Source organism: Neobacillus niacini (genome assembly GCF_031457145.1).
GTDB classification, from domain to species: Bacteria; Bacillota; Bacilli; order Bacillales; family Cytobacillaceae; genus Neobacillus; species Neobacillus niacini_J.
This window is the reverse complement of sequence record NZ_JAVDVZ010000002.1, coordinates 518577-576247: the sequence shown is the minus strand read 5'-3', so window position 1 is coordinate 576247 and position 57671 is coordinate 518577. Positions and strand designations below refer to the sequence as shown.

The following is a 57671-nucleotide window of genomic DNA, read 5'->3' as shown; positions in this document are numbered from 1 at the left end:
TTTGCTGTTAATAGAATAACAGGTGTCAGCAAATCATTTTTTCGAATCCGCCTGAGTAGTTCAATCCCACTTAGTCCTGGCAGCATGACATCCAATAAAATTAAATCCCAGCTTCCGGTACGATATGCTTCTAGTGCTTCAAGACCATCTATTACTTTTGTAACTGAATATCCCTCGTATTCAAGCTCCAGTTCTAATACTCTTGCAATCTTTTCTTCATCCTCAACGACTAGAATCGTCCCTTTTTTTATAGACATTTGGATTCTCCTCTAAATTTATTTCTACATTCAATTCGTCATTATCATGACAAAAACCTTTCGAACATATGGTCAATTATAAGTCTATCAAAAAAATAGTAACCTTTTTTTGAACGAAAATACAGGATTAAACGTTATAAAGAAGGATGAAGGTTTGGGGGGAGAAATTTTGACAAATATAATTGAAGTTGATAACGTAAGCAAACAGTTTAATAATCGCGAAATATTAAAAGATGTATCTTTTATCATTAAAGAAGGCAGTATCAATGGACTGCTAGGTCCAAATGGGGCAGGGAAAACAACGGTTATTCGTTTGTTGAATGGAGTAATTGATGCAACAACCGGTCAGATGAAGGTGATGAATTTTGATCCAAAGCAACAAGGAGATGAAATTAGAAAAAGAGCAGGGATTGTTACGGAAAGTGCAAGCCTCTACCATGATATGAGTGCATGGGACAATCTGGCTTTCTTTTCTAAACTATATGGAAAATATTATTCAAATAGAATCAATTACCTGCTACAGCAATTCGATATGCTGCCATATAAGGATCAAGTCGTAGGGAGCTTTTCAACGGGAATGAAAAAAAGGATTTCACTGGCAAAGGCTTTATTGCATAATCCAAGACTTTTATTTCTAGATGAACCGACCAATGGCTTAGATCCAGAGGGAATCAATGAAGTAATTCACTATCTATATAAAGTAAATCAAGAAGAAGGGGTAACAATCCTAATTTGTTCGCATGTGCTGCATCAGCTTGAATCTATTTGTGATTCTTATTTGTTCCTTAATGAAGGTAGGATAGTAGAAAAAGGAGCTAAGCAGGAATTAGAAGATAAATATCTAAAGGAAATTAGTTTATTAGTAGAAACGGGACTCAATCCAGTTAATAGCCAAAGCTACAAGGGGTATCCGTACAATAGAAAAGGGTCCAATCAATTAGAATTTCTCTTGGCCTCAAAGGATGCGATTACTCCTTTATTAACTAATATTCTAAGTGAAACTTGGGTTCATAGTTGTGAAATAACCAATAGAAGTCTTGAGGCTCTTTACTTTAATATAAGGGGAGAAAGAGGCGATGAATAAAAACACAATCTTAACCATTGCGCGGAAAGATATGAAAGCAACCTTTTCATCCAAAAAGGTTTGGGTTCCAATGATTATTGTTGCTTTAATCATATGTATTGTTGTGCCAACTTGTATTGCCTATTTCGGAATTCATTTTGATATAGTAGGAACTTCTTCAAAAGATATCGAAAAACCTATAAACGCTTTTATTAAAGGCTTCCCAAGTGTGGATATGAGAAATACACTTGCAGCTTTGCCATCACTTAGCTATAAATTTGTGTATTTTTTCTTAACCTTTATGATGATTCCCTTTTTTTTGATGGTAGCGATTATTAATTCAATGGTTACATCATCAAATAGTTTTGTGGGTGAAAAGGAGAGAAATACGTTAGAAACATTGTTGTTTGCACCCATTTCCATTACCGACTTGTTTCTTGGTAAAGTGCTTGCATCTCTGATTCCAACCTTAGGTATCTCTTTTGCGGCTTTTATTGTTAGTTTTATTATTGTAAATGTCATCACGTATCCGTATTTTGAAGTTATCCTATATTTTAACTCTACTTGGATGATTTTGATGTTTTGGGTTATCCCATTATTGGTCATGTTTAATATCATCTTAAATGTTTTGATCTCAGCAAAGGTAAAAACGTTTCAAGAAGCCCAGCAATTTGGGGGACTGCTTGTGTTACCAATCGTTGGAATCATTATTTCACAAGCAAGTGGGCTCTTCTTCTTAAGCCCATTCATTCTATTCTTAATTGGAGCAGGTCTGCTAATCGCCAACCTATTCCTAATAAAACTAGTCACAAAATTCAACAACCGTAACACATTATTCCAAAGCCAAATTCATTAACACCAAAAGACAGTGTCCACCTGAGGTGGACACTGTCTTTTGGTGGTGCCTGTCACCAAGGTGACACCTTTTAGGTGTTCACCGAATTAATGAAAACGGTAGCCCGAACCCCATACGGTTTCGATGTATTCTGGGTTTGATGGGTCTTGTTCGATTTTTTCTCTTATTTTACGGATATGGACGGTGACGGTTGAGACGTCTCCGGTGCTGTCGTAGCCCCATATTCTCTCGAATAGATGGTCTTTACTGAAGACTTGTTCTGGGTTCAAGGCTAGAAATGTAAGTACATCAAACTCTTTTGTGGTTAAGGTAATTTCTTGATTGTTTACAAAAACTCGTCTTGATGACCTATCGATGAATAACCCACGGATATATATTCCTTGGTTTTCAGTATTTTGTTTCATTGATAATCTCTCATAACGGGAAATATGTGCTTTCACTCGAGCTACCATTTCATTTGGGCTAAAAGGCTTTACTAAATAATCATCTGCACCTAGTCCAAGACCTCTTATCTTATCGATTTCTTCTTTCTTAGCTGTCACCATAATGATTGGGACGTCTTTCTGACTTCGTATTTTTTTGCAAATTTCAAAGCCGTCAATGTTTGGCAGCATAACGTCAAGCAAAATTAAATCATAATTCTGTATAAGTGCCTTCTGAAGGCCACTATCACCTGTATGGGACATTTCTGTTTGGAAGCCGTTGATTTCTAAATAATCCTGTTCTAACTCTGCAATACTCTTTTCATCTTCAATAATCAAAATCTTTTTCATGATGTGGCCTCCTCAAGACAAAGGTATGGTTCGGCAAAATAATGGTAATTTTTGTACCAATCATTAATGTGCTTTCTAATTTTATTTCTCCATTATGCTCTTCAATAATCATTTTTGCTATTGAAAGTCCTAAACCACTGCCGCCCGTTAAATTATTTCTTGATTGCTCGGCCCGATAAAATTGATTAAAGATGAAGGGAATGGCCTCATCGGGAATACCTGGTCCATTATCAGTAATGGATATCACTACATTTTCATCAGTTGAATGTAGCGATATTTTTAATTCCTTTTTATCTTTATCCATGTACTTCAAGCTATTGTTAATAATATTTGCTAGGACTCGTTTAATCTTTTCCCTATCGGCTAGAACATGGTAAATTCCATTTGGTGTATATTGGAAATTTAAATCAACATTCTGTTTTCTTAGGTCAAAGCTTAATTCCTCGAAATAGTCGGTTAAATAATCCTTAATATCGAGTCTTTCAAAATCAAATGGGACTTTGCCTAAATCTAGCTTAGAGAATAAGAACAATTCATCAATCAAATGATCCATGTCCACTGCTTTTGTATAGATGGTTTGAATATAGCGTGCTCTCTTTTCAGGTGTGTCTGCGACCCCATCACGAATTCCTTCAATATAGCCCTTAATTGATGTAATAGGCGTTTTTAAATCATGAGAAATATGTGCAATTAATTCTTTCCGGTTATCCTCATATTGCTTCTGAATCTTATGTGACTCCTTTAATTGAATTCGCATTTCTTCGAATGATTGTGTTAATTGCCCAATCTCGTCATTCCTAATTGCAATCATCGAATGCTCGAGATCTCCGTTCTTTATAAAATGAGCTGCTTTTTTTAATTGATTAATGGGTTTGATAATACTCTTGGAAACAAAATAAGCTAATAGTCCATTTGTTGCAATTAAAATCAATAAACATAAACCAAATAGAATCGGAAAGAAGGTTCTTACAAACCTATTCCAGGGGCTTGCGTCTCTCATTAAAAATAGTGAAACCCGAGCGCCATCCTGCAGGAAAAAGTCGTGCTGCTTAATGGCAAACGTTTGCTCACCAACTTTTTCTAAGCTGCGGAAGCTTCTTTCTGTACCAAATTCCGGCAGCTCTTTTGTATCCACATTTCTAAGTTCAGCAGTTGAAAAGAATATCTCATCATTTTTTCGAATCATTAATCCTGAATCGATTTTGCTTAAGTCATTGTTTAGGGATTGTAGGTATTCCTGACTCATCAATCCATCAGGATTTACCACAGACTTTTCTTTAAGTTCAAGAAACATGATTGTATCTTGTTGTTTTGTTTTATGGTAATTGTGACTCTCCGGTAAAAAATTTGTCATTTCTCTAATATCACCGAGAAAAACAATCATCAATAGAAAAGAGGTAATGATAAACAAGATGATTGGAACCGTGATCATCGCAATATTTGAAAGGATCAGACGAAGTTTAATAGACATCGGATTATCACCCTTAGGCTTCTTTTCTATTAAACATATAATAGCCTAATGAAAAAAACAATGCGAAAGAAGAGCACAAATAGGTGGCAGTTTGAATCAACCAACGAAATGACACATTCCCAAGCCACTGCATATACCAATCCAAATAAGAAGATGGCAGCAAATACAAGGTTGTAGGAAGGACATAAGGAATAAACATCATAATTAAATATAGGACAATCATACTAGAAATCGCAAGAACACTAGTTTTGACAATAAGTGCTAACATAACAGCAAATGCTGTGATAACAAGGAGTGGAAACCAGGATACAATAAATACTCCAAGACTTGAAGGAATAGAAGCGAAATCAAAGGCTTTATCAAAGACAGCACTGCTAATGTTCACAGATAACCATTCCAATAATAGAACAAGTAAGGTAATAGTACCGATAGCGGCAAATTTGGATAGGAAAAGCTCCATTCGACTAATTGGTCTGACTTGAATTAAAGTCCCACGTTCTCCTTCTCCTGTAAATAAGTCTGTCGCTGCGATAAAAATAAATAATGGTAGTAAAATGGTTATAAATAAATCTAACAATGTAAAGTTAATAGTTTCTGTCGGTAATGCCATCCAATCTGCAATAAATAGATTATTCAAAAGTAGCTTAGTTAGCACGGGGATGAGCACTGCAGCAAATAAAACCAGTTTGGTTATCTTCTTCGTCAACAGCTTTTGTATTTCATTGAAACTATTTGCTTTGATTGTGTTCATGTCACCAAGCCCTCCACCTTTTTGACGTAGACATCCTCCAATGAATCGCTGCCTGCTTCATAAAATGAGACCTGACCATTGAAAAGAAAACAAAAACGATTACATAATTTTTCTAATTCTGAAATATGGTGACTGGAAATCACAAAAGTTACACCGGTATTGCTTGCTATCTCCTGAATGGTTTTCCTTAACAATAGCAAACCATCAATATCTAAACCGTTTGTGGGTTCATCTAAGATGATCAAACGCGGCTTAGATATGAGAGCTGAGGCAATACCATAACGCTGTTTCATTCCTATTGAAAAAGAGGACATTTTCTCATTTTTATAAGGTGTTAAACCAGTTTGACTTAATATTTCATCGATATCAGAAAGGGAAACAGCAGAATACAAGCGGGAAATCATTTTTAGATTTTTATAGGGTGACATGTTTTCATAAGCAACAGCAGGTCCAATTAACGCTCCTACAGGACGAATCGCTTCTTTATAATTACCTAGAAGGTCAACCCCAAATAACTCTACCTTACCTCTATCTGGAGAAGTTAAACCGGTCATACATTTTAATAATGTTGTTTTACCGGCACCATTAGGGCCTAGTATCCCGACAATTTCTCCCTCATTAATGGTTAAATTAATATTCTGTATTCCTCTGCCATTTGAGTATTGTTTTGTCATTCCGGCAATAACCACTGCTTTTTCCAAAATTGTCACCCTCTACCTATAACTTCTTATTTTTTGCCATGATTAAATTCGATTACCTTTTCTACTGATATCTCAACAGGAGCTACTGTCGTTTGGTTGTAATTAGAAACATTTAAATCAATATTTAAGACTAATTCATGGCTAGTACCTTGTTGGTCTTTCCCCGTTACAACTACTTTGACAGTTTGTTGTTCAATATAATTTTCCTTGTTTACCTGTGCAGTAAGTTTGATTTGCTTAAGTGTTATATCATGAGCCAATTCAGGTGCTTTTGCCTTAATGTGAAAGTCTGAGCTTTCAGTTTCGTTATTATCCTGAATCATGACAGCATGTTTAATCATTAAAGTACTTAATGCATTTGCTGTTAGAGGAATTTCCTTTCCTGTTAAATCAAGATCAATTAAATGGCTGCCATCTTGTTTTTCTGACACTGTAATTTGCTGCTGAAGATTTTTTGTCATTACATCAATCAGGTTCTCTAAATCATCCTTTAATTCAGCTGTATTACTGTGATGTGGACTTTTAGAGGTATCCATTTTATAAACAGTATCAAGCCCGTCCTTCATTACAAACCAATTCCCATCCTGCTTATACATGTTCATATTGCTAACCTCAGATTCATTAGCTAAACGAGTGGAGATGGAGTTTACCTGATTGACAGAATCTGATTTAAAAATAGACTCAGCTGATAATATTGACTTTTTGTTGTCTTCCACTTTAATCTTAAGATTTAACGTCGCGCTCTCAGCCGTATAAGTTTTCTTTAAAGCGTCCTTGTAAAGGTCATACCCAGATGTATTAGCTGAAATCGAATAAACACTTCCTAACATAAGCGTCCCACTAATACCAATTGCTGCTAAAAGCTTCTTATTCATATTCTTTTTCCTCCATTCATTATTTTGTTACAAGCCAAGTCTACTAAGAAGTTATAAAAGCAATCTAAATAAACTATTAAATTTTTCTTAAATTAACATGCGTAAGAAAAACTTTTTTAATAATAATAAATAAAATATTTGAATTTTTAGAAAACTAACAGTATAATAAGAAAAAGGTCAAGGAGATGATTTCCATGGAAAAGAGATTATTAAATTCACCACAACCGACAGATGAAAACAATGATTCTGTAATTGCTGAAATGTTTCTAAACAACGTTATGATTGAATTTAGAAGAGAAGTGCTCCGTAAGGAAATCGACCTCTCCTTACAAGAAAGAAATAAGGTGGCTTTCCTCCAGTTATCAGAGGAACTAAAGAAAATCTCATAGAAATGTTACTTATCAGACTTTTTTCTCATATTGGAAGCCCTTTTCTCATTTGAAGGGCTTCTTTTGTTTTTTACTTTCATGGTATGATGGGAAACAACAGCTGCGCAGAAAAAAACTGTGCCATTTTTCTAATGGCACAGATACCTATTTCTGTTTTTCTTCCTTCTTATTGTTCATTAAATAAAAGGTAATAGGCTGGTCTGATCCAGTCATGAGATTATAGACATAAGAAGAGGTAATTTTATAACCTTCATCAATTTTTTCAGCAAGGAAGTTCGTTCGCTCAAAAAGGATTGATCGAATATGATTGATTTGACGAAATATTTTCTCTGTCAAAGCCTCTTGTTGGTCCAACCGAGTTAATACCCCTTTTTGGAACTCTTCTTGTTTACTCAATTTTTCAGATAATTGTTTTTGTAATTCCTCTTGTGTTTTTAGCAGGTCAATGATCAAATCTTCATATTCTTTATGTCTTTGATTATTCGTCCGTAGATCATTCAATTGGCTTGTGAATTTATCCCATTGGCTTGCTTGTACTACCTCTTGGGTTAGAAACTGGTGCTTCATATCATTGATAGCTTTAATCAGTGAAACATTTGCTCGTTGCTGTTCGTCTATTATTTCTGTAAGAATATCCCTTCTCGCCAACTTTTGGTTTGGCTCAAGTATTTTCTTATTATTTTTAAAAACGGTAGGATGTTTGTCTTTGTTAATATATAATCCCATTTATTACACCCCTTATCATCAATGAATGTATTATTTTATGCTTGAATTGTTAAAAACGGGAAATTTTTTTGAAAAAACAGGAAAATTGTGTTTCGATGAGGAATTAAATTTAGTAAATGATAATATATGAGCATAAAGAGAAATCCATTTTATAGATAAGTCTTAGGTCTTAGTTAAAAATAATTCCTGAGATTGTTAATGCCGGGATCCAAGTACTTTATGATAAAATAAAGAAATATATATAAATCTATATTCAAGTGGGCGAATGAGAAAATATAATCAAGGGATAATGTGAAGAAAATCCCTTCCTATAGAAAAATGAAGGGGGAATATAGGATGAGGAAGGTTTACGTACTTCTTACTGATACGGGGACGGTTTTAACAAAAATGATTAAACTATATACGAAGAAGCCACATAATCATGCTTCCATAGCACTAGATGATCAATTATGGGATGTCTATAGTTTTGGAAGAAAAAGACCTAGCAATCCATTCCTAGCCGGCTTTGTTAGAGAGAATATCCGTGGCGGCATATTTCGGAATGCAGATTGTGCGATCTATTGCTGTACCATCTCAGAAAAACAGTATGATACAATTTGTCGAAAAATTAATGAAATTGAAAAAAATAAAGGCGATTATCGCTACAATCTATTAGGTTTATTCGCTGTCATGTTCAATTTGGAGTTGGATAGAAAAAATGCATTCTTTTGTTCCCATTTCGTTGCCGCTCTACTTGAGGAGTCTGGGGTAAAAATCAATAAACAAAAGCCTCTTTCGCTTGTTACCCCTGATGATATAAAAGAATCCACTTCGCTAGAATTAGTCTATGAAGGGAAGTTATCCTCCTACTTTGCTGAGGAAAATGAGCATAGTATGAACGATTTAGTTCACCCAACATATTATCACGACTTCAGTACTGATAGAGTAGAAGTTATTTAGTTAAAATTAGAGAAGACGTGTTTTATAAGTAAACATCTTCTCTAATTTGTTTATTCCTATTTTTTAGCACTTCAATTAAGCTCTTAACAAGACTCAAAGACCTTTGGAATACTGGACTTTGGATAAATGTATAGAGGAAAGTGGCTATAAATACTGGTCCACCTAAGATAAAACCAATAATTAAAACAAAACTTTCAACGAGGATACGTGCTTGGCTTACGGTTAATTTAGTTTTATTTGAAATTGAAAGCATAAAACCATCTCGTGGTCCGGCACCAAGACCAGCTGCAACATACATTCCGCCGCCAATACCAGATATTACAATGGCACAGAATAGAATAAGATAATCGACCCACGAGTTTGTGGGCTCGGGTAAAAAATTTAACCATAGAAAAAAGTCCATAATCGGTCCAATTAAAAGGGCATTTAGGAAAGTCCCGATTCTAATATACTCTCTTGCAGTAAAATAAGAAACGCTAACCAGTAATAATCCGCAGATTACTCCCCAGGTCCCTATAGTAAGTCCGAAATGTTGATATAATGCCACATTTAAAACTTTCCAAGGATGTAAGCCTACATGTTTCACCTTTACGGCTATGGCATTTCCTAAGCCGAAGAAGGTTAATCCTAACAAAAATACTACATACTGAATGACCTTCACCTGTAAGTTACCTCCAAAAAATTAAATTATCAATATTCTAAATTTAAATGAAGTTCAGCTGATAATCAATCTTTTTTAGAATTTTATTAAGAGTTAAAGTTTTGTTAATATAGTTAATAAAATACCATATTTGAATTTAATTTTATTTGATTGAGGGGATAATCTATGAATCTTGTTGCTTCCAAGAAAGTTCAAAAATTAACAGCTAGTATATTTCAAGAGGTAGCTGATCTTAAACGACGAGCCCTAAACAAAGGGTTAGATGTGATTGATTTAAGTGTCGGAAGCCCTGATTTACCGCCTCCTGCATTTGTTGTTGAAGAACTTGTAAAATATGCAAGTGACACAGCAAATTACGGATATACCTTGAAAGGAATACCAGAATTTCATGAGGCTGTGTCATTCTTCTATAAGCAGCGTTACGGAGCAGAAATCGATCCAAGAACAGAAGTACTCCAATTAATGGGATCCCAGGATGGACTAGCACATTTAGCAACAGCCATGATTAATCCAGGAGACTTTTGTTTAGTTCCGGATCCAGGTTACCCTATTTACGAGGCAAGTGTTACCATCGCCGGCGGCGTTCTGTATCCTATTCCGTTATTAGCTGAAAATAACTTCCTGCCGGTACTTAATGATATACCACAGCCTATTTTGGAAAAGACGAAAATGATGATTTTTAGTTATCCGGGCAATCCTGTAACGGCATTGGCTGATAGGAGTTTTTTCGAAGAGGTTGTCGATTTTGCTAAACGTAACAATATTTTAGTAGTACATGATTTTGCATATTCAGAACTTATTTTCGATAACCAGCCACAAATTAGTTTCATGTCTGTCCCGGGGGCGAAAGAAATTGGGATAGAATTTAATTCATTATCTAAAACTTTCAATTTAGCAGGCTGCCGGATTGGATACGCTGTTGGCAACGAACAAGCACTAAATATCCTAGGAATGTTTAAATCACAAATTGATTATGGGGTATTTTATCCTATCCAGAAAGCAGCAGTTGCAGCACTTACATCCGATTACTCGATATTACTGAATCAGGTGAAAGAGTACGAGTTTCGCAGGGATACTCTATTAGCTGGTCTAGAAAAAAGCGGTTGGAAGGTATCTAAGTCGCCTGCAACAATGTTCCTTTGGGCAAAAATACCTAAAGGCTGGAAATCTAGACAATTTGCATTTGAATTAATCAATCAAGCTGGAGTAGCTGTGATTCCAGGTGACGCATTTGGAAAACAAGGTGAAGGCTATGTCCGAATTGCATTAGTACAGCCAGCAGAAAGATTATTGGAAGCAGCTGAGAGGATTCACCAATTCCTAGTCGAGTATTCTATAAAAAATTCCCTTCTTCTATAAATGCAAGACGAATCATATAAATCTAAAAAAAGACCTTCGGGAGATGGAAGGTCTTTTATATTTAATGGAAAGAGGGGTACCGAATGCCTAGCGAACAGCAACAAATAGAATTAGCTATCCCGATAAACGTGATATGGGACTTCATCAGGGATGAAAATAACTGGGCACCGCTAGTACCTGGTTATATACAGCATGAGCGAGTAAATGACCGTTTAATTACATGGGAATTTAAGAGTGACCTTGGAATAATGAAAAAAAGGGTAAGCCTGATTATTGATATTAAAGAGTGGAATGAACCCACAAGAGTAAGCTTTGAATTAAGACGTACCAATGAAAAATATATTGGAGAGGGTTATTTTGAAGCTCAAGCACTTAATAAAAATAAAACGCGGCTAACAGGATTTCTTGAAATTAATGCAAGTGGGGCATTAGGTACATTGGCAAATTCACTATTTAAAAATGTGATTCCAAAATCAACAGAAGAAGTGACAGCAGCTATCTCTACAAAACTGAAAGAATTTAATCAAAAGTAAAGAATTAATAGGCAAATCTGGATATAAATCCAGATTCTTTTTTTTAATTATTTAAAAAACTTTTTAAAAATACTAAAAGTTATGTTATATTAATAAATAAAAAATTTACTCAATCAACTAGTACAGGGAAGGTGAAAGCATGAGTACAGAAATGAAGATGAATGACAGCAGTCTTCCACTTCGGAAAGATGTTAAATTACTTGGACAAATTCTTGGTGATATCCTTGTCAATCATGGTGGAGCAGAACTATTGGATAAAGTAGAAAAAATCCGGCTGATGTGCAAAACGCTTAGAATTCATTTTGATGATGAAATTTATTCTGAATTAAAGCGAGAGATTGCTGACCTAAGCAGCCCAATGAGAAAACAAGTTATCCGGGCATTTTCAATGTATTTTCATTTGATAAACGTAGCCGAACAAAATCACCGTATACGGAGAAGACGCCAATATCAGCTTGAGGACGATAGTATCGTTCAACCAGGTTCCATCGAGAGCGCCATTCTTTCTCTAAAAGAAAATAATATTAATGGAACTATGATTCAAGATGTCTTGAATAAATTGTCACTTGAATTGGTCATAACAGCACATCCTACAGAGGCAGCCAAGCGCTCAATTTTAGAAATACAACAACGTATTGCCGTTATATTAAAGAAGCTTGATCATCCTTTATTAACGAAAAGTGAACGTAGAAAGCTTGAAGAGAGTTTATTTAATGAAGTAACGATTCTATGGCAGACAGATGAACTTCGACATAATAAACCGTCTGTATTGGATGAGGTTCGAAACGGTCTGTATTATTTTGACCAGACACTGTTTGAAGTCCTTCCGGAAATCCACCGAGAAGTAGAGGATTGTTTAGAGAAGAATTATCCTGCTGAAAAATGGGACGTTCCTAATTTTCTTAAATTTGGATCATGGATTGGTGGCGACCGGGATGGTAACCCAAACGTTACGCCTGAAATCACGTGGGAAACGTTACATAAGCAGCGCAAGCTTGTCTTAAGAAAATATAAGAATGTCCTAATCGACCTTATGAAACGCTACAGTCATTCCACCACTAGAGTAGAAGTCAGTCAGGAATTAATCCAGACCATTGGGGAAGAAGAGGACAAGTTTTTATCAGAAGATAAGAAATGGCCGGTTAAAACAGAAGTTTATCGACGTAAATTTGCTATTATTATCGAACGATTAAAACAAGTGGGTAAATCTGAACTAGGCTATCGTTCTTCAGAAGAATTATTAGAGGATTTATTCTTAATCAAAAGAAGTTTAAACAATCATCACCCTGCTGAACATGAATTAAAAACAATACAAAAGTTGATACGTCAGGTTCAGCTTTTCGGTTTTCATTTAGCTACTCTTGATATTCGCAATCATAGTGGTGAGCACGAGGCAGCGATAACAGAAATTTTGAGAAAAGTACATTTTTCGGAGAATTATGCTGAGCTGTCTGAAGAAGAAAAGGTAAAAATATTGGATAGTATATTAAAGGACCCACGGCCGCTTCTGCTGTTAAACGAAGATTATTCACCAGAAACACAGCAAATGATTCAGGTATTTCATATGATAAAAAATGCTCACAAAGAATTTGGTGCCGGCTCTATTTCCGTTTATTTAGTCAGTATGACAAAATCGCCAAGTGACTTACTTGAAGTTCTTGTTTTGGCTAAAGAGGCAGGAATTTATCGACTACATGCTGATGGAACGGTTGAAAGCCAATTAAATGTGGCTCCATTACTTGAAACAATTGGTGACTTAACTGCTGGTTCAAAAATTATGGAAACATTGTTCCAAATGCCAGTGTATCGAAATCACTTAAAAGTAATGAATAACCAGCAGGAAATCATGCTGGGTTATTCAGACGGCAGCAAAGACGGAGGAACGTTAACCGCAAATTGGAAGCTTTATAAAGCTCAGCTTGAAATTCACGAAATGGCCAGCAAGTATCAAATAGGATTGAAGTTTTTCCATGGACGAGGCGGTTCACTTGGAAGAGGGGGCGGTCCATTAAACAAAAGTCTTTTATCACAACCTGCCGAAACGATCGGTGATGGAGTGAAAATTACCGAACAGGGTGAAGTGCTTTCTTCCCGATATTTGCTAGAAGACATCGCTTATCGGAGTTTAGAACAGGCAACTTCGACGCTTATGTTGGCAACAGCTAATGTCTCCAAGGAGGCAGAGCATGGAAACCTACGAGATGAAAGTTGGGAGTCTGCTATTGAAGAAATTTCCAGCATTTCTTTAAAGAAATATCAATCGCTCGTTTTTGAAGATCCAGACTTTCTAACCTATTTTAATGAAGCAACTCCATTAAGAGAACTCGGTGACTTAAACATTGGTTCAAGACCAATGAGTCGAAAAAACCGTGGACGATTCGAAGATTTACGTGCAATTCCATGGGTATTTGCATGGACACAAAGCAGACAGCTCCTTCCTGCATGGTACGCAGCAGGGACTGGATTAGAAAGCTTTGCTTCAAATAATGAACAAAATTTACAGCAATTGCAGCAGATGTATGAAAAATGGCCATTTTTCCGGTCAACGATTGATAATCTCCAAATGGCGTTAATGAAAGCAGATATCACAACGGCGAAAGAATACTTATCACTAGTTGAAGACCAGCAAATTGCTGAGCGGATTTTTTCAAACATCCTTGAAGAATACGAAAGAACGAAAGAGATTCTTCTCAAGATCACAGGTGATAAAGAATTATTAGATCACACGCCAAATATAAAAGACTCAGTCCATCGTCGAAATCCTTATGTTGATCCATTAAACTTCTTACAGGTGGAATTAATTAAGCAATTAAGAAAACAGGACGAGCCAACTGAAGAACTAATAACCGAGGTACTCCTTACAATTAGTGGAATCTCTGCTGGTTTACGTAATACAGGTTGATTTATATTAAATTGCCGCACTCATCCCTTTAGGGGAGGTGCGGTTTTTTGTGTGCGCCCGGTGGTGTGAAAGGTAGGCTATTCAATTCATGATTAGCCGCCTAATCGATTTATAGGTTAGGTGAGACAAATTTTGAACAATTTGTGAAATTTAATAAAATGAATGAATGTTCATTCGTTTTTTAGCGAGATTCGACAAATTATGCCTGATTCAACATGATATATTTTAGCCAGAAATGATTGAAGGGTAAGAAGATTATTTTAAAGAACATTCCTGCTTATGAGGATTGATTTGGAGGGATTTGAAATGGCAGTTGAAGAAAAAGTTGTACAGGAAAAACAAAATGTTGCGGCTATGATTGATAGTTTGGCAAAAAATGGGGCAAAGGCATTAGCTGAATTTCGCTGCTACACACAGGAAATGGTGGACGAAATCGTCAAGCAGATGGCCTATACTGCGCTTGATAACCACAAAGACTTGGCAAAGCTGGCCGTTGAAGAAACAAGAAGGGGTGTTTATGAGGATAAGGTATTCAAAAATATGTTTGCAACTGAGTTTATCTATAACAATATCAGAGATTTAAAAACAGTTGGAGTTATTAATGAAAACGAACATGAGGGAATGGTAGAAATAGCCGAGCCAGTGGGTGTTATAGCTGGTGTTATACCAATCACAAATCCAACATCAACCGTCATCTTTAAATCATTGATTTCGCTGAAAACAAGAAATCCCATTATCTTTGCCTTTCCAAAATATGCGCAAAAATGCTGCGTCGAAACGGCAAGACTTCTAAGGGAGGCAGCATTAAAGGCAGGTGCACCAGAGAATTGTATCCAATGGATTGATATTCCATCACATGAGGCTTTTCAGACCTTGATGAAACACCCGAAGATTTCTCTCATCCTGGCTACTGGGGGACCTAATTTAGTGAAAGCAGCTTATAGCTCAGGAAAACCAGCTCTTGGTGTTGGAGCAGGAAATGTCCCTTGTTATATTGAAAAAAGCGCAAATATAAAACGGGCAGTAAACGACATTATTTTATCCAAGACATTTGATAACGGGATGATTTGTGCTTCAGAACAAGCCCTTATTATCGACGATGAGGTTTACAACGATGTAAAAAGGGAATTGGTCGAAAATAATTGTTATTTCTTAAATAATGAGGAAAGACTCATGATTGAGAAGGCAGTAATAGATGAAAAAACTGCTTCTCTAAATCCGATGATTGTCGGATTGCCGGCATTTATGATTGCAAAAATGTCAGGTGTCAATGTTCCTGTAAATACAAAAATATTAATTGCAGAATTAAAAGGGGTAGGTACGAAATTTCCTCTTTCCTGCGAAAAATTGAGCCCTATTCTAGCCTGCTATAAGGTTAATAGTTTAGCAGAAGGGCTGCTTATCTCTGAAGAAACACTGGAGTATGGCGGGCTCGGACACTCTGCTGCTATTCACACAGCGGACCAAAATGTGATTGACACATTTGCCCTTCGAATGAAAGCAGGAAGAATTATGGTTAATACACCATCGACCCATGGTGCCATTGGTGATATCTATAATACATCTTTACCGTCTTTAACTATTGGATGTGGAACGTATGGAGGGAACTCAGTGTCTCAAAATGTAGGAGCAGATAATTTGATAAACATTAAGAAAGTTGCAAAAAGGAGAAACATGACTCAATGGTTTAAGGTTCCATCGCAAATATTCTTTGAAAGAAACTCTATCCAAGTGCTTGCTTCCATACCGGGAATCTCAAAAGTGTTTATTGTAACAAGTCGAAGTCAATTGAAAAATGGCTCAATTGAAAAAGTGCTTTATCAATTAGGAAAGCATCCTGGAAAAATTCAATATGAAGTGTTGTGTGATATTGAACCTGAACCTGGTATGGATACGGTTAAGAATGGTGCAGAAAGAATGAGGAAGTTTGAGCCAGACTGTCTTATTGCCTTAGGAGGCGGCTCAGTAATCGATGCAGCAAAAGCGATGTGGCTTTTCTATGAATATCCAGAAGCTGATTTCAATAGCTTAAAGCAAAAATTCTTCGACCCTAGTAAGAGAGTGGTTAAATTCCCTGCCCTTCGCGGGAAGGCAATCTTTGTCGCCATTCCGACCACCTCAGGTACAGGTTCTGAAGTAACATCCTTCTCTGTTATTTCAGATAAAATGTCAAATATCAAATATCCGCTAGCTGACTTTCAACTTACACCAGATTTGGCAATCGTCGATCCACAGTTTGTTATGACTGTTCCTAAGCATGTTACAGCGGATACGGGAATCGATGTATTAACACATGCAATTGAGTCGTATGTGTCCGTGCTGGCTAATGATTTTACCGATGGGTTAGCATTAAAAGCAATTCAATTAGTATTTGAGTACTTACCTAAGGTGTACCGTGACGGTAATGATGAACTTGCCCGTGAAAAAATTCACAATGCTTCAACCATTGCTGGTATGGCTTTTGCAAATTCATTCCTAGGAATTAACCATAGCCTGGCACATGCATTGGGTGCTGAGTTTAATATTGCTCATGGTCGAGCAAATGCCATATTGTTACCGCACGTTATTCGTTACAATGCAGCAAAGCCCAATAAATTCATGACATATCCAAAATATGAACACTTTATAGCTGATCAACGTTATGCTGAGATTGCTAAACTACTTGGACTGCCTGCAGAAACAACTGAAGAAGGCATAAATAGTTTAATAGAAGCCATAAACAAGTTGACTAAGGAATTAGAGTTGCCAATGAATATCGCAGAAACAGGTGTAAGCAAGAGTGAGTTTGAAAGAAAAATAAACAGCTTAGCTGAACACGCCTTTGATGACCAAGATACGATTGCAAATCCAAAACAACCACTTATTTCTGAGCTTGTGAATATCTACCGACAGGCGTATAGAGGTTTCTAAACGGATTAAAAGGAGGAAAGAATGAAATGACTGAAAAAAAGAAATCCGAGGTTCAGGAGACTATTCTTAGGGAGGAAACACGTCAAACAACTGGCCAAGAACGTAATGAAAAGGAAGGAGAGCAAGAGTCAATTTCAGCTTTGGACATATTCTGGCATCATGCATTTCGCGAGTTGGACCAATGGGCGAAGCATGCAGATTTTCGAGATGAAGTGTTTTTGAAAGAAGCAAAATATTTTGCTGAAAGTATAAAAAGAAATCAGGAGAATATTAAATCTGTCAGAGAACAATTCGGCAAAGAATTTGCAAATTGGGAGAGAACGGCAAGAGAAGAATTATTAATGTCGACTACAGCTCTGCAACACCTTTTTCCGAAAGTTTCCTATGAAGACATAAACCAGCAGATTGACCAAATTCAAAACAGAACAGCCTCCATTCTTAATAGTCCGTTGCAAATGGTTACAAATAATCAATTGATGGAGCAGTATCTTAACATGATAGATCGATATATTATACTCAGGAAGAATGGAAGGAAACAATATATAAAAACATTAAAACAAGCAGCCACTCTTATTTATGAGAGTCAAAAAGGATTTGTTAGCCTTTTTACCGGTCAAATAAAATCGATTATCTTCCCTTTAAATAAATACTTGGAAAAAACAGAAGAAGTTACAAAATCATAAGAATGAGGGTGATGAAGGATGTCAAAAGAAAAGATGTTTGATCCATACGAAGGCTTTATACAAATTAGTGAAATGTGGGAAAAACAAATTAATGGTTTACTCTATCTGGCAGCAGATAACAATGAATTTGTTCGCTTAGCCAATAAGGGCTTAGGTGTTCACTCGCGCTACATGGAACTACTAAGGAAAAATCAAGAACTTATGGCTGGTATTATGAACATTCCAACAAAAAGGGATGTCGCGAATGTTGCGAATCTATCAATTCAAGCGGAAGGAAAAATCGATATTTTAGAAGAGCAAATTTGGAACTTACAGGACTCTCTTGGAGCTATAAATAAAGAAAATCTAGAATTGTTTCATGAAATGGTAAAAATGGTTAAACAAATGCAGGCAGAGTTTCAAAAAAACATACATGAGGTTGCCGAAATAAAAAAAATGAAGGATGATTTGCAGGAAATAAGAAAAGACCTTGTGGACATAAAAATTATTCAGGTAAACCTTCGTGATGTTAGGGAGGAGCTTGAAGAAATAAAAGAAACACAGAAGAAACTAGTTGGTATGAATAGTCTGAACGAAAAAAATACCATTCACTCTGATTTAGGAGAAGTTAAGCTGGAACTTGGCCAATTGAAGGAAATTAAAGATGAAATAGCTGCATTAAAGGGACTTGTTGTAAAAGAAATTCCAAAAGGAAAACCAAAAGAAACAGAACTAGTTACAACAAAATAATCGTGGATGGGGAATAATGGTAAGTACAAAAGGATTATAAGCGGGAGGGACTCACATCCTTCCCGCTTAACTTATTAAACAGTTTGCCGGTTTAAGAACTTTCTAAGAAGCAGGTTAAACCGGTTTGTTGCCTCTAATTTAGCTAAATGCCCCGAGTTTCTCATTATTATAAATTCAGAATGGGGTATCAGCATGTGCATACAGTATTGAATCCATACAGGTAAAACGGAGTCATATTGACATCCAATGATTAGAGTTGGAACTTTAATCGCTGGTAATAAAGATATATTATTAACTTGGAAACAGGCATTTAGAGATTTAATAAAGATGTTCCGCTTTGGCTGAAAATAGCGTTTAAAGAGGTCCATATTTTCCTCGGACCAAGAATAAAGACTCATTTGGGCTGCAGTTTCTTTGAGGGCGTCATCCGTTGAAGTAGCACCCATCCTTAATTTCTTAAAATTTAATAACGGTTTTCTGATGTTTTTTGGGAAAAAGTGGAATGTACTTATCAACATGAGAGAACGAACTAGGTGGGGAGCTTGACGATAGATTTCTTGAGCGACTGCACCGCCCATAGATAAACCTAAAATGTGAGCGTTTTCAATTTTTAACTCGTTTAATAAACTAATAACATCTGCCGCAAAGTTTGGAATAGATATTCCTTCCGTTTTGGTACATTCACCATGCCCCCGTAAATCAGGGATAATTAATTCGTACTGATCAGCTATTTCATATTGTGACTGCCATCCTTCCTTCACTTCGCCTAAACCGTGGATTAACACTAATGGTTCGCCATTGCCAAAATGTAAATAAGGCATCCCCAACATACTAACTTTCGATTTATCCATTTGACACCACCTTCAATTTTTATTAATTTCATTACCAAGGTACTAAAATTATAAACGTGATGTTACACCATATAATAACATTTATTTATCGTGTTGACAAAATATTACTGATAGGTGTAAAATACATATAGGTGAGGTGATGAAAATGATGAATCAAGACAATCCATCTGTCAATCCATCAAAAAATTTTGTTCTGCCATTTATTCTATTGCTTCTTAGCAGAATGACTCTTCACGGTTATGAATTAAGTCAGAAATTGCAAGCATTTGGTTTTAAAACGATTGATCAAGGAAATCTCTACAGACTATTAAGACAGCTAGAAAAGGAAGAACTAGTATCATCTGAATGGGATACAAATGGAAGCGGTCCCGCCAAAAGAAGATATTCCATTACAAACGCTGGTATTACATACTTAAAAGGCTATGCCAATCAACTAGAATCGTACCAATCGATGCTGGATCAATTCTTCAAAATGTATTCAAGTTTCTTTGAGCTCTATATACCTTCATTTCAAAAGAGGGATCCAATAGAGAAAGAAAACAGTAAAAAGAGGAGGAATAACGATGGTACAGAAAAAGAGTGAAGCGGTTCAAGGTGTTGAAGTAAAGATGATTCCTACAGCTGAAGAGCCTAAAAATGAAGGTTTATTTGTAGATACACTTTGGAATCAGTTTGAGCAATCAATAGAGAGGGCTAGACAATTGAACGAAAACCGTGAAGATGCTTATATGAACGCATTAAGAGAAGTCAACAAGTTTAACAAACAATATAGAAAATCATTGGGTAATCTCTTTGAGCAAACTAAGAAGACAAACAAAGAAGTAGTTTCCGGAGTTGTGCAGCAAATAAATTCACGCAGGGAAGCATTTTTAAAAGAAGAAGAGAGAGTTGAAGCAGGAATAATGGGTGAGAGTGAGGAACTCAAGCAACAGCTTAAGGAAGTTTCTCATCAATTAGAAAACTTAGCGCTTACACCGATTAAATCTGTTTTCCAAATTATTGACCAGTTAGAAGATAATTTTGAAAAGAGCACAGAAGCCAACATCGCTTATGGTCGTGAACAACGTAATGCTTGGCAGCAAGTTACCAATGAGTATGTTAAAATGGCAAGAAGCACTCACATTGAAATTATGAATCGTGGGAAAAATAGTGTTAATGAGCTTTTTAAATTTACTTACTAAAAACTGTATAAATGATTAGCAGACCAACACCTGATTGGTCTGCTTTTTTATATTAATTGTTGAACATTTAGGTCAGTAAAATGGTGAAACATAAATTTAATATAACTAATATTGTAATGACAAGAATTCCTGCTATACTTCTAATTGCAACCGAATAGGATATAAATGGGTATTAAGTATGATAATTGGAAAATAATAAACTTATAAATATATAGATTACATAGTTGAAAAATATTAAATTGTAATCCTATTTGCAATGAAGGAAAGCAGGGGAAAGCTTTGAAAAAGAAGATTATGGCGTTTTGTACAATAATCACCTTCGGAAGTTCGACTGTATTACTTCAAGTGGAAGCAGAGGAAAATAATAATAACCAGCAAGTAGTTGACGAACAGCGTACAAGAATCCAATTAGAAATTTTGAAAGGAAAGGTGGAGCTTAACCAAGTTAAGGATGAAATTGAACAAATAAATGAACAAATTAGTCGAGTTGAGCAAGCAATAAATGATAATAATACTATCATTCTGGAAACAGAGGGAAAAATAAGTGCTTCACAAATAGAAATACAGAAACTAGAAATAGAGATAGCGTCATTAAATGAAAAAGTTAAAAAGCGCAACGAGATTTTGAAAAAGCGCGCTCTTACCTTTCAAGAATCAGGTGGAAAGGTAAATTATCTTGATGTGTTACTTGGCGCATCGAGTTTTAAGGACTTTGTCGATCGTGTTGGTGCAGTAGCCTCTTTTGTTGAAGCAGATCAGAATCTTGTAAAACAACATGAAGCAGATAAACAGGAAGTTAAAGAGAAGCAGGATCATGTACAAGATAAATTGTTTGAGCTTCAAAGTATGAAAGTGGAATTAGAAGGAATGCAAATGCAAATTTTAGAGCAAAAACAACAGAATGAATGGCTAAGATCAGAGTTAAAGAAAAAAGAGCAAAATAAACTAGCTGAACAAGCTGGATTAAGGCAACAGGATTCTGCTCTAACGACAATGGATGATCTAAATGTCATTGACTCAAATCAAATCCTTAACGATTCATTATTAATCTCAAACGAAACTGTTCAAAATGTAATTACCGAAGGGCTAAGGTATATAGGGAATTCGGTGTATGTATTTGGCGGTGGACGAAATGAATACGATATTGCTAATGGAAGATTTGATTGCTCCGCCTTTGTCAGTTGGGCATTTGCTCAGGCGAATATAAAAATCGGTGCAAGTACGGAGGTCTTGAAAAATACAGGAACACCTGTAAGTGTCGAAGAAATGCTTCCAGGAGACCTTGTGTTTTTTGATACCTATAAAAAGGATGGGCATGTCGGTATTTACCTTGGTGCAGGGATGTTCTTAGGCTCACAAAGTTCTACGGGTGTTGCGATTGCGGACTTGACAAATGGATATTGGTTGGAAAAATTTAATGGACGTGTGAATCGAATTATTTCCAAATAAAAAGGGCGTGAGGCTTTTTAGTCTCACCTTTTTTTGTTTATTTCTTGCTAAAGACTATGGATATTGAGTACAATTATAAGGTTATTTCATATCCTTGATTAAAAACAGAAGAAAATGTTAGGAGTAGTTACTTAAATATGGAATTATTATTGATTATTAAAGCAATTATTTTAGGATTAGTAGAGGGATTAACAGAATTTGCTCCAGTATCATCAACCGGTCATATGATTATTGTTGATGATATGTGGCTTCAGTCAGAAGATTTTTTAGGGAAATATGGAGCGAATACCTTTAAAGTAGTTATTCAGTTGGGATCAATATTAGCTGTTGTAGTAACCTTTAAAGATAGGTTTATTGACCTTCTAGGAATGGGACGAATAAAAAGTAAACTGTCTAACCAGACCGGTGGTCGTCTCAAGCTGTCCCAAGTAATTGTTGGATTAATTCCAGCAGGTGTCTTTGGTGTCCTTTTAGAAGACTATATCGATGAGCACTTATTTTCGACTAAGACTGTTTTAATTGGATTAGTGATTGGTGCGATTTTCATGATTATCGCTGACCGTTTTGGTCCTAAAAATCCCAAAATTCAAAGTGTCGACCAAATTACGTATAAACAAGCACTTACAATTGGATTGATCCAATGTTTCTCCTTATGGCCAGGCTTTTCTCGTTCAGGCTCAACCATTTCAGGAGGAGTTCTAATAGGATTGAGTCACCGTGCTGCAGCTGATTTTACCTTTATTATGGCGGTTCCAATTATGGCTGGTGCAAGCTTTCTTTCATTATTAAAAAACTGGCAGTATATGACAATGGATGCATTACCATTTTTTATTGCAGGATTTGTTAGTGCCTTTATTTTTGCCTTAGTTTCTATACGCTTTTTCTTAAAGCTTATTGATAAAATCAAACTCGTTCCTTTTGCCATTTATCGAATACTATTAGCGCTAATCATTTATCTTGTCTATTTTTAATTTTATATCGATTAAACCAACAATCACTGGTTGTTGGTTTTTTTATTGGATAAAAACGGATATATTTGAAGCTTTTCGAACTAACTTTTTTGGAAGCCTTCATAAAGATATTTTCTTCTGAAATCGCTGTTGGAAGATAAATTTCCTTAACAGGAGCATTTGTGGGACTGATTTGGAGTGTAGTTGTGGATGTTCGTATCTATCGCTCTAATAAGAAAGACCTAAAAGTAAGCTGAAGGAATTTCATTTTCTAAACACTTGTCCCCCATTTTTTTTTGCAGTCATCTGTCACACTTTAAATTTATTGGTCGAACAACTGTTCGTACATAATGAACATGCCTACACCAACTATCTAAAAATGAATATTTTATTTTAACAGGTAAACTATCACGATAAGGTGATGAAATCTTTGGTGGGTGTAAGTGATGAAATCAATTGTTTTTTTAGGAACAAACAAATCAGGATCGAGCTATGAAGGAATTAAAGCTGCAAAAAGGCTGGGGTACGAGACTATTCTCTTAACGAATCGGACCATTTTTGTAGAAGAAAGGGAGGGTTTTCAAGAAATAGATGAGATAAGGCTAACAAATATGTCAGATACAGAGGATATATTTTCTGCGATAAATAATCTAATTGTTGAGGAGAAAATAATTGACTGTTTCATTAGCTTTTTAGATGAGTATGTTTATCTGGCTGCCATGCTAACAAATATTATTTGCAGCTCACCTCTAACTTTTGAACCTTTGAAGATAATGACTGATAAAATTTTAACAAGAACCTATGTAACAGGAAAAAATTACAATCCTTTTTTTAAGGTATTGAGTTCACCTGAAACAATGATTGATGAAATAAATGATTTAAAGGACCAATTTCCATTAATCATTAAAGCGCCACAATCTAATGGTTCTAAGGATGTAATACTTGTAGAAGATATTTGGGAATGTCAGAAGGGTGTGAAACAACTTCATCGTAAAAATTCTGAAATTCCTCTATTAGTAGAGGAGTATCTTGAGGGTCCACAATATTTGATTGAAGTGGTTGTATATCATTCTAAAATAATGATTACAGCAATTGTTGAACAGGAAGTAACAAAGGGTGAACGTTTTATTATTACAGGTTACTCCATCTGTCCTAGGATGTCATTAGAACAATTGGCAGGGCTGAAAGAAACTGTCTATTCTATCATTGAGGATTTTCAGTTAAGAAATGGTACTTGCCATTTAAAGATGAAATTAACTGAAAATGGCTGGAAGTTGATTGAAATTAATCCGAGGATGGCCGGGGGAGCGAAGAATCGGATGATTGAAGAAGCTTTCGGATATAACCTTGCAGAACAGACCATAAAGTTGTACGCAGGTTTAGAACCGAATTTTACTAAGGTACATGAAAATGCCGTTTATACACATTATTTAATTGTTGGTTCCATTGGAAAATTACTTAAAGTATCAGGGCGTGATGCAGCCAAAGATCAAGCGGGTGTAATAGAGGTTTACACAAAGGGTGAAAGAGGGCAGATTGTTACACCACCACGCTCAATGGGCCAAAGATATGGGTATGTTCTTGCAGCAGCAGAGACAAAAGATCTAGCAAAAGAGTGTGCTATAAATGGCGCACAGCAAATTCAATTTTACTTGCAGCCAATTTAGAAGAAATTGATAGGAGGTTTGATTATGGGGGAATATAAAAATGATAGATGTGTTTGTCGGGATCTTGAACGACTCTTGGAGGAACAGAAAAAATTGTCCTTTGAGGATTTTCGTTTTATTAGTGATGACTTTGGCTTTGACACCATTCCATTTATACTTTCAAATGGAAAATGTGAATTTGAAGCTTGGGGATGGACAAATCATGGAAATTTTTTTACAACCAAGTTCTTTAGATTAGAAGCAATCGATACCGATAAATGTTGTGCAACCTTATCACTTCTAGGACCGGTCGACATAGATGGTTGTCCAGCTGATAATTGTGAAGTTTTTTCATTAAGAACAACAATGAACTGTGTTATTGTAGACCTCTCCTGCTTTACTTCACTACAACCACTCTCACCTCGATTAGTGAATCGTCTTCTACCAATTGTAGATCCAAAATGTTAAGCCCGTTTAGAATGGGCTTATTCTTTTTTTTGAAAAGTGGGTTATTTGGATAGGTGTCTATCGCACATTTTAAACCCAATGAATAGGATGTATGGAATTAAATAAAGGAGGTAATGTAAATGTCTGGTTCACATGGCGGGCACGGTGCAGGCTTTGCTCTTGTAGTTGTATTGTTTATTTTGTTAATTATTATCGGTGCTTCTTGGTGCTGCTGAGGATACTATTAAATTAAAGAGGGGGTTATAAATATGTCATATGGATATGGTTACGGCGGCGGATGTGGTGTTGGTGGTTATGGTGTTGGCGGTTATGGTTACGGCGGCTGCGGATTTGGCGGCTGCTTTGCGTTAATAGTAGTTTTATTTATCCTATTGATTATCGTAGGTGCAGCTTGTTTTAGATAAAAAGAATCAGTGAAATGTAAACAACCCTCTTGATTAGTCAAGAGGGTTGTTTATGTCCGAAGAAATAGAAGTTTTTTGTTTCCAATTTTTAAATTCAGTGATTTCTGTTGATAATTTTTTTAGCGTAAAGCTTATAACAGCGGCGTCATCAAGTATCCCTAATCCAACCAGAAAATCTGGGACCACATCTAATGGAGAAACGAAATAGAGGATTGCCCCGATAATGGTTAAGATTGTAGTAGGCGCAACTTTTCTGTATTCACCTTTAGTATAAGCTTGAACTAAATCAAAAAATAATTGCAGCTTTTCCCAGGCTTCTCCTAATGTTCCTTTGTTATTTCTCGCTTTGAGGATGGCTTTCTTCAGCAGGCCTTCTGTCCTTTTGGGATTATCGAGGTATCCCTTTGCACTGTCTCGATGTGTCTTTACTACAAAATCTATTTCAGGGTCTATCATTACAAACACTTCCTTTAAATAAAATACATAAAGTTAGTTTACCTCAAAACATTCATTTCATTTAAATTAGGACAAAAAAATACCGGGTGCTGTTGGCACCTGGTACAAAACTATGCTGAAGCAAATTGATCCGACATAACTTGAGTCTTGCCCGAGACAATTTCTTCGACCTCAAAGCCCTCAAGTGTTTCTTTCTTCAACAAGGTATCAACTAATTGCTTATATCGATCGTGATTATTTTTAATTAGGTACTCTGCCTTTTCTAATCCTTTCTCAAACAGTTCTTGCATTTTTACTTCTTTATCCTGTTTGTTAAATGTCAGCGTAAATCCTCCTTGAAGCATACCGGTATCTACCATTTGTTCGATAATTTGCTTAGCTTGCTGGACATCACCACTAACTCCGATACTATGTTCGCCTAAAAGCATTCTTTCGGCAACGCCGCCAGCTAATACCATTGCGACACGGTCTAGCAAGTCGCTTGTTGTTGATAAATGAAGTTCTTTTGGAATAGGTGCGACATATCCGAGTGCCTCACCGCGCGGGATAATCGTTGCCTTTCTTACAGAACCAGGCTTAGTTAACGATGCAACAATAGCATGCCCTGCTTCATGAATAGCCACACGACGCTTCGTGTCTAGATCCTGTAAGGAACGAGAAGTACTACCTAATATTGTTCGGTCAAGAGCATAATCAAGATCAGCTTTCGTTAATTCATCTTGCCCGTTTCGTACCGCATGTCTGCTTGCTGTTTCAAAGAGAGATTGCAGTTCCGCTCCGGAAAATCCTGAAGTACTTTCAGCTAATTCATCTAAGGAGACTTGAACATCATCGCTCAAAGCCTTTCCTTTTATATGGATATCAATAATTTCTCTTCTTCCTTTTGTATCAGGAAGGGGGACTTGGAAAGTGAAGTCTATTCTCCCTGGTCTTAGAAACGCTTCATCAAGCATATCTTTTCGGTTCGTTGCAGCAATAAACAGGATTCCATCATTTGAATGTCCCCCATCAAGCTGGACAAGCAGTTCTGTTAATGTTTTTTCGGCTTCTTCTCCGCCATGGGCTTTCCTTCTGCCAGCTAAGGCGTCTACTTCATCAATGAAGATAACAGCAGGGCTTTGTTTTCTTGCAGCTTGAAATAAAGATCGGACCCTGCTGGCACCAACTCCGACAAATAATTCATTAAATGCAGAACCGCTAGCCGAAAAGAATGCTGCATTTAATTCATGGGCTATCGCTTGAGCTAATAATGTTTTTCCTGTGCCTGGGGGACCATATAAAAGGATGCCTTTTGGCGGTTTAATACCCATTTTAGTGGCCCTTTCAGGTTCTTTAAGTGTTGAAAGTGTTTGGAGGATTTCTTCCTTCATTTCTTCACCAATCCCGCCGACGTCTTCTAAACTTATGGATGGCAGTGGGCGGGCCTGAGAAACACTATTTTTCATTGAGTTAGAAAGCCCAAAACCACCTTTTGTTTTTTGTACAGCAATAGCTGCTCCAACAAGGACTAGGAGTACACCTGCCATAATCCATTTTCCAAAGATGCTGCTATTAGAAAAGGAATAATTAATATTATATTTCTCAACCAATTTGTCAATCATTTGACTCTTAGGCGGAACATTTGATTCGTAATTGAGGCTGTCTGTTTCTAAAAGTATGCTGCCGTCAGAGTACTCTGTCAGTACTACTGGTTTCCCATTTTGGTTTTGGATTGTTTCTTCCACAGACGAGAAGGGAATTTCAATTTTTTTACTTGCTGTTTGGATAATCCAAGTAATTCCTGCTATTAATAATAGTAACGCTGTGATGAGCGGAATAATCTTTGAAACTAGTTTTTTACTTTGATTCAATTTTAGTCATCTCCTTAAACAGAGTCTTACTCTATTATAAAAGGAAAATAACAAAAGGGGATGTGGGAATGAGTGGAAATGAATTTCCAGTTGGATATTATTAAAGGATTGCAAATTTCACCGCGAGACTATAAGATTAAGGGTACGAGAAAAATTTTTTGATTGTAAAAAGAGAGGAATTAGAAATGGGTAACAATTTCAAAGAAGAAGTATTATCGCGCAGAACTTTTGCGATTATTTCACACCCGGATGCCGGGAAAACAACACTTACAGAAAAGTTATTATTATTTGGCGGCGCTATACGCGATGCCGGAACGGTAAAAGCAAAAAAAACAGGTAAGTTTGCAACAAGTGACTGGATGGAAATTGAAAAACAAAGGGGAATCTCGGTTACCTCCAGCGTTATGCAATTTGACTATAATGATTTTCGTGTCAACATTTTGGATACTCCAGGACACCAGGATTTTAGTGAAGATACCTATCGTACCTTAATGGCTGTTGATAGCGCGGTTATGATTATCGACTCAGCTAAAGGGATTGAGGAACAAACCTTAAAGCTATTCAAAGTCTGTCGGATGCGTGGAATTCCCATTTTCACTTTTATTAATAAACTAGACCGCCAAGGGAAAGCACCATTAGAACTCCTTGCTGAACTAGAAGAGGTACTTGGAATTGAGACATATCCAATGAATTGGCCAATTGGGATGGGGAAAGAGTTCCTTGGAATATACGACCGATTTTACAATCGAGTAGAACAATTCAGAGTTGATGAAGAACACCGATTTATTCCTTTGAATGCAGATGGTGAAATAGAAGGTGACCATCCTCTAAAGGCAACTGGACTTTATGACCAAACGCTCGAAGAAATTATGCTATTGAACGAAGCAGGTAATGATTTCTCTGCAGAGAAAGTAAAAGAAGGTCAAATAATACCGGTATTCTTTGGCAGTGCATTAACTACTTTTGGGGTCCAAACATTCCTAGAGACCTACCTGCAATTTGCTCCACCTCCGATGGCTCGTAATTCTTCGGTTGGGGAAATTAATCCACTTGGTGATCAGTTTTCAGGTTTTATCTTTAAAATTCAAGCAAACATGAATCCAGCCCATCGCGACCGGATTGCTTTTGTTCGAATTTGTTCAGGAAAATTTGAACGAGGAATGACGGTAAATATTCCTCGATTAGGGAAACAAATAAAGCTCTCTCAATCCACTTCTTTTATGGCGGAGGAAAGAAACACGGTTGATGAGGCTGTAAGCGGGGACATTATCGGTCTTTATGATACTGGTACTTATCAAATTGGAGATACGATTTCATCAGGAAAAGACAATTTTCAATTTGAAAGACTCCCACAATTTACACCTGAGCTGTTTGTCAGGGTTTCTGCTAAGAATGTAATGAAGCAAAAATCATTCTATAAAGGGATCCAGCAGCTTGTTCAAGAAGGAGCGATTCAGCTCTACAAAACAGTGAAAACTGACGATTATTTGTTAGGTGCAGTGGGACAATTACAATTCGAGGTTTTTGAACATCGAATGAAAAATGAATACAATTCTGATGTAGTGATGGAACGGATGGGTTCGAAGATTGGAAGATGGGTTGAAGGAGATGTCGTAGATGAAAATCTTTCGAGCTCTAGAAGTCTGCTTGTGAAGGATCGCTTTGATCATTATGTGTTCTTATTTGAAAATGATTTTGCGCTTCGATGGTTTCAAGAGAAAAATCCGGGTGTTAAGCTTTATAACCCAATGGACCAAGAGGATTAATCAATGGCGGGATTCTTTCCCGTCATTTATTTTTGAAAATAAAATACTGAAAATTCAGACTAATGACTTGACTATATTTTTTAACCCAACATACAATTAGTACAAATGACAATCAATCTATTTATTAGGAGGAATGGAGATGGGGAATGGGTATTTTTTCACTGGCTTTCCGGGTTTTATTTGCAACCAATTAATTCGAGAAGTTCTAAAGAAGAATGAATTAAACGGTGTTATCTATGTTCTTGTACTTCAAGGGATGTTGGATAAAGCGAGGAAAGAGCGCCAAGCAATCATTTCAGAACTTGGGCTGAAGGAAGAGGATTTCGTCATTATCGAAGGTGATATTACCGTGCCGCAGTTAATGATAAATGCTGATGACCACGTACTATTAAAGGAAAAAGTTACCCATGTTTTTCATTTAGCTGCCATTTATGATTTAGCCGTACCAAGAGATGTCGCCTTTAAAATTAATGTAAATGGGACAGAGTATGTGAATAATTGGGTTAGAGGGCTGCCTCAATTAAAACGATATATATACTTTAGTACCGCATATGTTGTAGGAAAGCGAGAGGGTACCCTTTATGAGACAGAGCTAATTTGTCCAACTAGCTTTAAAAATCATTATGAGGAAACCAAATATGAGGCGGAAGTATTGGTGGATAAGCTAAAAGAGGAAATTCCGGTAACGATTATCCGCCCTGGTATCGTCAAAGGTCATTCACAGACGGGCGAAACGATTAAATTTGATGGGCCATATTTTATGATGAACTTTTTGGAAAGATTAAAGTTTCTCCCGCTGCTCCCTAGATTGGGAAAGGGAGCAGCATATGTAAATTTGGTACCAATTGACTATATCATTCAGGCAACAGCCTATCTAAGCTTTTTTGAAAATGGTAATGGAAAGACCTATCATTTAACCGATCCTCGCCCATATCGAGCTGCTGAAATTTATAGTTTTTTGATGATGGAAATGATGAACAAAAAACCGAAGGGGACCCTGCCACTTTCGGTCGGAAAATGGTTCCTATCGATTAAACCGTTAAGAAAATATCTAGGAGTAGAAAAAGAGGCACTGGATTACTTTACCTGGATGGGTCACTTTGATTGTACACAGGCTATAAATGATTTAGAAGGATCAGGAATTGAGTGTCCTGATTTTAAGGTCGGCTTAAAGCCGATGACTTCCTTTTACCTACAACAAAAGGATAATCCAAACTATCACATACCAATCTTATAAATGCATATGGATAAAAATATTTCTATTTCTTCTCGTTTATTCCGCAAGTTACTGGAAAAACTAAACTGGAAGTATCTTACAGTAGAAGCGAGATAGAGAAATGAAAAAGATAAGTAAATTAGAAGCGGTATTATGGAATATAGCCTTTCCTGGATTTAGTCAGCTCATAACCGGTCATTACATCAAAGGCATTTTATTTGTTACATTAGAATTTATTATGAACGTAAACGCTCGTTTTAACACTGCCATTATGTACAGCTTTTTAGGTGAAATTGAAAAGGCTGAATCAGTTCTTAATTATCAATGGTTGTTATTTTATCCGTGTGTTTATATGTTTTCGATGTGGGATGGTTATCGTACAGCAATGCCTGATAATGAAAAGTATTCATATTTACCCTTTGTATTTTCAGCATATTGTGTCACAGTAGGATTAATGGTTTCGCCGAAGGTTACCCTATATAAGGTTCACCCTGGCCCAGTTTTTTTACCTATGATGTTTTTAATTCCGGGATTATTAATAGGTTTTTTATTAAAATGGATTTTGCAATCGCGAAATCCAACTTAGCTTTAAATCTGACAATGGTTTGAAGCTTTTTTGTTGTAAATTTTTTTGTGCCCCCATAAACGTATGTTAATTATACGTAATTCTTTAAAGTAGGATAAGGAGAAACAAGTGACTAAAGGAAATTGTCTAGCACCTGGCATTTACTTCCACGTAATCCAATATTCCGTCCCTATGGTATAATTGGGTTGATAGAGAGGTGAGGCAATGCTAGGTTTATTGTTTTTAACCAAAAATAAAAAGCGAACGTTAGAAGAGTCAGTTCAATTGGTTCAACAAGGGGATCGCACACTATTAAATGAAATAATAGATGCTTATAAACCATTTATTGCAAAAAACGTATCTTCAGTATGTAAACGATATATTTATGAAACCGATGATGAATTTAGTATTGGTCTTATTGCATTTAATGAAGCAATTGAAAAATATTCACCAGAGCGGGGAAGTTCCCTGCTCAGTTTTTCTGAAGTGATCATCAAAAGAAGGGTAATTGATTATATTCGGAAACAAACGAAACACCAACATGTAAGCATTGACTTAACTTATTCATCACTTGAAGAAGATTCTGCAGGCATGGTATTAGTAAATGAGCTATCACTCGAGGAGTATAACAAAAAGGCTGATGAAGAACTAAGGAAAGAAGAAATAGTTCAATTTCAAACATTGTTAACATCATACGACTTAAGCTTTAAAGATTTAGTTGAAAATTCACCAAAGCATGCAGATGCGAGGGAAAATGCTATTTTAGTAGCAAAGCTATTGGTTGAAAACACAGAATTGAGAAATTCCTTATTTGAAAAAAAACGACTTCCAATAAAACAACTGGAAAAAATGGTGAATGTCAGCAGAAAGACTATTGAGCGAAACAGGAAATATATTATCGCGATTGCACTTATATTATCTAGTGACTATGTATACTTAAAAGATTATCTAAAGGGGATGCTAGAAACATGAGAAAGGGAATTATAATGGAAGTTGATGATCCTTATTTGACACTGTTAACTCCAAACGGTGAATTCCTGCGTGCTCGCAAAATGGATCGACTTTATTTTATAGGTGAAGAAATTGATTTTTTTCCTGTAACTGATTATATAGGAAGTAAAAAAACAAATTCTTTTAAAAACATTTTTACTTTAAAACCGGTTTGGATGTCAATAGCTGTTGTCGTTATTTGTATAGGGTCAATAATCCCGGTGCATCAAAGTAATAAGGCCTATGCATATATGTCTATAGATGCTAGCACAAGTATCGAAATGGGACTTAATAAAAACATGCAAGTTGTAGAATTAAAGGGGTTTAATAAAGAAGCGGAAAAGATCATTTTGCAGCTTGATGATTGGAAGAAAAAGGATGCCTCCGAATTAACTACAATTATTCTAGCAGAGTTAAAGGAAGAAGGATACATTGCCCATGCTGAGCCTGTTGTCATATCCACAGTAAAGACGAATCAACTTAAAGATAAGGCGGCAACCAAACTACAGGAAAATATTGATGAAATCAAACAAACTGTCGATAAAAATCTTGTAGAAGTAAATATGTATACAACCACGAAAGCAGAGATAGAAAAAGCTAAGAGCGCCGGTGTGTCAGTGGGGGTCTATCATGATGCTAAAAATAACTCGGCGCAAAACAAAGAAAAAGCAAAATCAACAAAAGTTGAGAAAACTAAGCATAAAAATATTGCTCCATCTGAATCTTCTGCAACGTCACCAATTCCTCCGGGGCAGATTAAAAAACAAGATGAAAATAATAGTAATCCAGACATTACCAATCAAAGTAACCAAAATCAAAGTGCAAATAATACTAACGAAAATAATACTAACGAAAATAACAATTCAAATATACAACAGCAAATAAATGGAAATCAGGCTTCATCTGACAAATATAAAGGTAATGGAAACGGTAATAAAGACCATGTGAAACAAAATGGGAATGAAAACGGAAATAAAGACCATGTGAAACAAAATGGGAACAATAAAATGATTAAACATGATAATCAACAGCAAAACAATCAAAACAAATCTAAAGAAAAAAATGGGAATTAATAAGTCCGGCATAGATGCCGGACTTTTTCCATGTTATTTAGTTGGGTTATTGTTGTTGACCTGCCATTTGCGCTTGAGCTTGTTTTACTAATCTTTTAGTAATTTCGCCGCCAACAGAACCATTTGCACGGGAAACTGTATCAGAGCCTAAATTTACTCCAAACTCTTGTGCAATTTCATATTTAACCTGATCAAGGTATTGCTCAATTCCTGGAACTAATAATTTATTGCTGCTGTTAGCCATTTTTTTCAACTCCTTCGTATCTATACAGAGATCAATATCTCTGTATTTGTATTATGATTCAATTTTGTTTTTTAATAAGTGGTAATGTTTTGCGAATATGGATACTATTTAAAATTAGGCTGTTGATTTGCGCTACAGGCGCGAGCGGTTAGCGGGCTCGCCCGTGAGCCTCCTCGGTCGTACCGACCGCGGGGTCTCACTCAGCTCGTTCTTCCCGCAGGACTTTGAATTTACTTCCTCGAATAATCACCGCACGAAGAAAATGCGATAGCATTTTCGAGGATCGAGCGCCTTTCGCTCCAATCAACAAGTTCTAAAATCAATAGTTTCCTTTTTGCATAGCCTAAAATTAATCGGTGCCTTTACTTACATCTTTGTCTGGGTGCATAAAGGGATAGGCTTGAGGTTTCTTTTTACTCTCAAGCAGCTCACGATTTTCCGCTGTATTCCAACCAATATCATTAGTAGGGTGTACCCATTCATCCCCAGTCATAATCGAAGGGTCTGTATTTTCGGTCCAATTCTCTAATGGAGAGTTTGGTGAGGCATACTGGCTATCTCCAATGACTACCCCATGTTCGTTCACAAAAGGGGGCTGCATTATGATTCCTGTACCTTCAAAACTTGGTGCATTGATTTGGTGGGGCATTGTCTCATTCATACTTAGTTTGTCAGGGGATTTTTTATTTTTTTTAGTCACATTTCTCACTCCTGTTTTTCCTTATTTTTCGCTGGATGAACAAATTTATTTATGAAAAAAAAGGAAGTGATTGAATCACTACTTTTGATTAAAACTAATGATGTAACACAATGATAGGAGGACGAAAAAATGGCTAAACGAAAAGCAGAACATAATGCAGTAGAAAAGTATTCAAAAACGCCTCATAAAAATGTTCAGGAAAGTGAATTTTCAGCAGAATTCACTGATAATAACAATGCGATTAGATTTGCCAACCGCAATTCCAAGCTAGGGCAAAAAGGAAGAAGTTAAATGAAAGAAAAGGAAAGTGTGCAAAACACACGTGAGGAATTCAGCATTGAATTTGGTGATGTAAACGGAACAAAGCTATATGAAATACTTCAGGCAAGACAAGAGGATAAAAAGTCAACTAAAAAAGAAAAATAAGCCGGCTTATTAAGCCGGCTAGTTTAATTTTCAATAAATGAAAAGATTAATGTCCCGTTATTAGCTGGATCAAAGTAGGCTAATAAATTTGAAGGACGTTTTTCAATTATTCCAGATGATAGGTAGACCGAAAGATCAAAGGAAAGTTCTTCAATCATTGTATGCTTATATAAATCTTTCTCATCAAGTTCCAGTTCTAAATAGGTCTGTCCCAACAGCGATGGGTTTTCTACAATTTGTTTATATATTTCAGTTCTAGTCTTTTTATCAAAGCTTTGTTCCCACCAAGGCTTTCGAGGCTTATACTTATGATTAATTAAATAATCGTATTTCATCAGACCTGTAATAATATCCAGGTCAATCATCGACCGTGATTCTAGGAAAGAGAATAATCTCCGGAATAAATCTTCTAATTGGTGCCCGATTCTTGCCCAGCCTTTCATATCCCAAAAGGCTCCGAACTCCTGGAAAAAGTCAAAAGGTGAAGGAAACACCTTTGTGACTAAGTATTCAATTGTATGGTTCATACGATGGTCATTCCAATATTTTTCTAACACATCTTCCACTTGTTTGATTCTGAGAATATCGTCGAAAGGCAGGACATTATTCCCCAGAATTTCATATGGTGAATGATCCATATAAACATACTCATGTTGTGCTGCACTAAGTCTTAGTCCAGTCCCTCTTAACATTTTTAAAAACCCTAACTGCAGTTCTTCCGGACGAAGTTCAAAAACATCATTAAACGTTTTACGAAAAGAAGAGTAGTCCTCCTCTGGCAGCCCAGCGATTAAATCAAGATGTTGGTCAATTTTTCCGCCATCCTTTACCATCGTTACTGTTCTTGTCAGTTTTGCGAAATTTTGTTTGCGCATGACTAACTCATTGGTATAGTCATTTGTTGATTGAACGCCAATTTCGAAGCGAAATAGCCCCTTTGGTGCCTCTTGATTTAAAAATTCTATAACCTCAGGTCTCATAATATCAGCCGTAATTTCAAATTGAAAAACAGTTCCTGGTAGATGTTCATCAATTAAAAATCGAAACATTTCCATCGCATAGCTTCTGCTGATATTAAAAGTACGGTCAACAAACTTAATCGTCTTCGCTCCATTAGCCATTAAATAACGAATATCATCCTTAATTTTCTCCCTGTCAAAATAGCGTACCCCGACTTCGATGGAAGAAAGACAAAATTGACAACTAAATGGACAGCCTCTGCTTGTTTCGATATAGGTGACACGCTTTCCTAAATGAACCTTATCTTCGGAAAAGCGATAAGGTGATGGGAGTTCCTTTAGGTCGAGTTTATTCATTTGTGGGGTAATTTTTACTTGTCCATGATCGCGGTATGCAATGCCGTGGACAGTTTTATAGTTTCTTTCACCACTCATCTCGGAAAGTAACTGTTTAAATGAATATTCGCCTTCACCCATTACAATGAAGTCAGCACTTGGGATTTTTTCCATCCATTCAACCGTATCGTAGGTTACTTCAGGGCCGCCTAAAACAATCTGGATAGAAGGGTCGATTTTTTTGAGCATATTGATAACTTTAATGGTTTCTTCAATGTTCCAGATATAACAACTAAAGCCAATGACCGTAGGTTCTTGTTGATAGAGGTCAGATACGATGTTCATAACTGGATCTTTTATCGTATATTCCTTTAGTTGGATGTTAAATTCTGGGGCTGCAAAAGCCTTTAAGTAACGAATCGCTAGGTTGGTATGTATATATTTAGCATTTAAGGTGCAGCAAATAACGTTCATTATAAAACTCCTTTGACAAAATAAAAACAATATTATATTATACCCCATTTTTCAAAAAAACGATAATTGCACAACTGTTATATTACAAAAAAACACTGTTATATAATTTTTATTCATGATTAAACGCAGATAAATTAGCGTTTTAATTTAAATGTTGAAAGGTGTTACATAATTTTTTTGAAGATGTTTGATTTTTGTCACAGCGTAATAAATATATATGTCCTACAATGAATTTGGGGAAATTATATTTTATGTATTTTCTGTCTTTTTTGGACAAGAAGGGGAGGGACACAATGTCTATTTTACCGAAGAAAAATGAGCTTGGGTTCTTTGAGATTCGCCTTGAATCAATAGGGGGTCTTGGAGCGAACCTAGCTGGAAAAATGCTAGCTGAAGCTGGAGTACTGGGTCTTGGCTTGAATGGATCTAACTTCTCATCATATGGCTCTGAAAAGAAAGGGTCACCTGTTAAAAGCTTTATCCGTTATTGTGAACCAGATGTTGAAATAAGAGATCACAGCCCAATTGAACAACCGCACATTGTTGCCGTTTTTCATGAAGCACTTTATAAAACAGTTGATGTAGTCAGTGGATTGAATGCTGATGGAATTGCACTTGTTAATACTGCAAGAGAGTTTGATGAAGTTAGAAGTGACTTAAAATTAGAATATGGTAAACTCGCCATTGTCGACGCCTTAACCATTGCAGTTGAGGAAAAAACAAAAGTAAATACTGCAATGCTCGGTGCCTTGTATCGTATTTGTGATTTCTTGGATCCAGACTCGATGAGAAATGTTATTCGTAAAACATTTGAAAAGAAATACCCGCATTTAGTTGAACCTAATATTCGCACCTTTGACCGTGGATATAATGAAGTTCAATTTAAAACCTATGAAGTCCCTGAGGGAGCAGAGGGCAAAAGTTTTAGTCGTCCACTGCCACAGCTAGGGTATATGACACAAGAAATTGGCGGAGTGATGACCGCGCAGGCAAATAGTATTGTAAAAGATTTAAGTGGATCTAGACAAGGATTCCTACCACAGCTCCAACAGGATAAATGTATCCACTGTGCTGCTTGTGATAATGTCTGTCCTGATTATTGCTTCGTTTGGGAAGCTGGCGAGGATAAAAAGGGCAGAAAGCAAATGTTCCTTAAAGGGATTGATTATCAATATTGTAAGGGCTGTTTAAAATGCGTTGAAGCTTGTCCAACGGACGCACTTGGTGATCTTCGTGAAATGATTGGATATGCTGACGCAAACCGTGTAAAACAGAACTTTCCGTATCTAGCAGGGGGGATTTCGTAATGGCAATGTTAGAAGACCAAATTAATAAACAAGCTGTTGCTGAACAGCTTTCAACCTTTGAATCAGGAAATGAAATGGCTGCTATGGCAGCAGCTCAAATCAATTATCATATTATGGGGTATTTCCCTATAACACCATCAACTGAAGTCGCACAATTTTTAGATCAAATGAAAGCCCGTGGGGAGCATGATATTAAATTGATTCCAGCGGACGGTGAGCATGGTTCAGCAGGTATTTGCTACGGTGCTGCTGCTACAGGTGCCAGGGTTTTTAATGCAACAAGTGCAAACGGTTTACTATATATGATCGAACAGCTTCCTGTTCAAGCAGGGACTCGTTTTCCAATGGTAATGAACCTCGTAACTCGTGCAGTCAGTGGACCACTAGATATAAGAGGAGACCATTCTGACCTGTACTTTGCATTAAATACAGGTTGGGTTATCTTAACTGCCAGAACACCTCAGGCTGTTTATGATATGAATATTATGGCACTTAAAATTGCAGAACACTCTAAGGTGCGTTTACCAGTGATTGTTGCCTATGATGGTTTCTTTACCTCCCATCAGAAGCGCCGCGTAGAATACTTTAAAGACAGGAAGGCAGTGCAGCAATTCGTAGGAGAGTGTCCAACAGATTATCATTTTGCCAGAGATCCAAAGAAACCAGTAACAATTGGTGCCCATATGAATGGTGATGATCTGATGAACAACCATTTCCAACAATCAGAAGCCATTTACGCGGCTGGTGAGGTATTCAAAGAGGTTGCAGCTGAATATGCACGAATATCTGGACGGGAATATCCAGTTCTCGATTTATATAAAATGGAAGATGCAGAGGTAGCATTATTCTTATTAAACTCTGCTGCTGAATCAGCGAAAGATGTTGTCGATCAATTACGCGCTAAAGGTATTAAGGCTGGTGTTATTAGCCCAAATATTATTCGTCCTTTCCCAGCAAAGGAAATCCGTGAAGCACTAAAAAATGTTAAAGCTTTATTAGTAGGTGAACGCGCAGATTCTTATGGTGCAAATGGACCGAATTTAACACATGAAGTTAAATCTGCGCTTCAGGAAGATCGTGATAATCAAACCATCGTCCTAAGTCGTGTTTTTGGTCTTGGCGGCAAGGATTTCTACGCAAGTGATGCCGAAAAGTTCTTTGATATGACGATTGAAGCAATGGAAAAAGGATTTGCTGAAAAGCCTTTTGACTATTATGGTCATGTACCAGGTAATCCGGAGAAAATTCTTAAGCCCGTGATTACGCCACAACATGGTGATGTATATAAAACCGGTTTAATAGATGTGAAAATGGATGAAGAAACAAACAAACTAAAGGTAAAAATACCGCCCCTCCGTGCGCTGACAACAAAACCGAAGCGGATTGCTTCAGGACACGGAGCATGTCCAGGCTGTGGTATATTTGCTGGACTGGAACTGTTTTTTAAAGGAATAGAAGGTGACATCGTTACATTATTCCAAACAGGATGTGCATATGTAACCACTACTTCCTATCCGCACACGTCGCACAAACAAACAATGATTCATAACCTATTCCAAAATGGTGCTGCTACGCTTTCAGGAACATTAGAAGCCTTTCTTGAATTAAAGCGCCGTGGTGAAATAGAAGTATCAGATGATGCAACGTTCGTCATGATTACCGGAGATGGCGGTATGGATATTGGAATGGGATCTGCAATAGGGACAGCCCTTCGCGGACATAAGCTGATTATGCTTGAATATGATAATGAAGGATATATGAATACAGGTTCTCAAATGTCTTATTCCACACCATTAGGACATATGACAAGCACATCAGGCGTTGGAAAAGCACAAAAGGGAAAAGGATTCCATCATAAAGATACAGCTCAAATTATGGCAGCAACCAATATTCCTTACGTATTTACTGGTGCTGAAGCCTTCCCTCAAGACTTAATTAAAAAGGGTGCAAAAGCACAATGGTATGCACAAAATGTGGGAACGGTGTATGGGAAAATTTTGATTACCTGCCCACTAAATTGGAAATCTGAAGACCGTTACGGAGCAACTATTCTGGATAGAGCTGTGAATTCCTGTTTCTTCCCGTTGTATGAGGTTGAACAAGGTGTTACTAGCATTACTTACAACCCTGAAGATAAAAACAAACGTGTTCCAATTTCTGAATGGCTTAAGTATATGGGTAAAACAAAACATCTTCTAAAAGAAGAAAATAAATCTATCTTAGAAGATTTTGAAGCAGAGGTTGAAAAGAGATGGCAACGTCTTAAAGCAAAACATGAAAATTCATATCTATAAAAAAAGCAAAGCATGAAATTGACGAGTAAATAATTGAAACAGGCAATAAGGGTGATTAACCTCCTAAGGAAATGCTATGCCAATCTAAAAGATTGCAGCAATTTCATTTCCATGATAATCTTTGCTATAATTTTGTTTTTATAATTTTTTAGTAAAAGTAGGTGAATTCTAGATTACTAGCGAGTCCAACTGCTTTTACCGGTTAGGATTATAACAAAGATTAGGAGAAGGAAGCTATGTGGTTTATTTTTGCTGTAGCCGCTGCCAGTTGCTTTGGCTTGAGGGGAATTCTATATCATTGGACGTCACAAAGACCAATCAATCGTAATTTACTGCTTTTAGGGGTCTATTTATCGGGAACCATCATTACGTTGGCTGGGAATATGTTCATCGGACAATCATGGACAACAGAGGCGTTGTTTGGAATCTTAATGGGGACATTTTCGTTTGTTGCCAACGCTTCAATGTATAAAGGGTATGCTGTCGGAAAGGCATCCATTGTTGCATTATTTACTGGACTGCCTCCATTGGTTGTCATGATAGTTGCCTACTTCCTTTGGGGTGAAGGACTAACGGGCTGGCAATTCACAGCGTTTTTTATTGTGTTAGCTGGGCTGCTCCTGGTCAAATATTCACAGGACTTAAAGCTCAACCAATTAAAAGGAATTCAATGGGGAATTTTAACGATGCTCTTCTTCGGATTTACGGATGTATCGGTGAAACATGCAACCCTTTCCGGAGCGTCCACCCTACCTGTCCTAACTGTTATGTTTACAACTGGCAGTATTCTTTTCGGGATTTCATGGGCTATAACAAGGCGAAAAGAAGAAGCAGGATCCTTAAATAAGGAAAAGACACTTGATAGGTGGAGCAAGAAAAAAACAATTGTTTGGGGAATGTTGGTAGGAATTACAAATGCCGTTGGTATGATTCTTATTTTTCCGGCATTCCGTGATGGAATTACCGGAATTGTCTCCGCAATCGTTGCCATGAATGTCGCGTTTGTCATTTTATATGCCCGCTTTTATTTAAAGGAAAATTGGACCAAACGTGAAATAACCGGTCTATCTATGGCTTTTGTGGGAATTCTTATCCTCCGTATAGCCTCTTAAAGCGGTGGTAGATCTCGAAATTTGTCGAATAAAGTTAATTTGGTTAAGCCCAGCAAGGTGATTTGTTACCTTGCTGGGTTTTTTAATAAATTTCCCAATCCAAATAATCAACATTATTTCTTTTTTTTTGTCAAGTAAAAAGGGATTTAAATTATAATGTAGAATATAGGTTTAATGATATTACCTTATTCTGGGTTCCATGGGGCGGGTGAAAGAAATTGGAAAAAGTAATGAAGCAGAACCAGGAATTGAGAGAAAGTGAACAAAAATTCCGAATAATATTTGATAATTCTATGGAAGGACTGATGCTATGGAATGAATCCTATCAAATTGTGGATATCAATGGTTCAGCAGAAAGAATTTTGGGTTTTCCAAAAGAGAGACTGCTTGGTCAGTCCTTACTTGATTTATTTCATCGGGCGGAAGAGAAAAAACAGGAAATCATGAATCAGATTGAGCATGTAACAAATGACGGTAAGCAATATTCACCAATGGTTATTAAATCGAGTGACGGGAGTTTGAGACATTTTGACTACTCCACAAAACATGGAATTGTGGATGGGTTGAATCTTACAGTTATTATTGATGGAACTGAAAAAGTTGAAATGCAGGAACAACTGAGGAAATCAGATAGGCTAAACGTTATAGGTGAGCTTGCAGCGGGAATAGCACATGAAATTAGAAATCCTATGACTTCCTTAAAAGGGTTTATCCAATTACTTGAGCCTAGTATTAGACGAGAGCAGCCAATGTATTACGATGTTATCACATCTGAATTAGCAAGAATCGATTCAATTATTAATGAGTTTTTAATTCTTGCAAAACCTCAGGAAATTAGATTCCTTGAGAAAGATGCTTGTCAAATTATGCGGGAGACCGTTGATTTACTAAGGCCACAAGCAGTCCTTTACAATGTTCAATTCGATACCCGCTATGAAGAGAATCTGCCATTCATTTTTTGTGAACCCAATCAACTAAAAAAAGTTTTTATAAATCTAATTAAAAACGGCATTGAAGTAATGCCAAGCGGTGGAACAATTACTATCAAAATAAATCAACTTGATGATCAATTCATACAAATATCGATTCAAGATGAAGGGATAGGAATTCCAAAGGATATATTACACAAGCTAGGAGAACCCTTTTATACCACGAAAGAAAAAGGTACTGGACTTGGTTTAATGGTCAGTTATCGAATTGTTGAGGAACATAAAGGGAGTATTCAAATTGAAAGTGAAGAAGGAATTGGAACTACATTTCAGATTGTTTTACCATTGGACATGAATATTATTAAGTAGAAAAACCACTATCTATAATTAGAAGTGGTTTTTTAATGGATAAAATAGATTAGTACAAATCTGGTCTTCTGTCTTCGAATATTGGTATTTGCTTACGAATATCCTTTACGAGAGTTAAGTCAATAACTGCAGACAATAATTCCTTATTTGCTCCTGCTTCAGCAATTACCTCTCCCCATGGGTCAATTATCATAGAGTGTCCGGCAAATTCATTGTTTGGGTCATGACCTGAGCGGTTGCACGCAATGACGAAACACTGGTTTTCTATCGCTCTTGCAATAAGCAAGGATTTCCAGTGCGATAAACGAGGGGCTGGCCATTCCGCAACCACAAATAGTGCTTCAGCGCCTTCAGATGTATGTGCACGAATCCATTCTGGAAAACGAATATCATAGCAGATGACTCCGCCAAAAGTTCGATTATCCAATTGAAATAACCCTTTTTCATTACCTGCTTCGAGATATAGGTGTTCATCCATTAATTTGAAAAGATGTAGTTTACTATAGGAGTGAACAAGCTGACCGTTATTATTAATGATAAGAAGAGTATTTTTAACTCCATTCTCACCCTGATTCGCGACCGATCCCCCGACAAAGTGGACTTTATACTTCTTTGCGGCATTTTTCAAAAACCCGATAGTCTTGGCTGCAGCTTTATCGGCAATTGAGTCAAGGCGTGTCAAATCATAGCCTGTTGTCCATAATTCAGGAAGAACAATAATATCTGGAATTTCTCTCATTGCTTCTTCAATTAATTTCTCTGCAGTTTCATAGTTTTTATTTGGATCTCCAAAGGCAATATCCATTTGCAAACAAGTTATCTTAAATTTCACCAATCTTCACCTCTTTTGAAATTTCGGAATTTTTTCTTTACAAGATGTATTAAAAGTTATATCATTTGTGACTAGAATTCAACTAATAAATGAAATAAATAAAGCAGGTGACATGATGAAACAATTTCAAACATCGCAACTATTAAATAATCTTCCCAAACAGTTTTTTGCTTCTTTAGTAAAAAAGGTAGGTAAATACATTGAACAAGGCTATGATGTCATTAATTTAGGACAGGGGAATCCGGATCAGGCAACTCCTCAACACATTGTAGAGAAGATGCAAGAAGCGGCTGCTGATCCAGCGAACCATAAGTATTCACCCTTTCAGGGACATCACTATTTAAAGCAGGCAGCAGCTGACTTTTATCAAAGAGAATATAATGTAAAAATTGATCCAGATAAGGAAGTAGCCATTCTTTTTGGCGGTAAGGCGGGATTGGTGGAAATTCCACAATGCCTTTTAAATCCTGGTGATACGATCCTTGTACCTGATCCTGGATATCCAGATTACCTCTCTGGGGTGGAACTAGCAAAAGCAGAAATGGTCATGATGCCATTACGGGAACAAAATGATTTTCTTCCAGACTATAACGAAATACCTTTTGAGGCAATTGAAAAGGCAAAATTAATGTTCCTTAATTATCCAAACAACCCTACAGGTGCTATTGCAACAAAGGAATTTTTTGAAGAAACAGTCAAGCTTGCAAGTGAAAATGATATTTGTGTGGTCCACGACTTTGCTTATGGAGCATTAGGATTCGACGGAGATAAAGCGATAAGCTTTTTGCAAACGGAAGGGGCAAAAGAAGTTGGTGTTGAAATTTATACATTATCAAAAACCTACAATATGGCAGGGTGGCGTGTCGGTTTCGCCCTAGGTAATAGCAGTGTTATTTCAGCTATTGAGCTATTGCAGGACCATCTATATTGCAGCTTATTTGGAGGTATTCAAGAAGCCGCAGCTGAGGCATTAACAGGACCACAGGATTGCGTTCGCGAATTAAATAACCTATATGAGCGGAGAAGAAATGTTTTGATAGAAGGACTTCGTTCACTTGGATGGAATGTAACGGCGCCGAAGGGTTCGTTTTTTGCCTGGCTTAGAGTCCCTGAAGGGCTAAGCTCTACTGAATTTGCTGATATTTTACTAGAAAAAGCTCATATTGCAGTGGCCCCAGGGGTAGCCTTTGGTGAACTTGGTGAAGGCTATGTCCGAGTCGGTTTGCTTACAACGGAGGAGCGACTTAGAGAGGTAGTTAGAAGAATAAGTAAGTTAGAAATTTTTTAAATTAAGTAGACAAAAAATATAATTCTTTTGGAAAATGCAAACCATATTTTAGGCTGGGTTCCTATTTATGAGAAAGAAAATTAAGACTATTATAATCAAAACTAAGTTTACATTGGGAAGTAGAAATTTGTCGGTAAAACAAAAAAACAGGCATGAATTATGTCGAAAGGTGGCGCAAAATGCTTGTTTTGTCTACTTTTGCGAAAGTGTTTACTTTTGTTTGAAATCTTGTCATAATTCATCAAGTAAACAAATTATTTAGCAGGTTAGTGTAAAAGAGTAAGGAGTAGGTGGAGAAAAGTGTACAAGTATGGTAACAACCCTTCTGAGATACTTGATGAAATAAAAACAAAACGTGCAATGATGATAAATTGTGCGAATACAAAAGGTTTTACAAGTGAAGAAACGATAAAATACAGCCAAGAGCTAGATATATTAATCAACGAGTATCAAAAAGCATCCAAGCAATTCCCGGTTCCAAACGAAGAAGTGAAGTTTGCGTTTAAGCAAATGATTATGATTTACCCGAAGGTATGCGTTTAAAAAATATCAATGATAAAGACCATCACTAATAGACCCGTAATAAATGCATAGGTAGAAACCCTCTCATTTCCATCACCATGGCTTTCTGGAATTAACTCTTTATAAATGATAAACAACATTGCACCAGCTGCAAAAGAAAGACCATTTGGGACAAGCACTTGAACAAATGTGCTTAAATAATAGCCAATTAATGAAGTAAAGATTTCAATTGCTCCTGTTAAGGTTGCCAGTAAGAAGACCTTGAATTTGCTGATTCTTTGATTAACTAAAAAAGGGCAACAAGAAGGCCTTCAGGCGCATTTTGAAATCCAATTGCCAACGCAATTAAATTTCCAGTATCCTCTGTTTGAGAGGCATGACTAACACCCACCGATAAGCCCTCTGGAATATTGTGAAGAGTAATCGCTGCTATGATTAACAAAGCTTTTTGGTCAAACTGTATTCCAAACTTATTGTGTTCTAGGTCAATATGTGGAATATTTTTTTCAAGAGTTGTTAATGCAAAACCCCAAAGAATACTCCAATTGCAAGTGAAACAAAACCTCCAAGTTTTAATGCCTCAGGAATAAGCCCGATGGTTGAGGCAGCCATCATGATCCCGGCACTAAAGGCTAAGAGAATACCACCGGTGTGTACCCGATTGATTAATAAAAAGAATAATTAGAGCTCCTGCACCATTTGATAAAGCCGAAAGAACGCTGCCCACTACTACTTCCACCAAATCAGCCTCACCCTTTCTAATTTTAGTGCTAGGTAAATTATCTACACATTTAGACAGAAACTGTGATTTTTATCATTTGTTTATATTTGAATATTTCTTATAGTTGTATTATTAACATTACTTACTCGCATCATAAATTCTACATTTTCTTATACTTCTAGATTTTACTTCAATCCGAAAAATTATCAATTTAAAAAAAGAATCTATCATTGTTTGGTACTATGCTTGTGTTGCGATTCATATATCGTAATATGGCATTTTTTATAACCAATGAAGGCAAGCGCTTTCAAAACAAACATTGCAGAATATGGAGGAGGGAAAGTCCTACATGCACATTGTCGTATGTGTCAAACAAGTACCAGATACAAAAATCATAAAAATCAATCCAAAAACAAACACACTCGACCGCCGCAGCGCACCAGCGATTTTAAATCCTTACGATGCTCATGCTGTTCAAGAGGCAGTAAGTATTAGAGAAAAAACAGGAGGTACAATCTCGGTTTTGTCAATGGGGCCGCCGCAAGCAACAGCTGTTATTAAAAAAAGTATTGAGATAGGTGCAGACCGGGGATATTTAATTACGGACCGTGCCTTTGCAGGGGCTGATACACTTGCGACTAGTTATGCCTTATCAAAAGCATTAGAAAGAATAAATAAAGAACTCCCTGTTGATATGGTCATCTGCGGCAAACATGCCATTGATGGAGACACTGGACAGGTAGGTCCTGGAATTGCAAGAAGAATGGATATTCCGCCTATTACAAATGTAATCGAAGTATCCGAAGTTAACCTAGATGAAAAAACTGTGTTAATCAAAAGAAAACTATCAAATGGATATGAATTAATTCAAGCGGGATTGCCATGCTTGTTGACCGTTGAAAAAGAAGTGAATCAAATTGAGTACTCTCCAATGCCAAATATGATCAAAGCTGCAAGATATGAGCCAGTAATTTGGGCAGTTAGTGATCTTGAAAATGTTGATCGGGCTCAGCTTGGGCTAAAAGGTTCGCCAACGATTGTTGGAAAAATGTTTACTCCTCCACGTCCTGAAGGCGGGAAAAAAATTGAAGGTACCCCGGATGAGAAAGTTAAACAACTATTGGATATTTTGCTGGAGCAAAAAGAAGTATTAACATTACAGTCATCTAAACAATAAAGATTATTTTTTTGATGCGAAGGAGGGGTATACATGAATTTTGATGATTACCGTGGTGTCTGGATATTTATTGAACAAAATGACGGTAAAATCGAAGGAGTTTCACTCGAGCTGCTTGGAGCAGGTCGAAAGCTTGCTGACAAATTACAAGTTCCATTAGCCGGATTTTTACTTGGGAGCGGAATAAAACCATTGGCTAACCAAGTAATCGCCTATGGTGCAGATGAAGTATATCTAATTGACCATCCAGTTTTGAAAGATTATCGGACGGAATCATACATGAAGGGTGTTATGCAGCTTGTTCCAAAATACAAGCCTGAGATTATCCTCTACGGGGCAACACCAAATGGTAAAGATTTAGCGAGTGCTGTGGCAACTGATTTAGTCACGGGGTTGACTGCTGATACAACCATGCTCGATGTTGACGTAGATAACCGTTTGCTTGAAGCTAGCCGTCCTGCTTTTGGCGGAAATATTATGGCTACAATTCTCTGTAAAAAGCACCGGCCGCAAATGGCGACTGTAAGGCCTAAAGTAATGAAGGCTCTTGAACCAGATACAGGAAGAACAGGTAAAATTATTGAGGAAAGCATTACTCTAAAAGAAGAAGATATGCGTACAAAAGTGCTGCGAATTGTGAATGACGTAACAAAAAAGGCAAATTTAGCTGACGCACATGTTATTGTCTGTGGTGGAAAAGGAATGGGGGATGTTCAAAACTTCCAGATACTTTATGAACTAGCAGATACAATTGGAGCAACGGTTGGCGGAACCAGAGACGTGGTTGAAGCTGGCTGGTTACCACATGAATTGCAGATTGGCCAGACTGGTGAAACCGTAACCCCGAAAATTTATTTTGCAATTGCTCTATCCGGCGCTATCCAGCATGTAGTAGGTATGAAAAATTCAGAGTTAATCATCGCTATTAATAAGGATCCAAATGCTCCGATATTTGATGTAGCGACTTACGGAATTGTAGGAGACGCATTGGAGATTGTCCCTAAATTAATCGAGCAATTTAAACAGCTACGAAATGAAAAAGGCGGTGAATTGAGTTATGCCAGAAAAATTTGATGTCATTGTTGTTGGGGCGGGACCAGCAGGAACATCTTGTGCACTCGTTTGTGCTCGCAACGGCTTAAACGTGTTGCTTATTGAAAGAGGAGAATATCCGGGAAGCAAAAACGTAATGGGCGGAGTACTATATCGGGCACAAATGGAAGATTTAATTCCTGAGTTTTGGAAAGAAGCTCCACTTGAAAGGCCAGTTATTGAGCAGCGTTTTTGGATGATGGATAAGGAATCAGTTGTTCAATTTGGTTATAAAGGGCTTGAATGGGGGGTTGAACCCTATAATAACTTCACTGTTTTAAGGGCGCAATTTGATCAATGGTTTGCGAAAAAAGCAGTGGAAGCAGGTGCACTGCTAATAAATGAAACGGTCGTAACGGAGTGCATTGTTGAAAACGGAAAGGTAATTGGTGTCCGGACTGACCGACCAAACGGAGAAGTATTTGCGGATGTAGTTGTTCTGGCTGACGGGGTAAACTCATTACTATCCAAACAGTTAGGCTTCCATAAAGAATTCCGTCCCGATGAAGTTGCGCTAACGGTAATGGAAGTTATTAATTTACCAAAAGAAAAAATTAATGATCGCTTCAATCTAGAGGATAATCAAGGTTGTACAATTGAAATATTCGGAGATTCAACAAAAGGTAACTTAGGAACTGCCTTTTTATATACGAATAAGGACAGTTTGAACATCGGAGTAGGTACGACTCTATCAAGCATGATCAAATCAAAAATGAAGCCTTATGACCTTCTAGACTATTTAAAAACACATCCTATGGTTAAACCGATGCTCGCTGGTGGAGAATCAGCAGAGTATCTTGCTCACCTCATTCCAGAGGGAGGTTATCGCTCGGTACCGAAAGTAGCTGGAAACGGTGTAGTGGTTATAGGTGACGCTGCGCAGCTTGTTAACGCCATTCATCGTGAAGGTTCGAACATGGCAATGCACTCAGGTATGCTGGCTGCTGAAACAGTTATTGAGGCTAAATTCCGCGGAGATTTTTCGGAGTCTAGTTTAAATCTTTACCGTCAGAAACTTTATGATAGCTTCATAATCAAAGATTTAGAGAAATATAAAGATGCCGCCCACACATTTGAGAAGTACCCACAATACTTTAAAGAATATGTACCGATGATGAATAAAGCTATGAGCAAATTCTTCACAGTCGATGGAACACCGAAGCGAGAGAAACAAAAAGAGATTATGAAGAGTGTAACAGCTGAAAGAGGAACGATTAAAGTAATACAAGATATCTATCGTGCTTGGAAGGCGGTGAAATAATGTCAACTAAAAATATCGAAGAAAAACAGTACCTTCTTCGTTTTAGAGCTGATACAAAGTCCCACTTAACCGTTATGGATGATGATATTTGTATGACAAAATGTCCTGATAAGATTTGCACGATTTTCTGCCCTGCTGAAGTATACAAATGGGAAGGGTTAAGAATGCAGGTTGGTTATGAAGGTTGTCACGAATGCGGCAGCTGCCGTATTGGCTGCCCGCATCAAAACATCAAATGGGAATATCCAAAAGGCGGACACGGAATAGTCTTCCGGTTGGCATAATCACTATTAAAATTAAGAGGTAGCACTTCCCTTGAATGGGTTGTGCTGCTTTTTTTGTTGTAGAAGGGGGGTTAGTAAAAAAAATTTGTTTAATATTCATAATGCCTTTTGAGAATTGCATGATCCTTTTGTTGGTCTAATTCAGAATATTCGTGTATAATTTTATTGGTATCAGGTACTAATAGTTAATATAAAAATAATTCAACCCAATAGGATACGACCGAATTTTTACAACAATGGAGGGTAATGATGTTAACAAATGATTTGGACTTTAGATTGGAGCCTAAACTCTTAGAGTTATATGAAGAACATAAAAAGCGGTCTGAAAAAATAGATTGGGGTTATCATGATTTCTTGCCGTGGGATAAGGGGATGGATTTCAGGCGCGTTCCTTGGGATGAAAGTCAAGTCACACTGCCTGCACCCATTATTACTGCCGTTGAAACGGCCCTTTTAACCGAAGTGAATCTTCCATGGTTTACCTCACACCTAGATCAAACATTTAAGGGATCTTTAACGGTTATCAAAGATTTTGTCCATACCTGGACTTCAGAAGAAGACCAGCATTCTAACCTGCTTGAGACGTATCTATTACTTACACGTAATGTAGATCCAAAGCGACTCCACCAATTGCATAAACAAACAGTTGAGAATGGCTGGAATCCTGATTATCATACGCCTTTCGAAACCATGGTATATACCTCATTACAAGAACTAGCTACTATGGTCTTTTATAATAACGTTGCAAAAACAGCTGGCTCGTACGATAAGGATTTATCTAGTCTGCTTCGCCGTCTGGCAAAGGATGAAACGCTGCATTATGCTTTTTACCGAGATGTTATTAAATTTCATCTCCAATTGGAACCTAATTATTGTTATCATTTAGGACATGTTATAAAGAACTTCCAAATGCCAGGCACAGTCATGCCTGATTTTGAAGATCGCATGGCGATTATTGCAAAAGAGGCAAACTATGGTCCATTGGAATATTTTGATCAAGTTTTAGATGTAATTGTTGATTATTGGGAGTTGGAAAAATTAAGACCGATTGCACCAGAAGCAGAAAAAGCTAGACTGGACATTCTCAAGTATCACGCCAGGTTGAAAAGAGTAAGAGAGCGTTTTTACAAAAATAAATAGGGAATCTACCTGAATTTATCACTATATGTAGATTTTTTCACAAGTGAGGGTAAAAAGAAGGTGAAGCAAAAGGGGAATATTTTTTGTGGATTAACTTATTTTCTCTTGTAGGTTTAGGTTAGAAAGTTGATCTTGTTTACTTAGTGAAGCAAATGAGCATGCAATATCATGCGCACTGTCCATCGATTCCATTATTGGAGAACAATAGAATGGTTTCTTCCAATTAATATCACCATCGCAATTGGATGGGTATACACTGACTTTCCAATGGTAGTAAATCGTCGGCTGCGAGAGCTGCTCTCCTTCAACTGCAATAAGCCAATGAGTAGAAGGTGAATCAAACTCATATGATTTAAATTCTTTAAGTGCAAGCAGGTCATTAAAACCGATTGGGATTAATGCCTTTTGATAAAAGTCATGATAATTAGGGGTTTTCATGTTTGTAGCCCTCCCTTTTATGTTCTAACTATATTATATGCTAGTTTACAAGTTTTTTTGAGTATAAATGTTAAAGTTTTTCGAAAATTTAACAATTCACCCCTTTAAATAAAGTAAGGATGGGCAAAAGCCCATCCTTCTCTAATTCTCTTGATTCCATTTTCGGACTATTTGATCACTTGGAAGCAAGAATGCAATTAAGCCTAACAATGGTAAGAATCCTAATGTTGATACCATGGAGGATAAGCTAAATAAATCAGCTATGTATCCAAGGCCCACTGAACCGATAGCACCCATTCCGAAGGCGAGTCCCACGGTTAATCCGGACATCGTCCCGATTTTTCCTGGGACAAGTTCTTGAGCGTAAACAACCGTAACGGAAAAACTCGCCATTAAAATAAAACCTGAAAGGGTTAGAAAGATAAAGGCAATGGCTGAAGATACAAATGGAATAAGTATGGAAAATGGGACAGTCGCCAACATTGAAACAGATATTACCTTTTTCTTTCCAAAGCGATCAGCTAACGGTCCGCCAAAAAAAGTACCAAAAGCTCCAGCAATTAAAAAGGCAAAGAGGAATAACTGTGATTCTTTAATTGTAAAAGAATATTCTTCGATGGCATAAAATGCATAGAAATTAGTCATCCCCGAAATATACCATGACCTAGCAAATATGATCAAAAGAACCAATAACAATGCCTGTTTTATTTTTTTTGATAATCCAATTTTTTCTGCTGCCGATTTATTCTTCTTTTTAATAAGAGGGAGGTCACTGGCTAATCTTTTGTTATACCAATTAGCGATATAGATTAATAACAAAACTGCAATTGCTGCAACAATGGTAAACCATGAAGCACCTCTTTGTCCGAGCGGAACAAGGATTAGTGCTGTGATAAGTGGTGCCAATGCCTGCCCCGTATTACCACCTACTTGATAAATAGATTGCGCAAGTCCTCTTCGTTTTCCTGCAGCCATATAGGCAACCCTTGATCCTTCAGGATGAAATACTGCAGAACCAAGCCCGATAAAAATGACTGAGATAACAATCAGACCAAAGGAAGGAGCAAAGGCTAATCCAAGAACACCGCCAAGTGTTAATGTAAGCCCTATTGGCAGAGCGAACGGCATTGGTTTTTTATCAGTTATGACTCCAACCACTGGCTGAAGCACCGACGACACCATATTCAAGGAAAAGGCAATAATTCCTAGCTGGGTAAATGATAAACCCATCGATTTTTCTAGGATTGGAAACATTGCCGGGACCACTGCCTGAATGGCATCGTTAAGTAAATGGCAAAGCCCGATAATAAAAAGAATATTAAACATGGTCTTTTCGGAAGCCTTGGCTGTTTTTGCAGACGCTATTGCAGGTTGACTCAAAAACCTCACCTCGTTATGAAAATATTAATCTGTTAATACTTCTATCTTACATAAGTTTTACAAAAATGAAAAATGGAATGTTTCTAAGTTCGGAATATTTAAATATAATAAGATTTATGATTATTTTCAAGAGTTAAATTGACACAATTTGAAAAGTTTTTTATAATAATCTTGAAGTCGAGATAAATAGAAAAGCGGAAGCGCCTTCGGAACAAGCACAGCTTGTCCCTGCGAGGATTAATCTAAGGAGCTTTCCTTAGTGCTCAGCCCCGACAAGCACTGGGAAGGGCTGTGGATGAAGTCATGCTTTTCGACTTCATCTGCAGGACCGAAGTGACCTCGAGAGGCTAGCGCTGGAGCTGGACAAATTATAAAAAGGATGATTCTTATGGAAAATGATTCTGTAGCTCAATCGTTGAAGCTATTTATTGTTCTTTCAAGGGCTTTTAAAGCGATTAATGAGCATGTGAATAAAGTTATTCAAGCAAGTGGATTAAACCCAACCGAATTTGCCGTATTAGAGCTTTTATATCATAAAGGTGATCAGCCAATGCAGCAAATTGGCGGGAAAATATTACTTGCTAGCGGGAGCATCACGTATGTTGTTGATAAACTCGAACAAAAAGGGATGTTGGTAAGAATCGCTTGTCCGAATGATAGAAGGGTAACGCATGCACGGATTACTGATAAAGGAAAAGAATTCATTCAAGAAATTTTCCCAGAACATGCGCAGCAAATTCATGCACTGATGTCTAGTTTGACGGATTCAGAAAAACAGGAAGCGATTGAGTTGTTGAAAAAACTTGGATTGCCAGCAGGTAAATTTTAATACGGCTTCAAGCCGTATTTTTTTTTCATTAAAGGAATATGAATAGATAATGTCCAAATGATTTACTTGCAAAAATCAATTTTAAAGGGGTGTACCAATGAGATTTGAAGATTATACATATACCCGTCCAAACCTTGATGATGTAAAAGCAAGTTTTGAGGCAGCGATTGAAAAGTTTACAAATGCTTCTTCTGTGGAAGAGCAAAGCTTAGCAATGAATGAAGTAAACGGACTTAGAAATGATATTGGAACCATGTTTAATCTTTGCTATATACGTCATTCAGTTGATACAAATGATGAGTTCTATAAAGCTGAGCAAGATTATATGGATGAAGTTCAGCCAGAAATTGAAGGACTAGTTACCGAGTATTATCAAGCACTGGTAAATTCTAAATATCGCAATGAATTAGAAGCTAAATGGGGGAAGCAATTATTTGCCCTTGCAGAGGGACAATTAAAGACCTTTAAACCTGAAATTGTACCTTTACTACAAAAAGAAAACCGACTTTCAACAGAGTACACAAAACTAGTTGCATCTGCAAAAATTAATTTTGAAGGGGAAGAGCGGACTCTTGCTCAATTAGAGCCATTCACGGAATCCACTGATAGAGAAATGAGAAAACGGGCAAATGAAGCAAAATTTGGTTTTTTAGCTGAACATGAAACAGAGTTTGACCGTATCTATGATGAACTTGTTAAAGTAAGAACGGAGATTGCTCAAGTATTAGGTTATAAAAACTTTGTTGAATTAGGCTATTACCGGATGATGAGGACGGATTATAATTCAGAAATGGTGGCGAATTTCCGCCAGCAGGTGAAGGATTTTATTGTTCCAATTGCGACGAAACTTAAAGCAAGGCAACAGGAACGAATCGGTGTGGAACAGTTAAAATACTTTGATGAGGGCTTTAACTATAAAACGGGAAATGCTGTTCCTAAGGGCAATCCCGAATGGATTATCGAAAACGGGCAAAAGATGTACGAAGAACTATCAACAGAAACAGGAGAGTTTTTCCGATTTATGCAGGATAATAACTTAATGGATCTTGTAGCAAAAAAAGGAAAAGCTGGCGGCGGCTATTGCACATTCATTGAAAACTATAAAGCACCGTTTATCTTTTCTAATTTTAATGGAACCTCTGGAGATATTGATGTATTAACACATGAAGCAGGGCATGCATTCCAGGTTTATTCCAGCCGGAATTTTGAAATCCCGGAATATAACTGGCCAACCTATGAGGCCTGTGAGATTCATTCGATGAGTATGGAATTTTTTACTTGGCCATGGATGGACTTATTCTTTAAGGAAGATACGGATAAGTATAAATACTCTCACTTAAGCTCAGCCTTATTATTTTTACCATATGGTGTTTCTGTTGATGAATTCCAACACTGGGTATACGAAAATTACAAAGCGACACCTCAAGAAAGAAAGCAGGCGTGGCGCGAAATTGAGAAAAAGTATCTGCCGCATAGAGAGTATGACGGGAATACTTATTTAGAGAAAGGCGGCTTCTGGCAGCGTCAAGGACATATTTTTAACTCACCTTTCTATTATATTGATTACACTTTAGCTCAAATCTGCGCCTTCCAATTCTGGAAACGTTCAAGAGAAAACCAAGAAGAGGCTTGGGCTGATTATGTAAGTCTGTGCAAGCTTGGGGGCAGCAGGTCATTTACAAATCTAGTTAAAGAAGCAAATCTGATTTCACCTTTTGAGGATGGCTGCGTTCAATCAGTAGTTGGTGAAATTGAAGCCTGGTTAAACACAGTTGAAGATCAAAAATTATAATAAATAAAACGAAAAGCGAAGCCCTAGAGCTTCGCTTTTCTGATTAGTGTAACTTTACACTATCTGTTGTGACTTTCAATTGATCATCTTCTAAAATAGCAGATAGTTTACATGCTTCTGTCTGCTCAAGAATAAAGTCCGCAATTTTATCTTCTAGCTGCTCTTGAATTACTCTACGGAGCGGACGTGCGCCAAATGCTGGATGATAGCCAAGCTCTGCTAGTTTTTCTTTTGCTTCTAAGTGAATCGCAAATTCAATATTTTGCTCTTTTAAGGTTTTTTGCAGGTCGTGTACCATTAACTCAACAATCTGCAAGATATGATCTTTTTCAAGTGAATTAAATTCAATAATACTATCAAACCGATTCAGAAATTCTGGTTTGAAGAAACTGCCAAGGGAATCTAAAATAGAAGCCTCTTCCATTGCTCCATTTGTTCCGAAGCCAACATGAATGGTTTTGTGTCTGACCCCAGCATTACTTGTCATGATGATAACAGAATCCTTAAAGCTTACTGTTCTTCCTTGACTATCCGTTAGTCGCCCGTCTTCAAGAATCTGTAAAAACATATGCTGAACATCAGGATGTGCTTTTTCAATTTCATCCAATAAAATGATGCTGTATGGGTTCCTGCGAACTTTTTCGGTCAGTTGTCCAGCTTCGTCATGCCCAACATAACCTGGAGGTGAACCAATTAATTTTGAAATACTATGTTTTTCCATATATTCACTCATATCAAGTCTAATCATCGATTCAGTTGAACCAAACAATTCTTCTGCGAGTGTTTTTGATAGCTCAGTTTTACCTACCCCGGTAGGTCCAACAAAAAGGAAGGAACCGATTGGGCGATTCTTTGATTTTAAGCCGGCACGACTGCGTCTTACAGCCTTAGCCACCTTCTCAACAGCTTTCTCCTGACCAATAACCTTTTTATTCAAGTTATCCTCTAAATGTTTCATTTTTTGCTGCTCATCATCTTGTAATTTACCAACGGGTATACCCGTCTTTTGCTCAATGATTTCTTGTATATGTGAAACTTCTACCATAGGTCTATTGCTTGCTGAATTTTCATTTAATGATTTTTCAAGTTTAGCTTCTTCATCACGAAGTGAAGCTGCTAATTCATAATTTTCACTTTTAAGAGCTTTATCTTTTTGAGAAGCAATTTCTTTCAATCGATTCTCAATCTGTTCTATGCTAGTACCATCTGAAGTAAGATTCAATTTAGATCCAGCTTCATCAAGCAAGTCAATCGCTTTATCTGGTAAGAAGCGATCTTGGATATAACGGTGTGATAATTGAACACATGCCGTTATTGCATCGTCAGAATAGTTTACTTCATGATAGTCCTCATATTTACTCTTAATTCCCTTTAAGATTTCAATTGCTGCCTCAAGTGTAGGTTCATCAATCTGAACAGGCTGGAACCGACGTTCTAAAGCAGAGTCTTTCTCTATTTGACGATATTCATTCAAAGTAGTTGCACCAACAAGCTGCAGTTCTCCTCGTGCAAGAGCAGGCTTTAAAATATTTCCTGCATCCATTGAACCTTCTGCAGAACCAGCACCTACTAGGAGATGGATCTCATCAATGAACAGAATAATATTTTTACGTTCCTGTAAATCTGCAATCAATTGTTTCATTCTATCTTCAAACTGACCGCGTATTCCAGTATTAGCCACAATTGAAGCTACATCAAGTAAATAAACTTCTTTGTTTTTTAATTTAGCCGGCACATGGCCGTTAACAATTTTCAGAGCAAGTCCTTCGGCGATAGCTGTTTTCCCGACACCCGGTTCACCAATTAATACCGGATTATTTTTAGTACGACGATTTAATATCTCGATTACACGTTTAATTTCTTGATCACGACCAATCACAGGATCAATAAGACCAGCTTTGGCCATATGTGTTAAATTACGTCCAAATTGATCAATAAAGCTTCCACTTTTTCCATGCTCAACATGTGACCGAGATGGTGCAGAGGGATTATTTTCACTATTCTTCATATTGAAAAATAAATCTTCTAGCGAAAAACCAGGAAAGCCATTCATTTTAGAGCTGAGTCCTGTACTAATTGCATGTTTATTATTTGTATAACATTCGTGGCAAAGCTTCATATCTCTGTGAGTCCCATTAATGTTTAAGTTTAATTGTACGTTGGCTTGGTTTTCTTTACACAATTGACAAAGCATAAAAAGAAACCTCCTTAAGAATAATACTTATATTATTTTTGACTTTGACTATATTTGACCTTATGAACATAGTATACTTTGACCTATTTTGACTTTCAAGTAGTATGCATATGGTAATTTTTTACAAA

56 protein-coding genes and 1 pseudogene (1 of these 57 only partly in view) are annotated in these 57671 nt (G+C 36.9%); 38 read left to right on the top strand and 19 right to left on the bottom strand.

Annotated elements, in window-relative coordinates; genetic code table 11:
* Positions 1 to 257: the start of a response regulator transcription factor gene (locus J2Y03_RS07645; RefSeq protein WP_463675876.1), read on the bottom strand. Its footprint begins 448 nt before the window's first position; 257 of the gene's 705 nt are visible here — the first part of the coding sequence; its start codon is at positions 255 to 257; its stop codon lies off the left edge, out of view.
* Between the two features lie 169 nt (positions 258 to 426).
* Between J2Y03_RS07645 and J2Y03_RS07640 the strand changes: the two genes are divergently transcribed.
* Positions 427 to 1341 (top strand): ABC transporter ATP-binding protein, encoded by a 915-nt coding sequence (locus J2Y03_RS07640; protein ID WP_310192518.1) that lies wholly within the window; start codon positions 427 to 429, stop codon positions 1339 to 1341.
* A complete protein-coding gene (locus tag J2Y03_RS07635) occupies positions 1334 to 2176 on the top strand; it encodes an ABC transporter permease subunit (RefSeq protein WP_132085649.1) in 843 nt (280 codons plus the stop codon). Before J2Y03_RS07640 ends, J2Y03_RS07635 begins: the two co-directional genes overlap by 8 nt.
* Positions 2177 to 2262: 86 nt before the next feature.
* Here J2Y03_RS07635 and J2Y03_RS07630 read toward each other — a convergent pair whose 3' ends face one another.
* From J2Y03_RS07630 to J2Y03_RS07610, 5 genes are read right to left on the bottom strand one after another with little or no spacing between them, the layout of a single operon-like run.
* Positions 2263 to 2949 (bottom strand): response regulator transcription factor, encoded by a 687-nt coding sequence (locus J2Y03_RS07630; protein WP_310192514.1) that lies wholly within the window; start codon positions 2947 to 2949, stop codon positions 2263 to 2265.
* Entirely contained in the window at positions 2927 to 4420 is a 1494-nt protein-coding gene (locus J2Y03_RS07625) for a sensor histidine kinase (RefSeq protein WP_310192512.1), read from the bottom strand. The genes J2Y03_RS07630 and J2Y03_RS07625 overlap by 23 nt, the downstream gene beginning before the upstream one ends.
* A 13-nt stretch (positions 4421 to 4433) precedes the next feature.
* Positions 4434 to 5171: an ABC transporter permease gene (locus tag J2Y03_RS07620; protein WP_310192509.1), complete on the bottom strand. Its 738-nt coding sequence runs from the start codon at positions 5169 to 5171 to the stop codon at positions 4434 to 4436.
* Complete coding sequence (locus J2Y03_RS07615) at positions 5168 to 5872, bottom strand: ABC transporter ATP-binding protein (RefSeq protein WP_310192506.1); 705 nt, start codon at positions 5870 to 5872, stop codon at positions 5168 to 5170. Before J2Y03_RS07615 ends, J2Y03_RS07620 begins: the two co-directional genes overlap by 4 nt.
* A gap of 26 nt (positions 5873 to 5898) precedes the next feature.
* Entirely contained in the window at positions 5899 to 6747 is an 849-nt protein-coding gene (locus J2Y03_RS07610; RefSeq protein WP_310192503.1) for a hypothetical protein, read from the bottom strand.
* Between the two features lie 194 nt (positions 6748 to 6941).
* Here J2Y03_RS07610 and J2Y03_RS07605 point away from each other — a divergent pair, with 194 nt between their 5' ends.
* Positions 6942 to 7136, top strand: a complete 195-nt coding sequence (locus J2Y03_RS07605) for an IDEAL domain-containing protein (protein WP_310192501.1) — start codon at positions 6942 to 6944, stop codon at positions 7134 to 7136.
* Positions 7137 to 7280: 144 nt separating this feature from the next.
* On the opposite strand, the gene J2Y03_RS07600 is transcribed toward J2Y03_RS07605, so the two are convergent.
* Positions 7281 to 7862: a hypothetical protein gene (locus J2Y03_RS07600; RefSeq protein WP_310192499.1), complete on the bottom strand. Its 582-nt coding sequence runs from the start codon at positions 7860 to 7862 to the stop codon at positions 7281 to 7283.
* 336 nt (positions 7863 to 8198) lie between these two features.
* Here J2Y03_RS07600 and J2Y03_RS07595 point away from each other — a divergent pair, with 336 nt between their 5' ends.
* Positions 8199 to 8801, top strand: a complete 603-nt coding sequence (locus J2Y03_RS07595; protein WP_310192498.1) for a hypothetical protein — start codon at positions 8199 to 8201, stop codon at positions 8799 to 8801.
* Between the two features lie 22 nt (positions 8802 to 8823).
* Here J2Y03_RS07595 and J2Y03_RS07590 read toward each other — a convergent pair whose 3' ends face one another.
* The gene (locus tag J2Y03_RS07590; protein ID WP_310192495.1) at positions 8824 to 9462 is read right to left on the bottom strand and encodes a YczE/YyaS/YitT family protein; all 639 of its coding nucleotides are present in this window, start codon (positions 9460 to 9462) and stop codon (positions 8824 to 8826) included.
* A gap of 165 nt (positions 9463 to 9627) precedes the next feature.
* Between J2Y03_RS07590 and J2Y03_RS07585 the strand changes: the two genes are divergently transcribed.
* The 6 genes from J2Y03_RS07585 (at position 9628) to J2Y03_RS07560 (ending at position 18578) form a co-directional block, all read left to right on the top strand.
* On the top strand, positions 9628 to 10821 hold the full coding sequence (locus tag J2Y03_RS07585) for an LL-diaminopimelate aminotransferase (protein ID WP_310192492.1): 1194 nt from the start codon (positions 9628 to 9630) through the stop codon (positions 10819 to 10821).
* 83 nt (positions 10822 to 10904) lie between these two features.
* A complete protein-coding gene (locus J2Y03_RS07580; RefSeq protein WP_310192489.1) occupies positions 10905 to 11354 on the top strand; it encodes a CoxG family protein in 450 nt (149 codons plus the stop codon).
* Positions 11355 to 11493: 139 nt separating this feature from the next.
* Positions 11494 to 14256, top strand: coding sequence for a phosphoenolpyruvate carboxylase (gene ppc, locus J2Y03_RS07575; RefSeq protein WP_310192486.1), 2763 nt, complete (start codon positions 11494 to 11496; stop codon positions 14254 to 14256).
* Between the two features lie 306 nt (positions 14257 to 14562).
* Positions 14563 to 17166 carry a bifunctional acetaldehyde-CoA/alcohol dehydrogenase gene (gene adhE / locus J2Y03_RS07570; protein ID WP_310192483.1) on the top strand — a complete coding sequence of 868 codons (2604 nt, stop codon included), beginning with the start codon at positions 14563 to 14565 and terminating at the stop codon, positions 17164 to 17166.
* A gap of 26 nt (positions 17167 to 17192) precedes the next feature.
* Complete coding sequence (locus J2Y03_RS07565; RefSeq protein WP_310192480.1) at positions 17193 to 17849, top strand: hypothetical protein; 657 nt, start codon at positions 17193 to 17195, stop codon at positions 17847 to 17849.
* A gap of 18 nt (positions 17850 to 17867) precedes the next feature.
* Positions 17868 to 18578 (top strand): hypothetical protein, encoded by a 711-nt coding sequence (locus tag J2Y03_RS07560; protein ID WP_310192477.1) that lies wholly within the window; start codon positions 17868 to 17870, stop codon positions 18576 to 18578.
* Positions 18579 to 18652: 74 nt separating this feature from the next.
* Here J2Y03_RS07560 and J2Y03_RS07555 read toward each other — a convergent pair whose 3' ends face one another.
* Positions 18653 to 19429: an alpha/beta fold hydrolase gene (locus J2Y03_RS07555; RefSeq protein ID WP_310192474.1), complete on the bottom strand. Its 777-nt coding sequence runs from the start codon at positions 19427 to 19429 to the stop codon at positions 18653 to 18655.
* 148 nt (positions 19430 to 19577) lie between these two features.
* Here J2Y03_RS07555 and phaQ point away from each other — a divergent pair, with 148 nt between their 5' ends.
* The 8 genes from phaQ (at position 19578) to yjcZ (ending at position 25527) form a co-directional block, all read left to right on the top strand.
* Entirely contained in the window at positions 19578 to 20012 is a 435-nt protein-coding gene (gene phaQ, locus J2Y03_RS07550) for a poly-beta-hydroxybutyrate-responsive repressor (RefSeq protein WP_310192471.1), read from the top strand.
* On the top strand, positions 19993 to 20610 hold the full coding sequence (locus tag J2Y03_RS07545) for a hypothetical protein (RefSeq protein ID WP_310192469.1): 618 nt from the start codon (positions 19993 to 19995) through the stop codon (positions 20608 to 20610). The genes phaQ and J2Y03_RS07545 overlap by 20 nt, the downstream gene beginning before the upstream one ends.
* Before the next feature lie 279 nt (positions 20611 to 20889).
* A complete protein-coding gene (locus J2Y03_RS07540) occupies positions 20890 to 22059 on the top strand; it encodes a C40 family peptidase (RefSeq protein ID WP_310192466.1) in 1170 nt (389 codons plus the stop codon).
* A 137-nt stretch (positions 22060 to 22196) separates the two neighbouring features.
* Complete coding sequence (locus J2Y03_RS07535) at positions 22197 to 23030, top strand: undecaprenyl-diphosphate phosphatase (protein ID WP_310192463.1); 834 nt, start codon at positions 22197 to 22199, stop codon at positions 23028 to 23030.
* Positions 23031 to 23455: 425 nt separating this feature from the next.
* The gene (locus J2Y03_RS07530) at positions 23456 to 24676 is read left to right on the top strand and encodes an ATP-grasp domain-containing protein (protein ID WP_310192460.1); all 1221 of its coding nucleotides are present in this window, start codon (positions 23456 to 23458) and stop codon (positions 24674 to 24676) included.
* A gap of 24 nt (positions 24677 to 24700) precedes the next feature.
* Entirely contained in the window at positions 24701 to 25123 is a 423-nt protein-coding gene (locus J2Y03_RS07525) for a CotY/CotZ family spore coat protein (RefSeq protein WP_132085691.1), read from the top strand.
* 119 nt (positions 25124 to 25242) lie between these two features.
* A complete protein-coding gene (locus J2Y03_RS07520; protein WP_132085693.1) occupies positions 25243 to 25338 on the top strand; it encodes a YjcZ family sporulation protein in 96 nt (31 codons plus the stop codon).
* A gap of 33 nt (positions 25339 to 25371) precedes the next feature.
* Positions 25372 to 25527 (top strand): sporulation protein YjcZ, encoded by a 156-nt coding sequence (gene yjcZ, locus J2Y03_RS07515; protein WP_132085695.1) that lies wholly within the window; start codon positions 25372 to 25374, stop codon positions 25525 to 25527.
* A gap of 33 nt (positions 25528 to 25560) precedes the next feature.
* Here the strand turns inward: yjcZ and J2Y03_RS07510 are convergent, their stop codons facing one another.
* Both J2Y03_RS07510 and J2Y03_RS07505 read right to left on the bottom strand, forming a co-directional pair.
* Positions 25561 to 25983 carry a YkvA family protein gene (locus tag J2Y03_RS07510; RefSeq protein WP_132085697.1) on the bottom strand — a complete coding sequence of 141 codons (423 nt, stop codon included), beginning with the start codon at positions 25981 to 25983 and terminating at the stop codon, positions 25561 to 25563.
* Between the two features lie 110 nt (positions 25984 to 26093).
* Positions 26094 to 27833: an AAA family ATPase gene (locus J2Y03_RS07505; RefSeq protein ID WP_310192449.1), complete on the bottom strand. Its 1740-nt coding sequence runs from the start codon at positions 27831 to 27833 to the stop codon at positions 26094 to 26096.
* 185 nt (positions 27834 to 28018) lie between these two features.
* Between J2Y03_RS07505 and J2Y03_RS07500 the strand changes: the two genes are divergently transcribed.
* The 5 genes from J2Y03_RS07500 to J2Y03_RS07480 all read left to right on the top strand — a co-directional run bounded on the left by J2Y03_RS07500 (position 28019) and on the right by J2Y03_RS07480 (position 33443).
* Positions 28019 to 29599: a peptide chain release factor 3 gene (locus J2Y03_RS07500; RefSeq protein WP_310192446.1), complete on the top strand. Its 1581-nt coding sequence runs from the start codon at positions 28019 to 28021 to the stop codon at positions 29597 to 29599.
* Positions 29600 to 29738: 139 nt separating this feature from the next.
* A complete protein-coding gene (locus J2Y03_RS07495) occupies positions 29739 to 30836 on the top strand; it encodes an SDR family oxidoreductase (protein WP_310192443.1) in 1098 nt (365 codons plus the stop codon).
* 100 nt (positions 30837 to 30936) lie between these two features.
* Positions 30937 to 31401, top strand: coding sequence for a hypothetical protein (locus J2Y03_RS07490; RefSeq protein WP_310192440.1), 465 nt, complete (start codon positions 30937 to 30939; stop codon positions 31399 to 31401).
* A 204-nt stretch (positions 31402 to 31605) separates the two neighbouring features.
* The gene (sigI, locus tag J2Y03_RS07485) at positions 31606 to 32352 is read left to right on the top strand and encodes an RNA polymerase sigma factor SigI (protein ID WP_310192436.1); all 747 of its coding nucleotides are present in this window, start codon (positions 31606 to 31608) and stop codon (positions 32350 to 32352) included.
* 14 nt (positions 32353 to 32366) lie between these two features.
* Complete coding sequence (locus tag J2Y03_RS07480; protein ID WP_310192434.1) at positions 32367 to 33443, top strand: anti-sigma factor domain-containing protein; 1077 nt, start codon at positions 32367 to 32369, stop codon at positions 33441 to 33443.
* A gap of 46 nt (positions 33444 to 33489) precedes the next feature.
* Here J2Y03_RS07480 and J2Y03_RS07475 read toward each other — a convergent pair whose 3' ends face one another.
* Together J2Y03_RS07475 and J2Y03_RS07470 are read right to left on the bottom strand one after the other, a co-directional pair.
* Positions 33490 to 33687 carry an alpha/beta-type small acid-soluble spore protein gene (locus J2Y03_RS07475; protein ID WP_090763659.1) on the bottom strand — a complete coding sequence of 66 codons (198 nt, stop codon included), beginning with the start codon at positions 33685 to 33687 and terminating at the stop codon, positions 33490 to 33492.
* Positions 33688 to 34036: 349 nt separating this feature from the next.
* The gene (locus J2Y03_RS07470) at positions 34037 to 34387 is read right to left on the bottom strand and encodes a DUF3905 domain-containing protein (RefSeq protein ID WP_396954180.1); all 351 of its coding nucleotides are present in this window, start codon (positions 34385 to 34387) and stop codon (positions 34037 to 34039) included.
* 129 nt (positions 34388 to 34516) lie between these two features.
* On the opposite strand from J2Y03_RS07470, the gene J2Y03_RS07465 reads away from it, so the two are divergent.
* Positions 34517 to 34678, top strand: coding sequence for a hypothetical protein (locus tag J2Y03_RS07465; protein WP_165902990.1), 162 nt, complete (start codon positions 34517 to 34519; stop codon positions 34676 to 34678).
* Entirely contained in the window at positions 34679 to 34813 is a 135-nt protein-coding gene (locus J2Y03_RS07460; RefSeq protein WP_310192428.1) for a hypothetical protein, read from the top strand.
* A 23-nt stretch (positions 34814 to 34836) separates the two neighbouring features.
* Here the strand turns inward: J2Y03_RS07460 and J2Y03_RS07455 are convergent, their stop codons facing one another.
* On the bottom strand, positions 34837 to 36582 hold the full coding sequence (locus J2Y03_RS07455; RefSeq protein ID WP_310192425.1) for a B12-binding domain-containing radical SAM protein: 1746 nt from the start codon (positions 36580 to 36582) through the stop codon (positions 34837 to 34839).
* A 293-nt stretch (positions 36583 to 36875) separates the two neighbouring features.
* Between J2Y03_RS07455 and J2Y03_RS07450 the strand changes: the two genes are divergently transcribed.
* The 4 genes from J2Y03_RS07450 (at position 36876) to J2Y03_RS07435 (ending at position 42593) form a co-directional block, all read left to right on the top strand.
* Entirely contained in the window at positions 36876 to 37889 is a 1014-nt protein-coding gene (locus J2Y03_RS07450) for a 2-oxoacid:acceptor oxidoreductase family protein (protein ID WP_310192421.1), read from the top strand.
* Positions 37889 to 40183 (top strand): thiamine pyrophosphate-dependent enzyme, encoded by a 2295-nt coding sequence (locus J2Y03_RS07445; protein WP_132085714.1) that lies wholly within the window; start codon positions 37889 to 37891, stop codon positions 40181 to 40183. The genes J2Y03_RS07450 and J2Y03_RS07445 overlap by 1 nt, the downstream gene beginning before the upstream one ends.
* A 236-nt stretch (positions 40184 to 40419) precedes the next feature.
* Positions 40420 to 41295 carry an EamA family transporter gene (locus J2Y03_RS07440; RefSeq protein WP_310192419.1) on the top strand — a complete coding sequence of 292 codons (876 nt, stop codon included), beginning with the start codon at positions 40420 to 40422 and terminating at the stop codon, positions 41293 to 41295.
* 230 nt (positions 41296 to 41525) lie between these two features.
* Positions 41526 to 42593 carry a PAS domain-containing sensor histidine kinase gene (locus J2Y03_RS07435; RefSeq protein ID WP_310192418.1) on the top strand — a complete coding sequence of 356 codons (1068 nt, stop codon included), beginning with the start codon at positions 41526 to 41528 and terminating at the stop codon, positions 42591 to 42593.
* A 49-nt stretch (positions 42594 to 42642) separates the two neighbouring features.
* On the opposite strand, the gene J2Y03_RS07430 is transcribed toward J2Y03_RS07435, so the two are convergent.
* Complete coding sequence (locus J2Y03_RS07430; protein ID WP_310192415.1) at positions 42643 to 43425, bottom strand: carbon-nitrogen family hydrolase; 783 nt, start codon at positions 43423 to 43425, stop codon at positions 42643 to 42645.
* A gap of 115 nt (positions 43426 to 43540) precedes the next feature.
* Here J2Y03_RS07430 and J2Y03_RS07425 point away from each other — a divergent pair, with 115 nt between their 5' ends.
* Together J2Y03_RS07425 and J2Y03_RS07420 are read left to right on the top strand one after the other, a co-directional pair.
* Positions 43541 to 44713 carry a pyridoxal phosphate-dependent aminotransferase gene (locus J2Y03_RS07425; protein WP_310192412.1) on the top strand — a complete coding sequence of 391 codons (1173 nt, stop codon included), beginning with the start codon at positions 43541 to 43543 and terminating at the stop codon, positions 44711 to 44713.
* 300 nt (positions 44714 to 45013) lie between these two features.
* On the top strand, positions 45014 to 45256 hold the full coding sequence (locus J2Y03_RS07420; protein ID WP_132085722.1) for an aspartyl-phosphate phosphatase Spo0E family protein: 243 nt from the start codon (positions 45014 to 45016) through the stop codon (positions 45254 to 45256).
* Here the strand turns inward: J2Y03_RS07420 and J2Y03_RS07415 are convergent.
* Positions 45253 to 45977, bottom strand: a pseudogene (locus J2Y03_RS07415) (ZIP family metal transporter). The gene J2Y03_RS07420 and the pseudogene J2Y03_RS07415 sit on opposite strands and share 4 nt — an antisense overlap.
* Before the next feature lie 328 nt (positions 45978 to 46305).
* On the opposite strand from J2Y03_RS07415, the gene J2Y03_RS07410 reads away from it, so the two are divergent.
* The 5 genes from J2Y03_RS07410 to J2Y03_RS07390 all read left to right on the top strand — a co-directional run bounded on the left by J2Y03_RS07410 (position 46306) and on the right by J2Y03_RS07390 (position 50910).
* Positions 46306 to 47133: an electron transfer flavoprotein subunit beta/FixA family protein gene (locus tag J2Y03_RS07410; protein ID WP_310192407.1), complete on the top strand. Its 828-nt coding sequence runs from the start codon at positions 46306 to 46308 to the stop codon at positions 47131 to 47133.
* A 33-nt stretch (positions 47134 to 47166) separates the two neighbouring features.
* A complete protein-coding gene (locus J2Y03_RS07405; RefSeq protein WP_310192405.1) occupies positions 47167 to 48207 on the top strand; it encodes an electron transfer flavoprotein subunit alpha/FixB family protein in 1041 nt (346 codons plus the stop codon).
* On the top strand, positions 48191 to 49486 hold the full coding sequence (locus J2Y03_RS07400) for an FAD-dependent oxidoreductase (RefSeq protein ID WP_310192403.1): 1296 nt from the start codon (positions 48191 to 48193) through the stop codon (positions 49484 to 49486). Before J2Y03_RS07405 ends, J2Y03_RS07400 begins: the two co-directional genes overlap by 17 nt.
* Positions 49486 to 49770, top strand: a complete 285-nt coding sequence (locus J2Y03_RS07395) for a ferredoxin family protein (RefSeq protein WP_090763694.1) — start codon at positions 49486 to 49488, stop codon at positions 49768 to 49770. Before J2Y03_RS07400 ends, J2Y03_RS07395 begins: the two co-directional genes overlap by 1 nt.
* Positions 49771 to 50019: 249 nt before the next feature.
* A complete protein-coding gene (locus J2Y03_RS07390; protein ID WP_132085732.1) occupies positions 50020 to 50910 on the top strand; it encodes an acyl-ACP desaturase in 891 nt (296 codons plus the stop codon).
* A 90-nt stretch (positions 50911 to 51000) separates the two neighbouring features.
* Here the strand turns inward: J2Y03_RS07390 and J2Y03_RS07385 are convergent, their stop codons facing one another.
* The gene (locus tag J2Y03_RS07385; protein WP_310192396.1) at positions 51001 to 51348 is read right to left on the bottom strand and encodes a hypothetical protein; all 348 of its coding nucleotides are present in this window, start codon (positions 51346 to 51348) and stop codon (positions 51001 to 51003) included.
* A gap of 141 nt (positions 51349 to 51489) precedes the next feature.
* Positions 51490 to 52728 carry an MFS transporter gene (locus tag J2Y03_RS07380; RefSeq protein ID WP_396954179.1) on the bottom strand — a complete coding sequence of 413 codons (1239 nt, stop codon included), beginning with the start codon at positions 52726 to 52728 and terminating at the stop codon, positions 51490 to 51492.
* A gap of 388 nt (positions 52729 to 53116) precedes the next feature.
* Here J2Y03_RS07380 and J2Y03_RS07375 point away from each other — a divergent pair, with 388 nt between their 5' ends.
* Together J2Y03_RS07375 and J2Y03_RS07370 are read left to right on the top strand one after the other, a co-directional pair.
* Positions 53117 to 53557, top strand: coding sequence for a MarR family winged helix-turn-helix transcriptional regulator (locus tag J2Y03_RS07375; protein WP_132085736.1), 441 nt, complete (start codon positions 53117 to 53119; stop codon positions 53555 to 53557).
* Between the two features lie 97 nt (positions 53558 to 53654).
* The gene (locus tag J2Y03_RS07370) at positions 53655 to 55349 is read left to right on the top strand and encodes a M3 family oligoendopeptidase (RefSeq protein WP_132085738.1); all 1695 of its coding nucleotides are present in this window, start codon (positions 53655 to 53657) and stop codon (positions 55347 to 55349) included.
* A gap of 43 nt (positions 55350 to 55392) precedes the next feature.
* Here the strand turns inward: J2Y03_RS07370 and J2Y03_RS07365 are convergent, their stop codons facing one another.
* Positions 55393 to 57543, bottom strand: a complete 2151-nt coding sequence (locus tag J2Y03_RS07365; protein WP_310192393.1) for an ATP-dependent Clp protease ATP-binding subunit — start codon at positions 57541 to 57543, stop codon at positions 55393 to 55395.
* Between the last annotated feature and the right edge of the window lie 128 nt (positions 57544 to 57671).

Coding starts and splice junctions, on each gene's coding strand:
- J2Y03_RS07635 (WP_132085649.1), top strand. CDS start 1,334: ATGAATAAAAACACAATCTTAACCATTGCGCGGAAAGATATGAAAGCA.
- J2Y03_RS07630 (WP_310192514.1), bottom strand. CDS start 2,949: ATGAAAAAGATTTTGATTATTGAAGATGAAAAGAGTATTGCAGAGTTA.
- J2Y03_RS07625 (WP_310192512.1), bottom strand. CDS start 4,420: ATGTCTATTAAACTTCGTCTGATCCTTTCAAATATTGCGATGATCACG.
- J2Y03_RS07620 (WP_310192509.1), bottom strand. CDS start 5,171: ATGAACACAATCAAAGCAAATAGTTTCAATGAAATACAAAAGCTGTTG.
- J2Y03_RS07610 (WP_310192503.1), bottom strand. CDS start 6,747: ATGAATAAGAAGCTTTTAGCAGCAATTGGTATTAGTGGGACGCTTATG.
- J2Y03_RS07605 (WP_310192501.1), top strand. CDS start 6,942: ATGGAAAAGAGATTATTAAATTCACCACAACCGACAGATGAAAACAAT.
- J2Y03_RS07600 (WP_310192499.1), bottom strand. CDS start 7,862: ATGGGATTATATATTAACAAAGACAAACATCCTACCGTTTTTAAAAAT.
- J2Y03_RS07595 (WP_310192498.1), top strand. CDS start 8,199: ATGAGGAAGGTTTACGTACTTCTTACTGATACGGGGACGGTTTTAACA.
- J2Y03_RS07585 (WP_310192492.1), top strand. CDS start 9,628: ATGAATCTTGTTGCTTCCAAGAAAGTTCAAAAATTAACAGCTAGTATA.
- J2Y03_RS07580 (WP_310192489.1), top strand. CDS start 10,905: ATGCCTAGCGAACAGCAACAAATAGAATTAGCTATCCCGATAAACGTG.
- ppc (WP_310192486.1), top strand. CDS start 11,494: ATGAGTACAGAAATGAAGATGAATGACAGCAGTCTTCCACTTCGGAAA.
- adhE (WP_310192483.1), top strand. CDS start 14,563: ATGGCAGTTGAAGAAAAAGTTGTACAGGAAAAACAAAATGTTGCGGCT.
- J2Y03_RS07565 (WP_310192480.1), top strand. CDS start 17,193: ATGACTGAAAAAAAGAAATCCGAGGTTCAGGAGACTATTCTTAGGGAG.
- J2Y03_RS07560 (WP_310192477.1), top strand. CDS start 17,868: ATGTCAAAAGAAAAGATGTTTGATCCATACGAAGGCTTTATACAAATT.
- J2Y03_RS07555 (WP_310192474.1), bottom strand. CDS start 19,429: ATGGATAAATCGAAAGTTAGTATGTTGGGGATGCCTTATTTACATTTT.
- phaQ (WP_310192471.1), top strand. CDS start 19,578: ATGAATCAAGACAATCCATCTGTCAATCCATCAAAAAATTTTGTTCTG.
- J2Y03_RS07545 (WP_310192469.1), top strand. CDS start 19,993: ATGGTACAGAAAAAGAGTGAAGCGGTTCAAGGTGTTGAAGTAAAGATG.
- J2Y03_RS07535 (WP_310192463.1), top strand. CDS start 22,197: ATGGAATTATTATTGATTATTAAAGCAATTATTTTAGGATTAGTAGAG.
- J2Y03_RS07530 (WP_310192460.1), top strand. CDS start 23,456: ATGAAATCAATTGTTTTTTTAGGAACAAACAAATCAGGATCGAGCTAT.
- J2Y03_RS07525 (WP_132085691.1), top strand. CDS start 24,701: ATGGGGGAATATAAAAATGATAGATGTGTTTGTCGGGATCTTGAACGA.
- J2Y03_RS07520 (WP_132085693.1), top strand. CDS start 25,243: ATGTCTGGTTCACATGGCGGGCACGGTGCAGGCTTTGCTCTTGTAGTT.
- yjcZ (WP_132085695.1), top strand. CDS start 25,372: ATGTCATATGGATATGGTTACGGCGGCGGATGTGGTGTTGGTGGTTAT.
- J2Y03_RS07510 (WP_132085697.1), bottom strand. CDS start 25,983: ATGATAGACCCTGAAATAGATTTTGTAGTAAAGACACATCGAGACAGT.
- J2Y03_RS07500 (WP_310192446.1), top strand. CDS start 28,019: ATGGGTAACAATTTCAAAGAAGAAGTATTATCGCGCAGAACTTTTGCG.
- J2Y03_RS07495 (WP_310192443.1), top strand. CDS start 29,739: ATGGGGAATGGGTATTTTTTCACTGGCTTTCCGGGTTTTATTTGCAAC.
- J2Y03_RS07490 (WP_310192440.1), top strand. CDS start 30,937: ATGAAAAAGATAAGTAAATTAGAAGCGGTATTATGGAATATAGCCTTT.
- sigI (WP_310192436.1), top strand. CDS start 31,606: ATGCTAGGTTTATTGTTTTTAACCAAAAATAAAAAGCGAACGTTAGAA.
- J2Y03_RS07480 (WP_310192434.1), top strand. CDS start 32,367: ATGGAAGTTGATGATCCTTATTTGACACTGTTAACTCCAAACGGTGAA.
- J2Y03_RS07475 (WP_090763659.1), bottom strand. CDS start 33,687: ATGGCTAACAGCAGCAATAAATTATTAGTTCCAGGAATTGAGCAATAC.
- J2Y03_RS07465 (WP_165902990.1), top strand. CDS start 34,517: ATGGCTAAACGAAAAGCAGAACATAATGCAGTAGAAAAGTATTCAAAA.
- J2Y03_RS07460 (WP_310192428.1), top strand. CDS start 34,679: ATGAAAGAAAAGGAAAGTGTGCAAAACACACGTGAGGAATTCAGCATT.
- J2Y03_RS07455 (WP_310192425.1), bottom strand. CDS start 36,582: ATGAACGTTATTTGCTGCACCTTAAATGCTAAATATATACATACCAAC.
- J2Y03_RS07450 (WP_310192421.1), top strand. CDS start 36,876: ATGTCTATTTTACCGAAGAAAAATGAGCTTGGGTTCTTTGAGATTCGC.
- J2Y03_RS07445 (WP_132085714.1), top strand. CDS start 37,889: ATGGCAATGTTAGAAGACCAAATTAATAAACAAGCTGTTGCTGAACAG.
- J2Y03_RS07440 (WP_310192419.1), top strand. CDS start 40,420: ATGTGGTTTATTTTTGCTGTAGCCGCTGCCAGTTGCTTTGGCTTGAGG.
- J2Y03_RS07435 (WP_310192418.1), top strand. CDS start 41,526: ATGAAGCAGAACCAGGAATTGAGAGAAAGTGAACAAAAATTCCGAATA.
- J2Y03_RS07425 (WP_310192412.1), top strand. CDS start 43,541: ATGAAACAATTTCAAACATCGCAACTATTAAATAATCTTCCCAAACAG.
- J2Y03_RS07410 (WP_310192407.1), top strand. CDS start 46,306: ATGCACATTGTCGTATGTGTCAAACAAGTACCAGATACAAAAATCATA.
- J2Y03_RS07405 (WP_310192405.1), top strand. CDS start 47,167: ATGAATTTTGATGATTACCGTGGTGTCTGGATATTTATTGAACAAAAT.
- J2Y03_RS07400 (WP_310192403.1), top strand. CDS start 48,191: ATGCCAGAAAAATTTGATGTCATTGTTGTTGGGGCGGGACCAGCAGGA.
- J2Y03_RS07395 (WP_090763694.1), top strand. CDS start 49,486: ATGTCAACTAAAAATATCGAAGAAAAACAGTACCTTCTTCGTTTTAGA.
- J2Y03_RS07390 (WP_132085732.1), top strand. CDS start 50,020: ATGTTAACAAATGATTTGGACTTTAGATTGGAGCCTAAACTCTTAGAG.
- J2Y03_RS07385 (WP_310192396.1), bottom strand. CDS start 51,348: ATGAAAACCCCTAATTATCATGACTTTTATCAAAAGGCATTAATCCCA.
- J2Y03_RS07375 (WP_132085736.1), top strand. CDS start 53,117: ATGGAAAATGATTCTGTAGCTCAATCGTTGAAGCTATTTATTGTTCTT.
- J2Y03_RS07370 (WP_132085738.1), top strand. CDS start 53,655: ATGAGATTTGAAGATTATACATATACCCGTCCAAACCTTGATGATGTA.
- J2Y03_RS07365 (WP_310192393.1), bottom strand. CDS start 57,543: ATGCTTTGTCAATTGTGTAAAGAAAACCAAGCCAACGTACAATTAAAC.